The 54971-nt window shown below is 71.8% G+C and carries 57 protein-coding genes and 1 pseudogene (2 of these 58 only partly in view); 33 read left to right on the plus strand and 25 right to left on the minus strand.

Annotated elements, in window-relative coordinates:
* Positions 1-1165, plus strand: the 3' portion of a protein-coding gene (locus tag AB0P24_RS19135; protein WP_365795408.1) for a hypothetical protein. Its footprint begins 224 nt before the window's first position; 1165 of the gene's 1389 nt are visible here — the last part of the coding sequence; the start codon falls outside the window, past its left edge; its stop codon occupies positions 1163-1165.
* Between the two features lie 13 nt (positions 1166-1178).
* On the opposite strand, the gene AB0P24_RS19140 is transcribed toward AB0P24_RS19135, so the two are convergent.
* Entirely contained in the window at positions 1179-1592 is a 414-nt protein-coding gene (locus AB0P24_RS19140) for a VOC family protein (RefSeq protein WP_365795410.1), read from the minus strand.
* 467 nt (positions 1593-2059) lie between these two features.
* Between AB0P24_RS19140 and AB0P24_RS19145 the strand changes: the two genes are divergently transcribed.
* The 3 genes from AB0P24_RS19145 to AB0P24_RS19155 all read left to right on the plus strand — a co-directional run bounded on the left by AB0P24_RS19145 (position 2060) and on the right by AB0P24_RS19155 (position 5170).
* Entirely contained in the window at positions 2060-3658 is a 1599-nt protein-coding gene (locus AB0P24_RS19145) for an ABC-F family ATP-binding cassette domain-containing protein (RefSeq protein ID WP_365795412.1), read from the plus strand.
* A 361-nt stretch (positions 3659-4019) separates the two neighbouring features.
* Positions 4020-4238 carry a helix-turn-helix domain-containing protein gene (locus tag AB0P24_RS19150; protein ID WP_046727957.1) on the plus strand — a complete coding sequence of 73 codons (219 nt, stop codon included), beginning with the start codon at positions 4020-4022 and terminating at the stop codon, positions 4236-4238.
* A 128-nt stretch (positions 4239-4366) separates the two neighbouring features.
* Positions 4367-5170, plus strand: coding sequence for an enoyl-CoA hydratase/isomerase family protein (locus AB0P24_RS19155; RefSeq protein WP_365795414.1), 804 nt, complete (start codon positions 4367-4369; stop codon positions 5168-5170).
* An 85-nt stretch (positions 5171-5255) separates the two neighbouring features.
* Here AB0P24_RS19155 and AB0P24_RS19160 read toward each other — a convergent pair whose 3' ends face one another.
* Positions 5256-5975 (minus strand): nucleopolyhedrovirus P10 family protein, encoded by a 720-nt coding sequence (locus AB0P24_RS19160; RefSeq protein ID WP_365795416.1) that lies wholly within the window; start codon positions 5973-5975, stop codon positions 5256-5258.
* Between the two features lie 87 nt (positions 5976-6062).
* Here AB0P24_RS19160 and AB0P24_RS19165 point away from each other — a divergent pair, with 87 nt between their 5' ends.
* The 5 genes from AB0P24_RS19165 to amaP are packed head-to-tail and all read left to right on the plus strand — an operon-like array spanning position 6063 to position 8288.
* Positions 6063-6527 carry an Asp23/Gls24 family envelope stress response protein gene (locus tag AB0P24_RS19165; RefSeq protein ID WP_365795418.1) on the plus strand — a complete coding sequence of 155 codons (465 nt, stop codon included), beginning with the start codon at positions 6063-6065 and terminating at the stop codon, positions 6525-6527.
* Positions 6528-6546: 19 nt separating this feature from the next.
* On the plus strand, positions 6547-6741 hold the full coding sequence (locus AB0P24_RS19170) for a hypothetical protein (protein ID WP_181809577.1): 195 nt from the start codon (positions 6547-6549) through the stop codon (positions 6739-6741).
* Positions 6738-7097 carry a hypothetical protein gene (locus tag AB0P24_RS19175; RefSeq protein WP_365795421.1) on the plus strand — a complete coding sequence of 120 codons (360 nt, stop codon included), beginning with the start codon at positions 6738-6740 and terminating at the stop codon, positions 7095-7097. The genes AB0P24_RS19170 and AB0P24_RS19175 overlap by 4 nt, the downstream gene beginning before the upstream one ends.
* Entirely contained in the window at positions 7097-7705 is a 609-nt protein-coding gene (locus AB0P24_RS19180; protein WP_365795423.1) for a DUF6286 domain-containing protein, read from the plus strand. The genes AB0P24_RS19175 and AB0P24_RS19180 overlap by 1 nt, the downstream gene beginning before the upstream one ends.
* Before the next feature lie 4 nt (positions 7706-7709).
* Positions 7710-8288 carry an alkaline shock response membrane anchor protein AmaP gene (gene amaP / locus AB0P24_RS19185; protein ID WP_365795425.1) on the plus strand — a complete coding sequence of 193 codons (579 nt, stop codon included), beginning with the start codon at positions 7710-7712 and terminating at the stop codon, positions 8286-8288.
* A 117-nt stretch (positions 8289-8405) separates the two neighbouring features.
* On the opposite strand, the gene AB0P24_RS19190 is transcribed toward amaP, so the two are convergent.
* Genes AB0P24_RS19190 through AB0P24_RS19210 form a run of 5 tightly spaced genes read right to left on the minus strand, consistent with a single transcriptional unit; the run spans position 8406 to position 13386 of the window.
* Positions 8406-9161 (minus strand): SDR family oxidoreductase, encoded by a 756-nt coding sequence (locus tag AB0P24_RS19190; protein ID WP_365795427.1) that lies wholly within the window; start codon positions 9159-9161, stop codon positions 8406-8408.
* Positions 9162-9166: 5 nt separating this feature from the next.
* Entirely contained in the window at positions 9167-10951 is a 1785-nt protein-coding gene (locus AB0P24_RS19195) for a glycoside hydrolase family 15 protein (RefSeq protein ID WP_365795429.1), read from the minus strand.
* Between the two features lie 34 nt (positions 10952-10985).
* On the minus strand, positions 10986-11285 hold the full coding sequence (locus AB0P24_RS19200) for a hypothetical protein (protein WP_365795431.1): 300 nt from the start codon (positions 11283-11285) through the stop codon (positions 10986-10988).
* Positions 11282-11830, minus strand: coding sequence for a sigma-70 family RNA polymerase sigma factor (locus AB0P24_RS19205; RefSeq protein ID WP_365795433.1), 549 nt, complete (start codon positions 11828-11830; stop codon positions 11282-11284). The genes AB0P24_RS19200 and AB0P24_RS19205 overlap by 4 nt, the downstream gene beginning before the upstream one ends.
* 14 nt (positions 11831-11844) lie before the next feature.
* The gene (locus AB0P24_RS19210) at positions 11845-13386 is read right to left on the minus strand and encodes a sodium:solute symporter (RefSeq protein WP_365795435.1); all 1542 of its coding nucleotides are present in this window, start codon (positions 13384-13386) and stop codon (positions 11845-11847) included.
* Between the two features lie 168 nt (positions 13387-13554).
* On the opposite strand from AB0P24_RS19210, the gene AB0P24_RS19215 reads away from it, so the two are divergent.
* The 4 genes from AB0P24_RS19215 (at position 13555) to AB0P24_RS19230 (ending at position 17146) form a co-directional block, all read left to right on the plus strand.
* Complete coding sequence (locus tag AB0P24_RS19215; RefSeq protein WP_365795437.1) at positions 13555-13767, plus strand: DUF3311 domain-containing protein; 213 nt, start codon at positions 13555-13557, stop codon at positions 13765-13767.
* A gap of 41 nt (positions 13768-13808) precedes the next feature.
* Positions 13809-15935 (plus strand): carbon starvation CstA family protein, encoded by a 2127-nt coding sequence (locus tag AB0P24_RS19220; RefSeq protein WP_365795439.1) that lies wholly within the window; start codon positions 13809-13811, stop codon positions 15933-15935.
* Positions 15932-16114: a YbdD/YjiX family protein gene (locus AB0P24_RS19225; RefSeq protein ID WP_365795441.1), complete on the plus strand. Its 183-nt coding sequence runs from the start codon at positions 15932-15934 to the stop codon at positions 16112-16114. Before AB0P24_RS19220 ends, AB0P24_RS19225 begins: the two co-directional genes overlap by 4 nt.
* A 99-nt stretch (positions 16115-16213) precedes the next feature.
* The gene (locus AB0P24_RS19230; RefSeq protein ID WP_365795443.1) at positions 16214-17146 is read left to right on the plus strand and encodes a hypothetical protein; all 933 of its coding nucleotides are present in this window, start codon (positions 16214-16216) and stop codon (positions 17144-17146) included.
* Positions 17147-17149: 3 nt separating this feature from the next.
* Here the strand turns inward: AB0P24_RS19230 and AB0P24_RS19235 are convergent, their stop codons facing one another.
* From AB0P24_RS19235 to AB0P24_RS19245, 3 genes are all read right to left on the minus strand, one after another.
* A complete protein-coding gene (locus AB0P24_RS19235; RefSeq protein ID WP_365795533.1) occupies positions 17150-17944 on the minus strand; it encodes an SURF1 family protein in 795 nt (264 codons plus the stop codon).
* Positions 17945-18038: 94 nt separating this feature from the next.
* Positions 18039-18272 carry a hypothetical protein gene (locus tag AB0P24_RS19240; protein ID WP_365795445.1) on the minus strand — a complete coding sequence of 78 codons (234 nt, stop codon included), beginning with the start codon at positions 18270-18272 and terminating at the stop codon, positions 18039-18041.
* A 113-nt stretch (positions 18273-18385) separates the two neighbouring features.
* Positions 18386-19384 carry a DEDDh family exonuclease gene (locus AB0P24_RS19245; protein ID WP_365795447.1) on the minus strand — a complete coding sequence of 333 codons (999 nt, stop codon included), beginning with the start codon at positions 19382-19384 and terminating at the stop codon, positions 18386-18388.
* Between the two features lie 220 nt (positions 19385-19604).
* Between AB0P24_RS19245 and AB0P24_RS19250 the strand changes: the two genes are divergently transcribed.
* The 8 genes from AB0P24_RS19250 to AB0P24_RS19285 all read left to right on the plus strand — a co-directional run bounded on the left by AB0P24_RS19250 (position 19605) and on the right by AB0P24_RS19285 (position 27316).
* Positions 19605-20408 (plus strand): acetoacetate decarboxylase family protein, encoded by an 804-nt coding sequence (locus tag AB0P24_RS19250; RefSeq protein WP_365795449.1) that lies wholly within the window; start codon positions 19605-19607, stop codon positions 20406-20408.
* On the plus strand, positions 20408-21292 hold the full coding sequence (locus tag AB0P24_RS19255; RefSeq protein ID WP_365795451.1) for an SDR family NAD(P)-dependent oxidoreductase: 885 nt from the start codon (positions 20408-20410) through the stop codon (positions 21290-21292). Before AB0P24_RS19250 ends, AB0P24_RS19255 begins: the two co-directional genes overlap by 1 nt.
* A gap of 13 nt (positions 21293-21305) precedes the next feature.
* Entirely contained in the window at positions 21306-22592 is a 1287-nt protein-coding gene (locus AB0P24_RS19260) for an amidohydrolase family protein (protein ID WP_365795454.1), read from the plus strand.
* A complete protein-coding gene (locus AB0P24_RS19265; RefSeq protein WP_365795456.1) occupies positions 22589-23815 on the plus strand; it encodes an amidohydrolase family protein in 1227 nt (408 codons plus the stop codon). The genes AB0P24_RS19260 and AB0P24_RS19265 overlap by 4 nt, the downstream gene beginning before the upstream one ends.
* A 66-nt stretch (positions 23816-23881) precedes the next feature.
* The gene (locus tag AB0P24_RS19270) at positions 23882-24595 is read left to right on the plus strand and encodes a VIT family protein (RefSeq protein WP_365795458.1); all 714 of its coding nucleotides are present in this window, start codon (positions 23882-23884) and stop codon (positions 24593-24595) included.
* 109 nt (positions 24596-24704) lie between these two features.
* Positions 24705-25571 (plus strand): sterol desaturase family protein, encoded by an 867-nt coding sequence (locus AB0P24_RS19275; protein WP_365795460.1) that lies wholly within the window; start codon positions 24705-24707, stop codon positions 25569-25571.
* Positions 25568-26233 (plus strand): lysoplasmalogenase, encoded by a 666-nt coding sequence (locus AB0P24_RS19280; RefSeq protein ID WP_365795462.1) that lies wholly within the window; start codon positions 25568-25570, stop codon positions 26231-26233. The genes AB0P24_RS19275 and AB0P24_RS19280 overlap by 4 nt, the downstream gene beginning before the upstream one ends.
* 36 nt (positions 26234-26269) lie before the next feature.
* Positions 26270-27316, plus strand: coding sequence for a zinc-dependent alcohol dehydrogenase family protein (locus tag AB0P24_RS19285; protein WP_365795464.1), 1047 nt, complete (start codon positions 26270-26272; stop codon positions 27314-27316).
* A 24-nt stretch (positions 27317-27340) separates the two neighbouring features.
* Here the strand turns inward: AB0P24_RS19285 and AB0P24_RS19290 are convergent.
* The 4 genes and pseudogenes from AB0P24_RS19290 to AB0P24_RS19305 form a co-directional block, all read right to left on the minus strand.
* Positions 27341-27675, minus strand: a pseudogene (locus tag AB0P24_RS19290) (CopD family protein); the annotation flags it as partial.
* Positions 27676-27701: 26 nt separating this feature from the next.
* Positions 27702-29195 carry a CoA transferase gene (locus AB0P24_RS19295; RefSeq protein ID WP_365795466.1) on the minus strand — a complete coding sequence of 498 codons (1494 nt, stop codon included), beginning with the start codon at positions 29193-29195 and terminating at the stop codon, positions 27702-27704.
* A 55-nt stretch (positions 29196-29250) separates the two neighbouring features.
* Positions 29251-30792 carry a S8 family serine peptidase gene (locus AB0P24_RS19300; RefSeq protein ID WP_365795468.1) on the minus strand — a complete coding sequence of 514 codons (1542 nt, stop codon included), beginning with the start codon at positions 30790-30792 and terminating at the stop codon, positions 29251-29253.
* A gap of 80 nt (positions 30793-30872) precedes the next feature.
* Positions 30873-31145, minus strand: a complete 273-nt coding sequence (locus AB0P24_RS19305; protein ID WP_365795470.1) for a hypothetical protein — start codon at positions 31143-31145, stop codon at positions 30873-30875.
* Between the two features lie 348 nt (positions 31146-31493).
* Between AB0P24_RS19305 and AB0P24_RS19310 the strand changes: the two genes are divergently transcribed.
* The 3 genes from AB0P24_RS19310 (at position 31494) to moaA (ending at position 34610) form a co-directional block, all read left to right on the plus strand.
* On the plus strand, positions 31494-31850 hold the full coding sequence (locus AB0P24_RS19310) for a DUF485 domain-containing protein (RefSeq protein ID WP_181805916.1): 357 nt from the start codon (positions 31494-31496) through the stop codon (positions 31848-31850).
* On the plus strand, positions 31847-33466 hold the full coding sequence (locus AB0P24_RS19315) for a cation acetate symporter (protein ID WP_365795472.1): 1620 nt from the start codon (positions 31847-31849) through the stop codon (positions 33464-33466). Before AB0P24_RS19310 ends, AB0P24_RS19315 begins: the two co-directional genes overlap by 4 nt.
* Positions 33467-33620: 154 nt before the next feature.
* Positions 33621-34610, plus strand: a complete 990-nt coding sequence (moaA, locus tag AB0P24_RS19320; protein ID WP_365795474.1) for a GTP 3',8-cyclase MoaA — start codon at positions 33621-33623, stop codon at positions 34608-34610.
* A gap of 6 nt (positions 34611-34616) precedes the next feature.
* On the opposite strand, the gene AB0P24_RS19325 is transcribed toward moaA, so the two are convergent.
* Both AB0P24_RS19325 and AB0P24_RS19330 read right to left on the minus strand, forming a co-directional pair.
* Positions 34617-34868 (minus strand): hypothetical protein, encoded by a 252-nt coding sequence (locus AB0P24_RS19325; protein ID WP_365795476.1) that lies wholly within the window; start codon positions 34866-34868, stop codon positions 34617-34619.
* Positions 34869-35111: 243 nt separating this feature from the next.
* Positions 35112-35513, minus strand: coding sequence for a DUF3099 domain-containing protein (locus tag AB0P24_RS19330; RefSeq protein ID WP_365795478.1), 402 nt, complete (start codon positions 35511-35513; stop codon positions 35112-35114).
* A gap of 250 nt (positions 35514-35763) precedes the next feature.
* Here AB0P24_RS19330 and AB0P24_RS19335 point away from each other — a divergent pair, with 250 nt between their 5' ends.
* Positions 35764-36042, plus strand: a complete 279-nt coding sequence (locus AB0P24_RS19335) for a GlsB/YeaQ/YmgE family stress response membrane protein (protein WP_365795480.1) — start codon at positions 35764-35766, stop codon at positions 36040-36042.
* Between the two features lie 159 nt (positions 36043-36201).
* Here AB0P24_RS19335 and tyrS read toward each other — a convergent pair whose 3' ends face one another.
* From tyrS to AB0P24_RS19350, 3 genes are all read right to left on the minus strand, one after another.
* Positions 36202-37470: a tyrosine--tRNA ligase gene (gene tyrS, locus AB0P24_RS19340; RefSeq protein ID WP_365795482.1), complete on the minus strand. Its 1269-nt coding sequence runs from the start codon at positions 37468-37470 to the stop codon at positions 36202-36204.
* Positions 37471-37549: 79 nt separating this feature from the next.
* Entirely contained in the window at positions 37550-38944 is a 1395-nt protein-coding gene (locus AB0P24_RS19345) for a metallopeptidase TldD-related protein (RefSeq protein WP_365795484.1), read from the minus strand.
* An 82-nt stretch (positions 38945-39026) separates the two neighbouring features.
* Positions 39027-40550 carry a TldD/PmbA family protein gene (locus AB0P24_RS19350; RefSeq protein WP_365795486.1) on the minus strand — a complete coding sequence of 508 codons (1524 nt, stop codon included), beginning with the start codon at positions 40548-40550 and terminating at the stop codon, positions 39027-39029.
* A 235-nt stretch (positions 40551-40785) separates the two neighbouring features.
* Between AB0P24_RS19350 and fabG the strand changes: the two genes are divergently transcribed.
* The 3 genes from fabG (at position 40786) to AB0P24_RS19365 (ending at position 42791) form a co-directional block, all read left to right on the plus strand.
* Entirely contained in the window at positions 40786-41505 is a 720-nt protein-coding gene (gene fabG, locus AB0P24_RS19355; RefSeq protein ID WP_365795488.1) for a 3-oxoacyl-[acyl-carrier-protein] reductase, read from the plus strand.
* Between the two features lie 5 nt (positions 41506-41510).
* On the plus strand, positions 41511-42278 hold the full coding sequence (gene fabI / locus AB0P24_RS19360) for an enoyl-ACP reductase FabI (protein WP_234539578.1): 768 nt from the start codon (positions 41511-41513) through the stop codon (positions 42276-42278).
* Positions 42279-42440: 162 nt separating this feature from the next.
* On the plus strand, positions 42441-42791 hold the full coding sequence (locus AB0P24_RS19365) for a hypothetical protein (RefSeq protein WP_365795490.1): 351 nt from the start codon (positions 42441-42443) through the stop codon (positions 42789-42791).
* Here AB0P24_RS19365 and AB0P24_RS19370 read toward each other — a convergent pair.
* On the minus strand, positions 42769-43461 hold the full coding sequence (locus AB0P24_RS19370; protein ID WP_365795492.1) for a FadR/GntR family transcriptional regulator: 693 nt from the start codon (positions 43459-43461) through the stop codon (positions 42769-42771). The genes AB0P24_RS19365 and AB0P24_RS19370 overlap by 23 nt on opposite strands.
* Before the next feature lie 79 nt (positions 43462-43540).
* On the opposite strand from AB0P24_RS19370, the gene AB0P24_RS19375 reads away from it, so the two are divergent.
* The 4 genes from AB0P24_RS19375 to AB0P24_RS19390 all read left to right on the plus strand — a co-directional run bounded on the left by AB0P24_RS19375 (position 43541) and on the right by AB0P24_RS19390 (position 46127).
* On the plus strand, positions 43541-44923 hold the full coding sequence (locus tag AB0P24_RS19375; protein WP_365795494.1) for a CynX/NimT family MFS transporter: 1383 nt from the start codon (positions 43541-43543) through the stop codon (positions 44921-44923).
* Between the two features lie 105 nt (positions 44924-45028).
* On the plus strand, positions 45029-45145 hold the full coding sequence (locus tag AB0P24_RS19380) for an SGM_5486 family transporter-associated protein (protein WP_089107830.1): 117 nt from the start codon (positions 45029-45031) through the stop codon (positions 45143-45145).
* 177 nt (positions 45146-45322) lie between these two features.
* On the plus strand, positions 45323-45529 hold the full coding sequence (locus AB0P24_RS19385) for a hypothetical protein (protein WP_365795496.1): 207 nt from the start codon (positions 45323-45325) through the stop codon (positions 45527-45529).
* Positions 45530-45608: 79 nt separating this feature from the next.
* Positions 45609-46127 carry a histidine phosphatase family protein gene (locus tag AB0P24_RS19390; RefSeq protein WP_365795498.1) on the plus strand — a complete coding sequence of 173 codons (519 nt, stop codon included), beginning with the start codon at positions 45609-45611 and terminating at the stop codon, positions 46125-46127.
* 163 nt (positions 46128-46290) lie between these two features.
* Here the strand turns inward: AB0P24_RS19390 and serB are convergent, their stop codons facing one another.
* Both serB and AB0P24_RS19400 read right to left on the minus strand, forming a co-directional pair.
* On the minus strand, positions 46291-47499 hold the full coding sequence (serB, locus tag AB0P24_RS19395; protein ID WP_365795500.1) for a phosphoserine phosphatase SerB: 1209 nt from the start codon (positions 47497-47499) through the stop codon (positions 46291-46293).
* Positions 47500-47762: 263 nt separating this feature from the next.
* Entirely contained in the window at positions 47763-49757 is a 1995-nt protein-coding gene (locus AB0P24_RS19400; RefSeq protein ID WP_365795502.1) for a streptophobe family protein, read from the minus strand.
* Between the two features lie 232 nt (positions 49758-49989).
* Between AB0P24_RS19400 and AB0P24_RS19405 the strand changes: the two genes are divergently transcribed.
* The gene (locus AB0P24_RS19405; RefSeq protein WP_365795504.1) at positions 49990-52542 is read left to right on the plus strand and encodes an FHA domain-containing protein; all 2553 of its coding nucleotides are present in this window, start codon (positions 49990-49992) and stop codon (positions 52540-52542) included.
* Positions 52543-52624: 82 nt separating this feature from the next.
* On the opposite strand, the gene AB0P24_RS19410 is transcribed toward AB0P24_RS19405, so the two are convergent.
* The 3 genes from AB0P24_RS19410 to AB0P24_RS19420 form a co-directional block, all read right to left on the minus strand.
* On the minus strand, positions 52625-53374 hold the full coding sequence (locus AB0P24_RS19410; RefSeq protein WP_365795506.1) for a transglycosylase SLT domain-containing protein: 750 nt from the start codon (positions 53372-53374) through the stop codon (positions 52625-52627).
* A 298-nt stretch (positions 53375-53672) separates the two neighbouring features.
* Positions 53673-54803 carry an S-adenosylmethionine:tRNA ribosyltransferase-isomerase gene (locus AB0P24_RS19415; RefSeq protein ID WP_365795508.1) on the minus strand — a complete coding sequence of 377 codons (1131 nt, stop codon included), beginning with the start codon at positions 54801-54803 and terminating at the stop codon, positions 53673-53675.
* Positions 54800-54971, minus strand: partial view of an SDR family NAD(P)-dependent oxidoreductase gene (locus AB0P24_RS19420; protein WP_365795510.1) — the final stretch only. The gene runs 524 nt beyond the window's last position; 172 of the gene's 696 nt are visible here — the last part of the coding sequence; its start codon lies off the right edge, out of view — the gene reads right to left on this strand; its stop codon occupies positions 54800-54802. The genes AB0P24_RS19415 and AB0P24_RS19420 overlap by 4 nt, the downstream gene beginning before the upstream one ends.

Raw genomic sequence — 54971 nt, forward strand, 5'->3', positions numbered from 1 at the left:
CGTCGCTCAGGTCCTCGCCGACTGGGACACCGCCCGCCTCGCCGGCCTGGTCGAGGTGCACGGCGACAGCGCACGCCCCGGCTGGCGCCTGCGCGCCTGGGACCGCGACGACAGCGCCGTGCTGCGCGGCTGGGTCGCCCTCTTCGACGCGTGGTCGCTCGCTCACCCCGAGCCCGCGGAGTTCGAGCCGGCCGCCGTCGCCGAGGTCGTCTCGGCCATGCCCCAGGTGCTCTCCTTCCTCCAGCTGTCCGCCGGTCCCGTCCCGGTCGAGCAACTCCTGGACCTGCTGGGACAGCGGGTCACCGAACTGCGCACCGAGCGCTGCGAGGTCCCCTACGACACGGAGCACGGCACCGGGACCGCCAAGCCCCTCGCCGCCCTGCGCTCCGCCGACGCCGCCCAGGCCGACCGCGCGGCGGCCGAGGACCCGGCCCCGGCCGACGAGGCCGAGCTCGCCCCCCTCCTCGACTGGTCCCTGCACGCACTCGCCTCGGTCGGCGCGCTGACCTACGGCGACGGCCAGGCCACCCTCACCCCGCTGGGCAGCTGGGCGGTCTGGGTCAAGCTGGAGCAGATCTGCGTCGCCGCGCAGAGCCCCGCCGGGAACATCGAGGTCGCCGCCGAGGAGATGCTGCGCGGCTGCGCCCAACTGCGCCCCAACGCGGCCCGCGCCGAGTACCGCGCGTGGCTCGCCGCCCGTCCCGTCGGCGGCGCCGTCACCGAACTCGTCGACGCCGCCCGCGGCGAGGACGCCCTGCTGCGCGGCCTCGCCTTCGAGGCGCTGCGGGTCGTCGGCGCCCCCGCCGAACCGGACGTCCGCGCGGTCGTCGACGAGCCGACCCTGCGGCCGTACGCCCTGCTCTGGCTGGCCGAGCACGACGGGATCGACCCCGAGGACGCGCACGAGGTGCTCACCCGGGAAGAGGCGACCTGGCTCTGGGTGGACACGGCCGCCGCGGTCGCCGACCACGGTGAGGCACCGCTGCTCGTCCGCCACCTGGAGTCGGCGCTGCAACCCACCGTCCCCGCCCTGCTCGACGAGGTGCGCGCGGTCGGCCACCCGCGCACCGTGCAGGTCCTGGTCGCGCTCGCCGCCGCCCACCCCGACCCGGCACTGGCCAAAGCCGTCCGCCGGGCCGCCTTCCAGGTGCACACCGGCGGTTAGCGGCAGGGGCGGATCAGGCGGCTATCTCCGGGGCGTAGGTGCCGAAGCTCCAGATGTTGCCCTCGACGTCCCGGGCCATGTAGTCCCGCGAGCCGTAGTCCTGGTCCGTCGGGGGCATCAGGATCTCGGCGCCGTGGTCCGCGGCACGCTGGTGGTGTGCGTCGACGTCGTCCACGACGATGTACACCCCGGTCGGGCCCGCGCCCTCCAGCGCCGCGTCGAGCCGGCCGCCGCGGCCCTTGGAGCCCAGCATGATCGCGCCGTTGCCCTGCACCAGCTCGGCGTGGAGCACCATGCCGTCCTCGCCCTCGTACACCGACAGTTCGGTGAAGCCGAAGGCCTCCGTCAGCTGCTTGATCGCCGCCTGTGCGTCCGTGTACAACAGCGACGGATAGATGCTCGGCCGCCCGCCACTCGTGCCCGCCATCCCGATCACTCCTCTTGTGTCGGCCCCCGAAAGCCGTCGTTCCGGCCTGGTCCCCAGTCTTGCACCCGGCACCGACAACGCCCCGAGCCCGCACCGTCGTTGCAGGTCAACAACTCGGCGGGAGGTGCCGCAGCGGGCCATCTCCCCGTTCGGGCACCCCTGGCCGCGCGTTCCGCCCCGGACGTGCCGTACGTCACGGGCCCGCCCCGCTGGTCGCCCAGCCCTGCGCGCACGGCGCCCGGACCGCGCAGCTCGTCGCCGTGGACGACCTGGGCGGAATCGCTCCGCACCGCGCACCGCTGGGCATTGACCCGCCCGGTGTGGGCCGTCCCGGACACCCGCGCACCGAAAAAGCTCTTGCGCCGCCCCGTTAGACTTGGCCCATGGCCATTCTCCTCGCGCATTAGACGGCGGGAACGTCCTCAGCCGCCCACCCGTCAAAAACCCGTACGCCCTGGAGTCTGTCCGTGATCTCCGCCTCCGGTATCGAGCTGCGCGCCGGTGCCCGCATCCTCATCGAGAACGCCACCTTCCGCGTCGCCAAGGGCGACCGCATCGGTCTGGTCGGCCGCAACGGCGCGGGCAAGACCACCCTCACCAAGGTCCTGGCCGGTGACGGCATCCCCGCCGCGGGCACCGTCACCCGCTCCGGCGAGGTCGGCTACCTCCCGCAGGACCCCCGCACCGGCGACCTCGACGTCCTCGCCCGCGACCGCATCCTCTCCGCGCGCGGCCTCGACGTCCTGATCCGCAAGATGCGCGAGAACGAGCAGCGCATCGCCAACGGCCAGGGCGCCACCCGGGAGAAGGCGCTCAGGCAGTACGAGCGCCAGGAGACCGAGTTCCTCACCAAGGGCGGGTACGCCGCCGAGGCCGAGGCCGCCACCATCGCCGCCGCGCTCAACCTGCCCGACCGGGTGCTCGGCCAGCCCCTGCACACGCTCTCCGGCGGTCAGCGCCGCCGTATCGAGCTGGCCCGCATCCTGTTCTCCGACGCGGACACCCTGCTGCTCGACGAGCCCACCAACCACCTGGACGCGGACTCGATCGTCTGGCTGCGCGACTACCTGAAGACCTACCGCGGCGGCTTCATCGTGATCTCCCACGACGTCGACCTGGTCGAGACGGTCGTCAACAAGGTCTTCTACCTGGACGCCAACCGCTCCCAGATCGACGTCTACAACATGGGCTGGAAGCTCTACCAGCAGCAGCGCGAGGCCGACGAGAAGCGCCGCAAGCGCGAGCGCGCCAACGCCGAGAAGAAGGCCGCCGCGCTGCACTCCCAGGCCGACAAGATGCGGGCCAAGGCCACCAAGACGGTCGCCGCGCAGAACATGGCCCGCCGCGCCGACAAGCTGCTGGCCGGCCTGGACGCCGTCCGGGTCTCCGACAAGGTCGCCAAGCTCCGCTTCCCGGAGCCCGCGCCCTGCGGCAAGACCCCGCTGACCGCCGAGGGCCTGTCGAAGTCGTACGGCTCGCTGGAGATCTTCACCGACGTCGACCTGGCCATCGACAAGGGCTCCCGGGTCGTCATCCTGGGCCTCAACGGCGCCGGCAAGACCACCCTGCTGCGGCTGCTCGGCGGCGTCGAGCAGCCCGACACCGGCGAGGTGATCCAGGGCCACGGCCTCAAGCTCGGCTACTACGCCCAGGAGCACGAGACCCTGGACCCGGACCGCACGGTCCTGGAGAACATGCGCTCGGCCGCGCCCGACATGGACCTCGTCGAGGTCCGCAAGGTGCTGGGCTCGTTCCTGTTCTCCGGTGACGACGTCGACAAGCCGGCCGGGGTCCTCTCCGGCGGCGAGAAGACCCGCCTCGCCCTCGCCACCCTGGTCGTCTCCTCCGCGAACGTCCTGCTCCTCGACGAGCCGACCAACAACCTCGACCCCGCCAGCCGCGAGGAGATCCTCGGCGCCCTGCGCACCTACAAGGGCGCGGTGGTCCTCGTCACCCACGACGAGGGCGCCGTGGAGGCGCTCCAGCCCGAGCGGATCATCCTGCTGCCCGACGGCGTCGAGGACCTGTGGGGCGCCGGCTACGCGGACCTCGTCGCCCTCGCCTGAGCGCCGATCCCGTCGCCGTCGTTTGATCGAATGCCTGATCCACTGGCTATGGATCATTCGGCCTATCGGTGATCCATCATCTGTGTGAGATCTCCTCGTATCGAGGTGTGTCCTACATCGATTTCGCGGCCGACCCCTTTGTCGACAAGGGGTCGGCCGCTTTCTGTGTCTGACCTGGCACTTCGCGGAAGAACCCGTTCGGCCGCACGGATGACCCACGACGGAATCACAGGTTCCGGATGTGGGGATGCGCTCCTGTCGTCACAACGATGTCTCACGGACCTTGCCGAATGGGTGGCCATCACGCCCCGGAGGGGTGATCATGAGGGGACCAGAGCGCACTTCCCATGAGGAGGCACGGGTGGCCGAGACTCTGAAGAAGGGCAGCCGGGTGACCGGCGCCGCGCGCGACAAGCTCGCGGCAGACCTGAAGAAGAAGTACGACTCCGGTGCGAGCATTCGGGCACTGGCCGAGGAAACCGGCCGCTCGTATGGCTTCGTCCACCGGATGCTCAGCGAGTCGGGTGTCACGCTGCGTGGGCGTGGCGGGGCGACGCGGGGCAAGAAAGCCGCGTCCTGACCCCGGGCGGCCCATCGGCTTCGATGGTGGCCACCCGGTCGGTCGAGTGATCGGCCGGGTGGTTACTGTGCAGTCACTTAGCATGCCGTACGGCAATGCGTGATGACCGCACACATCGGAGGCGTCCCATGGCTTCGCCCGACCAGGACCTCGCTCCTGTTCTCGACAAGGACGGCGTACGGCTCACCGTCGACGACGCGCTCGCCACGGTGACGCTGACCAACCCGGCCAAGCGCAACGCCCAGAGCCCCGCACTGTGGCGGGCGTTGGCGGAGGCCGGGCGGTCGCTGCCGGGGTCGGTCCGGGTCGTCGTGCTGCGCGGTGAGGGTCAGTCCTTCTCCGCGGGCCTCGACCGGCAGATGTTCACGCCGGAGGGGATCCCGGGCGAGCCGACCTTCATCGAACTCGCGCGCCGTGACGACGCCGAACTCGACGCGGCCATCGCCGGATACCAGGAGGCGTTCACCTGGTGGCGGCGGAACGACATCGTGTCGATCGCCGCCGTGCAGGGGCACGCCATCGGGGCCGGCTTTCAGCTTGCCCTCGCCTGTGACCTGCGCGTCGTCGCCGACGACGTGCAGTTCGCCATGCGCGAGACAAGCCTGGGACTGGTCCCCGACCTGACCGGCACGCATCCTCTCGTCTCGCTGGTGGGCTATGCCCGGGCGCTGGAGATCTGCGCGACCGGACGGTACGTCCAGGCCGAGGAGGCGGTGGCCTCCGGGCTGGCGAGCGTCGCCGTGCCGGCGGGCGAACTCGACGCGGCGGTCCGCGACCTGGCCGGCGCGCTGCTGGCCGCGCCACGGGACGCGGTGGTGGAGACCAAGGCGCTGCTGCGGGGCGCGGGGGGCCGTACGTACGACGAGCAGCGGGCCGCGGAGCGGCAGGCGCAGGCGCGGCGGCTGCGGGACCTGGCAGGAGTGGGCGAGTAGTCCACCGCGGGCCGGCGGGGGCCGGTCACGCCCACGCGGCGGCAGCCGCACAGCGGCCCCGGCCCCGCGCCCCCGACGGCGCGCTTCAGCCGACGCCCGTCACCAGCACAGCCACCGTCGGCCGATCGTCCAGAGCCTCGCCGACGGCCGTACGGACCCGTCGGGCCACCTCCACGGCCCGCGGGCCGTCGGTCAGCGCCACTTCCACCCGCACGTGCCGGCGCGGCAATGCGGTGTCGAAGTGCACCTGGTGGCTCAGCGCCCCCGTCACCCGAGCCACCCCCGGCACCGCCAGCGCCGCCGCCGTCACCCGGGCCCCCTCGGGATCCGTCCCCTCCCGGACCGACGGCGGCCGAGGCGCACGGACCGCCTCCGGCTCGGCCGTCTCCGGCTCGGCCGTCTCCTCCTCCAGTTCCTCCAGCAGGGCGGTCACCCGCAGGTCCACCTCGGTCACGGCCAGCCCGAGCCGTACCGTGGCCGCGGCCAGAGCCCGGCGCAGCAGGGTCGCCGTCGTCGGCAGGGGCACGGCGGCCGTCGCCGCGAAGTCCGCCGACAGCCGCAGCGGACCCGGCGGTACCGCGCCGGGCGGTGCCGGTACGGCGGCCTCCGTCACCTCCGCCGGATCCGCCGGGGCGATCCGCACCGCACCCAGCCGCACCCCCGCCACCTCGGCCGCCGCCCGCCGCAGGACCGCGTCCGCCGCCGCCTCCGTGAGCCATGCCGCGTCCTGCGGCCCGCCCAGCGGCAGCAGCCTGCCGAGGCCCAGAGGGTGCCGCACCGTGGCTGTCCGTCGGTTCGCCGTCATTGCTCCAGCCTGCCGCATCTTCGGAGCACGGCAGGGCATCCGCACGTACCTTGGTCACAGGACGAAGACGGGAAAGGACGCACGGCGATGACCGAGACGGCGGCTGAGCCCGAGAAGGACCCGACGGTACAGACCCGCAAGACCGTCAGACGCGGCGGCGGTGACCCGGCGACCCGCGGGCGGACGACGATCGCCGACGGGGTCGTGGAGAAGATCGCCGGACTGGCGGCCCGGGACGTGGTGGGCGTGCACGCGATGGGCAGCGGCCTCGCCCGCACCTTCGGTGTCGTGCGCGACCGGGTGCCCGGCGGCTCCAGGTCCGTGTCCCGGGGCGTGAAGGCCGAGGTCGGCGAGGTGCAGACCGCGCTGGACCTGGAGATCGTCGTGGACTACGGCGTGTCGATCGCCGACGTGGCCCGCGTGGTCCGGGAGAACGTGATCGCCGCTGTGGAGCGCATGACCGGCCTCGAAGTGGTCGAGGTCAACATCGCGGTGAGTGATGTGAAGCTTCCGGAGGAAGAGGACGAGGAGCCGGAGCCCCGGCTCCAGTGACCGCTGAGGGGAGCGCATCATGAGTATGGCCGTCGTCGGCATGATCGCCGGCATGGCGCTCGGCTTCGCCGGGTACTTCGGCGGGTTCGGCGCCTTTCTGCTGGTGGCGGCACTCGGGGCCGTCGGGTTCGTCGTCGGCCGGTTCGCGGAGGGGGACCTGGAACTCGGCGACTTCTTCCGTACCCGCGACGACCGGCGTGACCGCCGGCGATGACCTCCGCGAGCGGTGAGACGCACGGCGCCCCGACCGTCGTGGCGCCCGGCGAGCGCGGCGCCCTGCGGATCGCCGACCGGGTGGTGGCGAAGATCGCCGCACAGGCGGCCCGCGAGGCGCTCGGCCCCCTCCCGAAGGACGCCGTACCCCCGCACGCCACCGTGGTCACCCGACAGGACACGGCTCGCGTCCGTGTCCACCTGGAACTGGACTACCCGTCGGACATCGGCGCCCGTTGCGCTGCCGTGCGTCGGCATGTGGTCGAGCGGGTAGGCGCGTTGGTGGACATGGACGTCCGGGAGGTCGCCGTTCACGTCGAACGGCTGCACCCGGCCCAGACCCAGGGGAGGGCGTGATGAGCACCGAACAGACACCGGTCATCGAGAAGCCACCGTCACCGGCCGCCGCACCCCAGGCCGGCCACGAGCCCCGCTTCTGGTCCCCGCGCCGCGCCCCCGCGGCCCTGGTCGCGGTCCTCGTGCTGGTGATCGCGGCCGCCTTCCTCTACGACATCGGGGCCGTACGGGCCCACCACCCCGCCATGCGCTGGCGCCGCGAACTGGCCCGCCGGCTCGCGGCGCAGCCCCTGGACGGCACCTGGGTCCTGGTGGGCGCGGGCATCGCCGCCGCCCTCGGCCTGTGGCTGCTGGTCCTGGCCGTCACGCCCGGCCTGCGGGACCTGCTGCCCATGCGCCGCACCCACCCCGACGTCCGCGCCGGGCTGCGCCGTGACGCGGCCGCCATGGTGCTGCGCGACCGGGCCATGGAGATCTCGGGGGTGCGCCGGGTGCGGGTACGGCTGCGCCGCTCCCGCGCGCATGTCCTCGCCGTCTCCCACTTCCGCGAACTCGACGAGGTGCGCGGTGACCTGGAGGCGTCCCTCACCGACGCGATCCGCGCCATGGGGCTGGCCCGCCCACCCGCACTGACCCTGCACGTGATCCGCCCCGGCCGGAAGGGGTGACGTTGTGCTCGGCACCGTCAACCGCGTACTGATCGCCCTCGCGGGCCTTCTGCTCCTCGCCCTCGGCGGCTCGGTCCTGGCCGTCGGCCTCGGCGCCCCGCCCCCGTCCTGGTGGATCCACAACGGCCGCCACGACGTCCTGCTCACCCAGGCCGAGCGCACCCACTGGCGCGCCGCGGGCTGGTGGTGGCCGACGGTCCTGGCCGCCCTGGCCGTCCTGGTCCTGCTCGCCCTGTGGTGGCTGACCGCGCAACTGCGCCGACGCCGCCTGACCGAGGTCCTGGTGGACACCGGGGACGGCGAGGAGGCGCTGCTGCGCGGCAGGGCCCTGGAGACGGTCCTGGCGACGGACGCCGCCCACCAGGAGGGCGTCTCCCACGCGGAGGCGGTCCTGAGCGGCACGCCCACGGCACCTCGGGTACGGGTATGGCTCCAACTGGAGCCGGACGTGGCCCCGGAAGCGGCTCTGCGGGACCTGACGGCCCAGGCTCTGACCCATGCCCGGGAATCAGCGGCCCTGAAGAAACTCCCCGCAGAAGTCCGGTTGACGTCGGTCAGACACCGCGCGGAGAGGGTCACTTGAGAACGCCGTCGATCTAGGCGCCGAGGCGCCCCTTCAGGGGCGCGGGGCTGTGCCGATGTGCGGGGGCCGCCGCGTGGGCGCGACCGGCCCCCGCCACCTACACCCGGCGAACGACCGTCAGAACCCGTGCCTCATGCCCCCGTCGACAGGAACCATGATCCCCGTCAGATAGGAAGCCGCCGGAGAAAGCAGGAACGCCGCCACCCGCCCGAACTCCTCCGGAGCCCCGTACCGCCGCAACGGAATCCGCGACTCGTGCTCGGCCCGCGTCGCCTCGGGGTCGGCGGACATGGCGTCCAGCTCCCGCACCCGGTCCGTGTCGATCCGGGACGGCAGCAGCCCCACCACCCGGATCCCACGGGGCCCCAGCTCGTCCGCGAGCGACTTGGCGAACCCGGCCAGCCCCGGCCGCAGCCCGTTGGAGATGGTCAGTCCGGGAATCGGCTCGTACACCGACCCGGACAGCACGAACCCGATGACCCCGCCGTCCTCCAACTCGGCCGCGGCCGCGCGGGCGAGCCGTACGGCCCCCAGGAACACCGACTCGAACGCGGCCTGCCACTGGTCGTCCGTGTTGTCGGCGAGGAACCCGGCCGGAGGCCCGCCCACGCTCACGAGGATGCCGTCGAACCCTCCGAACCGCTCACGCGCGATGGCGATCACCCGCGCCGGCGCCGACGGATCGGAGTTGTCGACGGCCACGCCCACGGCGTTCGGCCCCAGCTCGGCCGCCACGTCGGCGGCCCGCTTCTCGTCCCGCCCGGTCAGCACGACCTTCGCCCCGTCCGCGACCAGCTCGCGCGCGGCCGCGTGACCCAGCCCGCGGGTCGCTCCGGTGACGACGTACACCCGGTCCTTCAGTCCAAGATCCATGGCCCCTATCCTGCCTGCTCGCCGTCGAAGAGCGTGAGGGCGGTGTTCACCAGGCCGATGTGACTGAACGCCTGCGGGAAGTTGCCCAGCTGACGCCCGGTCTCCGGGTCGTACTCCTCGGACAGCAGTCCCACGTCGTTGACCAGGCCCACCAGCCGTTCGAACAGTTCCTTCGCCTCGTCGGTGCGGCCCGTCATGTGCAGCGCGTCGGCGAGCCAGAACGAGCAGGCCAGGAAGACGCCCTCACCGCCCGGCATCCCGTCGACGCCGATCGCGTCGGTGTCGTAGCGGCGTACGAACCCGCCGTGGCCCAGTTCGTCGCGGATCGCGTCGACCGTGCCGACCACCCGGGGGTCGTCCGGCGGCAGGAAGCCGACGCGCGGGATCAGCAGCAGGGAGGCGTCGAGGTCACGGGAGCCGTAGTACTGCGTGAAGGTGTTGCGCTTCGGGTCGTACCCCTTCTCGCACACCTCCCGGTGCACCTCGTCACGGAACGCGCGCCAGCCCTCCAGCTCGCCCTTCAGCTCCGCGCGTTCCTCCAGGGTCCGTACCGCGCGGTCCGCGGCCACCCACACCAGCACCTTGGAGTGCACGAAGTGGCGGCGGGCGCCGCGCACCTCCCACAGCCCCTCGTCCGGCTGCCGCCACGCCTTCTCCAGGAACTTCATCAGCGCGCACTGGATGGCCCACATGTGCGGCTTGGTGGGCAGACCGGCGCTGCGGGCCAGCGACAGCGAGTCCATCACCTCGCCGTACACGTCCAGCTGGAGCTGGCCGACGGCACCGTTGCCGACGCGTACCGGGCTGGAGCCGGCGAAGCCGGGCAGCCAGTCCAGCTCGAACTCGGGCAGCCGGCGCTCGCCCGCGAGGCCGTACATGATCTGCAGGTCGGCCGGGTCGCCGGCGACCGCGCGGACCAGCCAGTCACGCCAGCGCTCGGCCTCCTTGCGGTAGCCGACGGCGAGCAGGGCGCCGAGGGTGAGGGTGGAGTCACGCAGCCAGCAGAAGCGGTAGTCCCAGTTGCGCACCCCGCCCAGCTCCTCGGGCAGCGAGCTGGTGGCCGCGGCGACGATGCCGCCGGTCGGTGCGTAGGTGAGCGCCTTGAGGGTGATCAGCGAGCGGACGACCGTGTCCCGGTGAGGGCCGTGGTAGGTGCAGCGGGCGGTCCAGCGCCGCCAGTCGGAGACGCTGGAGCGCAGTGCCTCGTACGGGTCCGTGAGCGGTGGGCGCGGCTCGTGCGAGGGGTGCCAGGTGAGCACGAACGCGACCCGCTCGCCCTCGCCGACGCTGAACTCCGAGTGCGTGCCGAAGTCCTCGCCCCAGGTGCGGACGGACGGCTCGCTGCGCAGCCACACCGCGTCGGGCCCGGCGACGGCGACCCGGTGGCCGCCGGAGCGGCGCATCCACGGGATGACCGAGCCGTAGTCGAAGCGGAGCCGGAGCGCGCTGTGCACGGTGACCCGGCCGCTGACGCCCTCGATGATGCGTACGACGTCGGGCGCGCGGTCGCGCTGGGGCATCAGGTCGGTGACGCGGACCGTGCCCTCGTCGGTCTCCCACTCGGTGTCCAGGACCAGGGTGCCGGGCCGGTAGGCGCGCCGGGTGCAGGTGGTGGCGCCCCTGGGGGCGATCCGCCAGTGGCCGTGGTTCTCGTCGCCCAGGAGCCTGGCGAAGCAGGCTGCCGAGTCGAAGCGGGGCAGGCACAGCCAGTCGATGGAGCCGTCCCGGCCGACCAGGGCCGCGGTCTGCTCGTCGCCGATGAGCGCGTAGTCCTCGATACGGGGGTGCACGGAGTTGCGGGTTCCCGGACGGACGTGGGGCCAATCAGGGGATGGGCCGGGTGAGTGACGGTCCCAGGCCCGAGAAGATCACACCCGGGTGCGACGGCGTCTGGTTCAGCACCCACAGGCCGATCAGCGTGGCCAACGCGAACACCACGGTGATCAGCACCGCGAGGACGATCCGCCGTCGGCGTTCACGGCGCAGCCACTCTCCGCGCGCCGTGCGGTAGGCGTCCGGGGCGGCCTGGACACCGCCGGCGAGGGCGGCCAGCGCCTCGCTCAGATCCCGTTCGGTGCGGTCCGGACTGGTGCCACGCGACGGAGTCGCATCTCGATGCGTCATCGCCGGGCCTCCATCGCCTGGGTCAGCGCGGCGAGGCCGCGTGAGGTGTGCGTCTTCACGGAACCGCAGGAGATGCCCATCGCCGCGGCGATCTCACTCTCCTTCAGCCCGAGCCAGTGCCGCAGCACGAGTGCCTCGCGCTGCCGGGCGGGCAGTTGCTGAAGCGCGCCGATCAGGACGCGTTGATCGTCCCGGAGCAGTGCCGCGCTCTCGGCGGAGACGACGGTCTCCTCGGGAGGGGCCTCCACGTGCTTGCGGGCGACCTGCAGGTGCCGTATCCGCATCCGGGCCAGATTGCACACGGTGGAGCGCAGATACGCCTCCGCCGCCTCGACCTCCCGCAGCCGCCGCCACTTGCGGTAGATCTGGTAATACGCCTCGGCGACCACGTTCTCCGGATCGTCCGCGCCGAGCAGTACGGCCAGGCGCAGCATCGAGGAGTAGTGGAGTTCGAAGAGGCGCGCGAGCCCGGCCTCGCGTTCCAGCTCGGCCGGGTCGGTCAGCGCGGGCGCGAGGGGCTCGACGCGCGGCTCCGGCACGGGCATCGGGTGTCTGTGTCTCACGGTCGGTTCGCTCCCGTCTCCGGGCGCCGCCTGACGGTCAGGCGGGACGGCAGGTCGGTCAGGTCGGCGCCGCGCGGGACGCCGAGACGTTCGAGAAGGGCGGTTCCGGCCACCGCGACGGTCAGGTTGAGGACGAGGGCGGCGAGTCCGGCGTAGACCTCCAGCGGCCCGAAGCCGAGGGCCACGATGGACGAGAACCCCTCGCGCACGACCATGAAGGTTCCGGCCAGCATCCCCGCGCCCCACCCGGCGAGCAGCGCCCGCGGATGCAGCCGCCCGGTGAACAGGCCGACGGCCACAGCCGGGAAGATCTGCAGGATCCAGACCCCGCCGAGCAGCTGGAGGTTGACGGCGTCCTGGTCGCGCAGCCCGAACACGAAGGCGACGGCTCCCACCTTGGCGGTGAGCGAGACGGCCTTGGCGATGCGGACCTGCCGCTTGGGCGTGGCCGTCGGGTGGACGTACTTGACGTACACGTTGCGGACGAAACTGGTGGCGGCCGCGATCGACATCACCGCGGCCGGGACCAGGGCCCCCACGGTGATGGCGCCGAACACCAGCCCGGCCAGCGGCCCCGGCATCAGCCGGTCCACCAGCATAGGCACGGCCGCCTCGGCACCGCCCTTCGGCGCCCGCACGCCCGCCGTCAGCGCCGCGATGCCGAGGAACCCGAAGAGCGCGAGCAGGCCGGTCCAGGCGGGCAGCGCCACGCACACCTTGCGCAGGGTGCGCGGGCCGTCGGCGGCGAAACCGGCGGTCAGCACGTGCGGATACACCAGCAGGGCGAGGGCGGAGCCCAGGGCGAGGGTGGCGTACGCGGGCTGCTGGGCGGGGGAGAGGAGCAGCGCGGGGCCGCCCAGCCGTCGCGCGGCACCGTCGAAGACGGGCCCCGGGCCGCCGAACCGCTCCAGGACCAGCCAGGTGACCGCGGTGAGCGAGACGAAGACGGCGACCGCCTTGAGCGCGGAGATGACCGTCGGCGCCCGCAACCCGTGCCGGTACGTGGCCACCGCCAGCCCCGCGAACAGCGCCACCATCACCAGGTCCCCGGTCGCGCCCTGCGGAGACACGCCCCCCGCGGTCAGCACCGCCCGTATCCCGAGCAGCTGCAGCGCCAGATACGGCATGGTCGCGAGGATCCCGGTCAGCGCGACGACCAGGGCCAGCGACGGCGACCCGTACCGTCCGCGCACGAAGTCGGCGGCGGTGACGTAGCCATGCGTGCGGGCGACGGTCCACAGGCGGCTCAGCAGGACGAAGGCGATCGGGCAGACGATCACGGTGTACGGCACAGCGAAGAAGGCCGCCGCGCCGTTGCCGTAGGCGAGTCCCGGTACGGCGGTGAAGGTGTACGCGGTGAAGATCGTGCCGCCCAGCAGGAACCAGGTCCACACGGGGCCGAGGCTCCGGTCGGCAAGTGCCCAGCCCTCCAGGGACGGCAGCCGGTCGCTCGGGTGCAGGCGTCGCGCGGTCACGGCGAGCAGCGACGCCCCGCCGATCACGGCGAGGAACGTCGCGGTCATGGCGCCACCTGCCATGGGTCACCGTCCTTGGTGTTCCTGAACCCTCGCGCAAGAGTTGCGCGGACTTCCCGAACGGATGACAGGGAACCGGGGGGAAATTTTCCGGAAATTCGCTGTCAACCGGTCTCGGGGAATGGGCAACTCTTGCACAGACCGACAGCGAACGGGAGAGGAGCGCAGGTCATGGCACGGACCGGTCATCACCGGCTACGGCGCGCCGCGATCGCCGTACTGCTCCTCGCACCCGCGGCAGGCCTGCTGTGGGTCCCCTGGTACGCCGGCGCGGAGCCGCGGCTGGCGGGGACGCCGTTCTTCTACTGGTACCAGCTCGCCTGGGTGCCGGGGTGCGGCCTCTGCCTGCTCGCCGCGTATGCGCTGATCGACCGACATCGCTGATTCGCCCTGCATTTTCACACCCGTCGAGGTGAGGAGCCGCCATGCCCGCATCTGCCCTTGAGTTGCCCGAAAAGCCACGAATATCCCCACGTTCGGTCCTGCTGTGGTCCACCGTCTCCCTGCTCGGCGCGGTCGCCTGGGGCGTTCTCGCGCTGTCCCGGGGCGAGAAGATCTCCGCGGTGTGGCTGGTGGTCGCGGCCCTCGGTTCGTATGCCATCGCCTACCGCTTCTACTCCCGCTTCATCGCCCGCCGCGTCCTGAAGCCGGACGACTGGCGCGCCACACCAGCCGAACGCCTGGAGGACGGCGTCGACTTCCACCCCACCGACCGCCGTGTGCTGCTCGGTCACCACTTCGCCGCGATCGCGGGCGCCGGACCGCTGGTGGGCCCGGTCCTCGCGGCCCAGATGGGATACCTGCCCGGCACGCTGTGGATCGTCGCCGGGGTGATCTTCGCCGGGGCGGTGCAGGACATGGTGGTCCTCTTCCTCTCCATGCGGCGGGACGGCAAGTCGCTCGGGCAGATGGCGCGGGACGAGATCGGCCGGCTGGGCGGGGCGGCGGCGCTGATCGCGGTGTTCGCCATCATGATCATCCTGCTGGGTGTGCTGGCCCTGGTCGTGGTCAACGCCCTCGCGCACTCCCCGTGGGGCACCTTCTCTGTGGCGATGACCATCCCCATCGCCCTGTTCATGGGCTTCTGGCTGCACCGCATCCGCCCCGGCCGGGTCGTGGAGACCAGCTTCATCGGCGTGGCCCTGCTCCTGCTGGCGATCATCGGCGGCAGCTGGGTCCAGGACTCCTCGCTGGCGTCCGCCTTCACCCTCAGCCCCACGACCCTCGTCTTCTGCCTGATCGGCTACGGCTTCGTCGCCTCCGTGCTCCCGGTGTGGATGCTGCTGGCCCCGCGCGACTACCTCTCCACCTTCATGAAGGTGGGCACCATCGCGCTGCTCGCGGTCGGCGTGGTCGTGGCCGCTCCGGTCCTGCACGCGGACGCGGTCAGCAAGTTCGCCTCGTCGGGAGCGGGCCCGGTCTTCGCCGGCTCCCTCTTCCCCTTCCTCTTCATCACCATCGCCTGCGGCGCCCTGTCCGGCTTCCACGCCCTGGTCTCCTCCGGTACGACTCCCAAGCTGATCCAGAAGGAGTCCCAGGTCCGGATGATCGGCTACGGCGCGATGCTCATGGAGTCGTTCGTCGCGATCATGGCGCTGATCGCCGCGGCCTCCCTGGAGCCGGGCCTGTACTACGCCATGAACGCCCCCGCCGGCCTTCTCGGTACGACGGCCCAGTCGGCGTCCCACGCCGTCGCCGGCCTCGGCTTCACCATCACCCCCGACCAGCTGACGCACGCGGCCGGGGCGGTGCAGGAGCAGACCCTGATCGCCCGTTCCGGCGGCGCCCCGACCCTCGCGGTCGGCATGTCGGAGATCTTCTCCGGCATCTTCGGCGGCACCGCGATGAAGGCCTTCTGGTACCACTTCGCGATCATGTTCGAGGCGCTGTTCATCCTGACCACGGTCGACGCGGGCACGCGGGTCGGGCGCTTCATGCTCCAGGACATGTTCGGCAACGTCTGGAAGCCGGTCGGCCGGGTCAACTGGATGCCCGGTATATGGCTGTGCAGCGGCCTGGTCGTGGCCGCCTGGGGATACTTCCTCTACAGCGGCGCCACCGACCCGCTCGGCGGAATCAACCAGCTCTTCCCCCTCTTCGGCATCGCCAACCAGCTCCTGGCCGCCGTCGCCCTCGCGGTCTGCACGACGGTCCTCGTCAAGTCCGGACGGCTGCGCTGGGCCTGGGTCACCGGGATCCCGCTCGCCTGGGTCACCGCGGTCACCTTCACCGCGGGCTGGCAGAAGATCTTCTCCGACGACGCGCGCGTCGGCTTCTTCGCCCAGCGCGCGAAGTACGCCGACGCCCTCGACGCCGGCCAGGTCCTGCCGCCCGCCAAGTCCCTCGACGACATGCACACCGTGGTCACCAACTCCACCGTCGACGGCGTGCTGATCGCGCTGTTCCTGCTGCTGGTCGCGGTCGTGCTCGTGAACGCGGCGGTGGTGTGCGCACGAGCCGTGCGGTCGCCGGCCGCGCTGCCCACGACCGAGGCGCCGTACGTCGAGTCCCGTATCGACGCGACACCGGAGCTCGTGGAGGTGGGGCCGTGAGGACCTGGGCGCGGGCGGTGCGCTGGTACCTGCGGGAGTTGACCGGCGAGACGGAGTACGACCGCTACTGCGAACGGCAGGCACGCCACCATCCGCGGGCTCCGCTGCCGACCCGACGGGAGTACCAGGTGCTGCGCACGCTGCATCGCGAGACCCGTCCGCAGGGCCGGTGCTGCTGACTCCGTACCGCTGACGGCTCCGTGGCGGCCCGCTCCCGGCACCGGGGCGGGCCGCCACAGTCGACCTCGTCGACCCCTGCCACTCCTCCCGGGAACGAGATGCTGAGACGCCGCCCCTCCCTGGTGATCCGCCCCGCGCTGGACGACCACGCCCTGCACGCGACCCTGACCGAACTCCGCCCCGCGCAGCAGCTCCACGGCCTCGGCGCCGGGCGCACCCGTCCGCTCTGGGAGCCGGTCGCGGAGCTGCTGGGCAAGACCGGACGGGACTGGGACCGCCGGGTGCACCGGGTCTCCGTGCTGGCACGGAACCTGCCGCCCTCGGTCTGTGAGCGGTGGTCCGCCGACCGGCCCGGCGACGGGGACGCCCTGGTGCTCCGGGCCTGGGTACGGTCTGCCCGGGCCGTCGCCGAGGGGCGGGACGAGGCCCGTGCGGCCGAGCGGGCGTGTCTGCGGGCGGCCGAGCGCTGCCCCGAGGACCCGACCCCGTGGCTGGCACTGCTGGAGCTGATGCACTCCTTCGCCGTCCCGGTCCGTGACGCGGTCCCGGTGTGGATCGAGGCCGTCACCCGCGCCCCCTGGCTCCGCACCGCCTACCACCAGCTGCTGCGCTACCTGTCCCCGCGCGGACACGGCACGGTCGCCGACATGCTGGACTTCGCCCGGCAGGCCGCGGCCCGCGCACCGCACGGATCACCGCTCGCCCTGCTCCCCGTCGCGGCCCGCGTGGAACTCGGCGCCCACCGGCAGCAGCAGATGTCCCTCGGGACCGACGCCCACTGGCGTGAATCCCGGGCCGCCGACGAGGTGGCCGCGGCCCTGACCGACTGGTTCGGTACCACGGCCGCGCCCCACGCGGAGGCCGTCGCCGACCTCAACGTCCTCGCCTTCGCCCTGATCCGGATCCACCGCCCGGCCGAGGCCGCCGCCGTCTTCCGGCGCATCGGCCCTTACATGACACCCCAGCCCTGGGACCTGCTGCCCGAGCCGCAGCGCACGTTCCTGTACTGGCGCGACCGTCTCGGACGGTGAGCCTCACACCGACGCCGGTTCCGCTTCCGCCGCCGCCTCCTCGGCCGCCGCCTCCGCCCGGTCGCGGCGCTCCCGGCGGACCAGGATCCACCAGCCGTACGGGACACCCGCCGCGAACAGCCACCACTGGATCATGTACGCGTAGTTCAGCGGGGCGTCTTCCTTGCCCGGGTCGGAGATCTGCTCCGGGGTGTCGCCCTTGGGCTGGGGTGCCGTCTGCTCGATGTAGCCGCCGAGCACCTGCTTGCCGAGCCGGCGCGCCTGCTCCGCGCTGTTGATCAGCATGATCTGCCGGTCGGGCAGGCCCTTGAGGTCCTTGATGCCGCTCGCCGCGGTGGTCTCGTCGGGCATCAGCCGGCCCTGGATCGTGACCTTCCCGGCCGGCGGGGCCGGGATCCTGGGGAAGGCCGTCTGGCTCGGGCCGTCCGACGGGATCCAGCCCCGGTTGACCAGCAGCACCTTGCCGTCGGACAGGACGAGGGGGGTCAGCACGTGGTAGCCGACCTCGTCGTCGGAGTTGGTACGGCGCCGGACGACGACCTCGTCGGCGGTGTCGAAGGTGCCGGTCGCGGTGACCGTGTGGTACCGCTCCTTGCGGGTCACGGCGTGCCCCGGCCCCGTCACCTGCTCGACCGGCACCGGCTTGGCGCCGAGCGCCTCGGCGACCAGCTGGTTGCGGGCACTGCGCTCCTCGTACCGGTGCTTCTGCCAGAACCCCAGCCGGATCATGGTGGGGATGAGAAGCAGCGAGATGAGGGTGAGGATCACCCACTGCCGGGTCAACAGGAAGCGGTACACGAACAAAGACCGTACTCCTCGCGTACCGGCCCTCTGAGGCAGGGTCCCCCAGAGGGCCTACGGCCCTGTCCCGGCGGTCGCGCGGGCCGCACGGTCACACGCGGTCGACGATGCCCGCCTTCCCGGCCTCGCGGGCGCAGTGGGCGCCGCAGAACCACTGGGTGTCGGCCTCGACGCCCTGGCCGATGATCGAGACCTTGCAGTGCTCGCAGCGCGGGGCCATGCGGTGGATCGCGCAGGAGAAGCAGTCGAAGACATGGACCGCGCCCTGCGCGTGCACCTCGAAGGTCATTCCGTAGTCATTGCTGCAGACTTCGCATTTCGCCATGCGCCACAGGGTGGGCGGTCGGCCGCGCGGGGGCGAGCGGGCGCCGGGCGAGTCGTACCGCAATCACCCGTCCGTACGGCTCGTGCGGACGGGTGTACGGCCCGTCGGCGCTGTCATTCCCCGGTGGCCGGCGCCACGTCCCGCAGCAGTTGCCCGAAGGCCGCCTCGTCGACCACCGGCGTCCCGAACTGACGGGCCTTGAGGACCTTCGACGTGCCCGAGTCGGGGTCGTTGGTGACGAGCAGACTGGTGAGCCGCGAGATGCTCGTGGAGACGTGCAGACCGGCCTCGACGGCCCGGTCCTCCAGCAGTTCCCGCTCGATCGAGGTGTCCCCGGAGAACGCCACCCGCATGCCCTGCTTCAGCGGTCTGCCGTCCTCGTACCGTCCCGGGTTCGGATAGGGGCACGCCGGCCGCTTGCGGGACGGCCGCCAGCCGCTGGGCCGGTAGCCGCCGTATCCGCCGTGTCCGGCGCGCGCCTGGGGCCCGATCCGGGGCGTGTCCGACCATTCGGTCAGCGGCCGGCACTCCAGCAGCGGCAGCCGTACGTTGCCCGCCGCCGCGGCCCGCAGGCTGGGCCGGAAGGCCTCCGCGAGCACGCGCGCGTCGTCCAGCGCGTGGTGCGCGCGCCGCTGCACGACACCGTAGTGCGCGGCCAGGGTCTCCAGTTTGTGGTTGGGCAGCGGCAGGTCCAGCTCCTTGGCGAGCGCGATCGTGCACAGCCGCTGCCGCACCGGGGCCTCGCGCCGCGCCCGCGCGTACTCGCGGGCGATCATCTGCCAGTCGAAGACCGCGTTGTGCGCGACCAGCACCCGGCCGTCCAGCCGGGCCGAGAACTCCTCGGCGATGTCCGGGAAGAGCGGCGCGCCCTCGAGTGTCTCGCTCGTCAGACCGTGGATCCACACCGGACCCGGATCGCGCTCGGGGTTGACGAGCGTGTACCAGTGGTCCTCGACCTCGCCGCGCTCGTCCAGCCGGTAGACGGCCGCGCTGATTATCCGGTCGTCCCGCGCCAGTCCGGTGGTCTCCACGTCGACGACGGCGTAGCCCTTGGGATACGCGGCCGGCCACGGGGTGCCGGGGGACACTGCGGTCGTGCGGTCTTCGAGCATGGTCACTGAGGATACGGGCCCGCACCGACAGCCCTGTCCGCCAGGTCGTCCGCCGCCACTCGTTCGAATGTCCCGCGGGCTCGTCCTTCCTGACGGCCCGTCGCACGGCCGCGGACTTTGTCCTGATTGCCCTTCGCGTGGCTATGGACCTTTCTGCCGCCCGGTGCAAGCGTGCACCCCGCCCGGCGCGCTGACGGTCGACGGAAGGGCGGTACGGCGGATGGCACGCGTACGGTACGGCGCTCGGACCGAGGCGGAGATCGCGGCCGCCCGCACCACGAAGCTCCCCGACGTCTGGTCCACCGGGGTGGTGGCCGTCTGGGAGACCGACCCGGACGCGGTCGCGGCCGTCCTGCCGCCGCCGCTCAAGCCCACCGGCCGGCCCCTGGCCCGCGTCAGCATCAGCAAGGTCGACATGCCCCAGTACCCGCTCGGCGCGGGCTCTTTCGCGGTCGCCGCCGCGCACGGCACGGTCGAGGGCTGGTACCCGCTGGTCATGCCGATGACCCACGAGCGTGCCCTCACCGGCGGCCGCGAGGTCTTCGGCGAGCCCAAGAAACTCGGCGAGGTGACCGTCGAACGCGACGGCGACCTCCTCCGCGCGGCCCTCGCCCGGCACGGCGTCGCCTTCGTGGAGGTGCGCGGCACGGTCGGCGGCCCGCTGCCGCTGCCCGAGCCCGCCCCGAAGACCGACTTCTACTTCAAGTTCCTCCCGGCGGTGGACGGTTCGGGCTTCGACGGCGACCCGCTGCTGGTGCACTGCGTACGCGAGGAGAAGGTCCGCCGGCTGGAGCGCGTCACCGGGGAGGTGATCCTCCGTGAGTCGGCGTACGACCCGGTCGCCGACCTGCCGGTGCTGCGCCTGCTGGACCTCGCGCTCGGCGAGAAGACCAGCGACCAGCGCGGCCGGGTCGCCGAACGGGTCGACGCGCGGGCCCTGCTGCCGTACGTCCACCAGCGCTACGACGACCCGCGCCAGATCCACGACGCGCCGCCGGAGGAGAGCGAAGGGAGCGCGGTCTGATGGAACTCCGTGCCGGACAGGTCGCCGTCGTCACCGGCGCGGCGAGCGGGATCGGGCTCGCGATGGCCCGGCGGTTCGCCGCCGAAGGGCTGAAGGTGGTCCTCGCCGACGTGGAGCCGGCCGCCCTGGAGAAGGCCGCCGACGCCCTGCGCGCGGAGGGCGCCGACGTGCACGCGCGCGTGGTCGACGTCGGCGTCCGCGAAGAGGTCCAGCAGCTGGCCGAGTCGGCCTACGACACCTACGGAGCGGTGCACGTTCTGTGCAACAACGCCGGGGTCGGCTCGGGCGCCGAGGGCCGGATGTGGGAGCACGAGCCGAACGACTGGAAGTGGGCGTTCGAGGTCAACGTGTGGGGCGTCTTCCACGGCGTCCAGGCCTTTGTGCCCAGGATGATCAAGTCGGGTCAACCCGGACATGTGGTCAACACGTCCTCCGGCGACGGCGGTATCGCACCGCTGCCCACGGCTTCCGTGTACGCGATCACGAAAGCGGCCGTCGTCACGCTCACCGAGTCCCTGTACGCCCATCTCAGGGCGGAGCACGCGCGCGTGGGCGCCTCGGTGCTCTTCCCGGGGCCGCACATGCTGCGCACGGGGCTGTGGGAGTCGCACCGCAACCGCCCCGACCGCTACGCCAAGGAACGGCCGCGCAGGACGCCTTACCGCAGTCTCGGCCAGTGGGAGGCGGCGATGCGCGAGGCGGGCAAGGAGGTCCGGTTCACGCCCGTCGAGGAGGTCGCGGAGTTCGTCGTGGCGGGCATCCGCGCGGGCCGCTTCTGGCTGCTTCCCGAGAGCGAGCACAGCGACGCCCAGATCAGGGCGCGGGCGCGCTCGATGCTCGACCGGACGAACCCCTCGTACCTCGAAAGCTTCATCCTGGACTGAACAGGGGGCAGTGGTGACCGCGTACGACGACCCATATCTGATCATCTCCTCCGACTGCCACGCCGGGCTGCCCACCGAGGAGTACCGGCCCTATCTGGACGCCCGGTTCCACCGGGACTTCGACGAGTTCCTCGCCGGGCGCGACCGCCGACGGGAGGAGATGACCCGGCTCGGCATCCGCAACGAGGCGTTCGCCGCCAAGTGGTTCCAGGACAACGAGGAGGGGCTGCGCGGCGGTTGGGACACCGCGCAGCGGCTGAAGGAGCTGGACGGTGACGGGGTGGCCGCCGAGGTGGTCTTCCCGGACGCCGACGCGGTCGACAGCCGGACCGCGGCGCCCTTCGGAGTCGGCCTCGGCCTGTCCGGGGACCACGACCCGGAACTGGGCATGGCAGGGGCCCAGGCCCACAACCGCTGGCTGGCGGACTTCGTGTCGGAGCATCCCGAACGGCACTGCGGGGTCGCCCTGCTGCCGGTCACGGCCCCGGCCGACCGCGTGGTCGCCGAGATCCACCGGGCGAAGGAGTCCGGCCTCGGCGCGCTGATGATCCCCGCGATGTGGGTCGACAAGAAGCCGTACCACGACCGCAGCTACGACCCCGTCTGGGCGGCGGCCGCCGAGTGCCGGATGCCGGTCCTCACCCACTCCGGGGCGGCCCCGCGTGACGAGTACGGCGACCATCTCGGCATCTACGTCAGCGAGGTGACGTGGTGGCCGGCCCGCCCGCTGTGGTTCCTGCTCTGGTCCGGCGTCTTCGAACGCCATCCCGGACTGCGCTTCGGCATCGCCGAGTCGGGCTGCTGGTGGCTGCCGAACCTGCTGTGGTTCATGGACCGCCTCTACCTCGGCGCGCACGGCGGCAAGAAGCTCTCCCCCTTCGAGGCGCTGACCCGTCCGCCGCACGAGTACCTGGACCGGCAGGTCTTCGTCTGCGCCACCAACACCAAGCGCCGGGAGCTCGCCCAGCGCTACGAGATCGGCGTCGGCAACATCCTCTGGGGCAGCGACTTCCCGCATCCCGAGGGCACCTGGCCCGACACGCGCGCGTGGCTGCGCCGCACCTTCCACGACATCCCGGTGACCGAGACCCGCCGGATGCTCGGCCTCGCGGCGGCCGAGGCCTTCGGCTTCGACGTGGCGCGCCTGACCCCGCTCGCCCTGCGCATCGGCCCCACCCCCTCCGACCTCGGCCAGCCGGCCGACCAGGCGGCCGTGGAGGCGTCCTGGGCCCGCTCGCGCGAGGTGGGCCGCCACTGGCTGACCGGCAACGACTTCCCGGCTCTGGGGGTGACGTCGTGAGCGACGACCGCTACACGGTGATCTCGGCCGACTGCCACGCGGGCGCGGACCTCCTCGACTACCGCCCCTACCTGGAGAAGCGCTACCACGACGACTTCGACGTGTGGGCGGCGACCTACGTCAACCCGTACGAGGACCTGCTCGCCGACTCGGCGGACCGGAACTGGAACTCGGCGCGGCGGCTCGCGGAGCTGGAGCAGGACGGGATCGTCGCGGAGGTGATCTTCCCGAACACCATCCCGCCGTTCTTCCCGTCCGGCTCGCTCATGGCCCCCGCGCCGACGACGGCGGAGTTCGAGCGGCGCTGGGCGGGCCTGCGCGCCCACAACCGCTGGCTGGCCGACTTCTGCGCCGCCGCCCCGGGCCGACGGGCCGGCGTCTTCCAGATCCTTCTGAACGACGTCGAGGAGGCCGTGAAGGAGATCCGCTGGGCGGCCGGGGCCGGCCTGAAGGGCGGTCTGATGCTCCCCGGCACACCGCCCGGCTCGGGCCTGCCCGAACTGCACGCGCGCGTGTACGACCCGATCTGGGCCGTCTGCGCGGAACTCGGCGTCCCCGTCAACCACCACGCGGGCTCGGCCTCCCCGCCGCTCGGCGACGAACCGGCCGCCCGCGCGGTCTTCATGGTCGAGACGACCTGGTTCTCGCACCGCGCGCTGTGGCACCTGGTCTTCGGCGGCGCCTTCCGCCGTCACCCGGACCTGAAACTGGTCCTGACCGAGCAGGGCTCCGGCTGGATACCCGGGGTCCTGGCCATGCTGGACTACTACCACGGCCGCCTTCTGGCGGCGACGAGGGCGACGACCGCGGAGGCGAAGTTCGGGGCCGGGCTGGCGGAGGCGATGGGCAAGCCCCCCTCCGCGGTGTGGCACGAGAACTGCTTCGTCGGCGCCAGCTTCATGCGCCCGCACGAGGTGCCGCTGCGCGACCGCATCGGCCTGGACAAGATCATGTGGGGCAGCGACTACCCGCATGACGAGGGGACCTATCCGTACACCAGGGAGGGCCTGCGCTTCGCCTTCGCCGGCGTCCCGCGCGACGAGCTCGCGGCGATGCTCGGCGGCAACGCGGCCCGCGTGTACGGCTTCGACCTGGACCTCCTGGACCCGATCGCGGCGAAGGTGGGACCGACGGTGGCGGAGACCGCACAGCCGCTGCCGGCCCCGCCGGCCGACGCGACGAGCCCGGTGTTCGCGCGGGGGGCCTCGGTACGGGTCTGGTGACGTGGGCGCGGGGCCGGGTGACGTCGCTACTGCGCGTACCGGCCCCGGGATGCGATCCTCCCTGCTGTGACCGAACCAACGCACGAGAACGAGGCGCACGGGGGAGCCCTCGGCTCCCGGCTGAACTGGCTGCGGGCAGCCGTCCTGGGCGCCAACGACGGCATCGTGTCGACGGCGGGCATCGTCGTCGGCGTCGCGGGCGCCACCAGCGACCGCAACGCCCTGCTGACGGCGGGCCTGGCGGGGCTGCTCGCCGGGTCGATGTCGATGGCGGCGGGGGAGTACGTGTCGGTCTCCACCCAGCGCGACTCGGAACTGGCCGCGCTGGCGCTGGAGAAACGGGAGCTGAAGGAGCAGCCCGAGGCCGAGCTGGAGGAGCTGACCGAGCTGCTGGAGCGGCGTGGTCTGTCGCGGGACGTGGCGCGTGAGGCGGCGGTCCAGCTGACGGAACGGGACGCGTTGCGCGCCCACGCGCGCGTGGAGCTCGGTATCGATCCGGACGAGCTGACCAGCCCCTGGAACGCGGCGGTCGCCAGCTTCCTGGCGTTCACGGCGGGGGCGCTGCTGCCCCTGCTGGCGATCATCCTGCCGCCGGCGGACTGGCGGCTGCCGGTGACGGTGGGCTCGGTCCTGGCGTCCCTGGTCCTCACGGGGTGGAGCAGCGCCCGGCTGGGAGCGGCGGCGGTGCGGCCGGCGGTGCTGCGGAACGTGGTCGGCGGGGCGCTGGCCATGGGGGTCACCTACGCGGCGGGGAGTCTGCTGGGGGCGGTGGGGGTCTAGCGCACGTTGTCCGTTGGCGGAGATCGCCAACAAGCAAGCGCATACCGCCGGTCATACTTGTGGGTAACAACGTCTAGCCGCAGCCGACCGGCGGTTCTACGGTGCCCCCATGCCGAACCTGCCCGATGTCGTGCTGTGGTCGATACCCGCCTTCGTGCTGCTCACCGTGATCGAGGTGATCAGCTACCGCGTCCATCCCGACGACGATGCCGCCGGGTACCAGGCCAAGGACGCGGCCACCAGCATCGGCATGGGGCTCGGGTCGCTCGTCTTCGACTTCGTGTGGAAGATCCCCATCGTCGCGATCTACACGGCGGTCTACGAACTGACCCCGCTGCGCGTTCCCGTCCTGTGGTGGACCGTCCCGCTGATGCTGTTCGCGCAGGACTTCCTCTACTACTGGTCCCACCGCGGCCACCATGTCATCCGCATCCTGTGGGCCTGCCACGTCGTCCACCACTCCAGCAAGAAGTTCAACCTCTCCACCGCGCTGCGCCAGCCCTGGACCTCGCTGACCGTCTGGCCGTTCTACGTCCCGCTGGTGGCCGCGGGGGTGCACCCCGCCGCGCTCGCCTTCTGCTCCTCCGCCAACCTCGTCTACCAGTTCTGGATCCACACCGAACGCATCGACAAGATGCCCCGGTGGTTCGAGTTCGTGTTCAACACGCCGTCCCACCACCGCGTGCACCATGCCTCCCAGGGCGGCTACCTGGACCGCAACTTCGGCGGGATCCTGATCATCTGGGACCGGCTGTTCGGGTCCTGGGTGCCCGAGGCCGAGCGCCCTGTGTACGGGTTGACCAAGAACATCAACACGTTCAACCCCGTCAAGGTGGCCACCCACGAGTACGTCGCCATCGCCAAGGACATCAGGGCCGCGCGCAGTTGGCGGGAGCGGGCCGGGCGGGTGTTCCGGGGGCCGGGCTGGGCGCCGGCGCCCACCGTGGAGCAGGCCGAGGAGTCCGTGGCCGCGTGAGAGCTTCCCGGGCACTGCTCGCCGCCTTCGCCCTCGCGGTCGTCCTGGACCTCGCCTGTCTGGCCGTCGGCTTCCGCACCGGACACGCCGCCGCCAAGGTGCTCCTGATGCCCCTGCTCGCCGCGTCCGCCGCCCGCGCGGGCGCCCCGCGGCTCCTCGTCGCCGCCCTGCTGTGCGGCTGGGGCGGTGATGTCCTGCTCCTCTCCGACGCCGACCCCGCCTTCATGGCGGGCATGGCCTCGTTCGCCGCCGGGCACGTCTGCTATCTCGTTCTCTTCCGCCGCCAGGGCCCGCCACACGCGCGTGCCCGCCTCCTCGCCCTCGTCTACGCGGCCGCGCTCGTCACCCTGGTCGCCCTGCTCTGGCCGGACCTGCCCGCCGGCCTGCGTGTCCCCGTGGCCGGCTACAGCACCCTGCTCACCGCCATGGCGTACACCGCCGTCACCCGGCTCGGCCCGGCCGCCGGGCTCGGCGGCGCGCTCTTCATGCTCTCCGACACCCTGATCGCGACCGGCGTCGCCGACTGGCCGCAACTGCCGCGACCCGACTTCTGGATCATGCTCACCTATGCGGCGGCGCAGTTCCTGCTGGTCCGGGGCACCCTTGATGCGCGGCCCGCACCGGCCACGGCGTACCGTGAAGTGCGCTCGACCACCCCTTGAGCGCACTCACGACACCGCACGAGAAGGACCCTCGCCATGCGCGCCACCACCATCCACGCCCCGTACGACATGCGCGTGGAGGACGTGCCCGAGCCCGTGGTGCAGCTGCCCACCGACGCCGTCGTACGGGTGCTGCGCGCCTGCATCTGCGGCAGCGACCTGTGGGCGTACCGGGGCGAGGCGGCCAGGCAGCCGGGCCAGCGTATCGGGCACGAGTTCCTCGGCGTGGTCGAGGAGACCGGCTCCGAGGTGGCCACCGTGCGGCGCGGGGACCTCGTGGTCGCCCCCTTCATGTGGTCCGACGGCGTCTGCGACTTCTGCCGCGAGGGCCTGACCACGAGCTGCGAGCACGGCGGCTTCTGGGGCTCCGTGGGGTACGACGGCGGCCAGGGCGAGGCCGTGCGCGTCCCGTTCGCCGACGGCACCCTGGTCCGGCTGCCCAAGGACGCGGCCTCCGACGACCACCTGCTGTCGGCCCTGCTGACCCTCTCCGACGTGCTCGGCACCGGCCACCACGCGGCCCTCGGGGCGGGTGCCCGGCCCGGTGCCACGGTCGCCGTCGTCGGGGACGGCGCGGTCGGCCTGTGCGCCGTCCTGGCCGCGAAGCGGCTGGGCGCCGAGCGGATCATCGCGCTGGGCCGGCACCAGGTCCGCACCGACATCGCGCGCCGCTTCGGCGCCACCGACATCGTCGCCGAACGCGGCGACGCGGCCGTGGACGCCGTACGTGAACTCACCAGGGGCCGGGGCGCGCACGCCGTCGTCGAGGCCGTGGGCACCGAGCAGTCCATGCGGACGGCCGTCGAGATCACCCGTGACGGCGGCGCGATCGGCTTCGTCGGCGTCCCGCACGGCAGTGGCACCGGCCTGGACCTCGGTGTCATGTTCGACCGGAACATCGCCCTGCGCGGCGGTGTCGCCCCGGTCCGCGCCTACATCCCCGACCTGCTGCCCGATGTCCTCGACGGCAGGATCGACCCGTCGCCGGTCTTCGACCTGACCGTCGGCATCGAGGGTGTGCCCGACGGCTACAAGGCGATGGACGAGCGCACGGCGCTGAAGGTGCTCGTCACGAACGGCTGAGTCAACGCCGCGATCAATACTTGATCAAGTCCATCTGATCGGCGGTGGCAGCGCCGTCAGCACCCCCGACACCGCGTCCACCCCCCAGCACCGCCGCCTCGGCCCGCGCGGGGGGCGTACGCGGTCAGCGGGTCGGCCGCCCGTCGCCGCCGTCGCCGGGCCCACAGCGCGAGCCCGGCGGCGGCGCCGAGGAGCACCCTGGCCGGCAGGGTGCGCCCGTACGCCGTCGTCGTCAGCTGGTCCAGGACCGTGCCCGCGGGCATCCGCCGCAGCGAACCCCACACACCCGTCGCGGTGACGGCCGCGAGCAGGACGGCCGCCACGCGAGCGTAGAGCCCGGGCAGCGCCGCCCCGGCCTCCCGGCCGCGCCAGCTGCCCTGCGCGTTCACGCCCGACGCGCCAGATCCGCCCTCGCCTTCGGGCCGGGCGGCTGTGCCCACCGGGACGGGGCCGACCCCCACGGCACCGGCGGCCGTGCCCAGTCGGCCGGGCCGTCCGCGAAGGACAACGGCGGGCGCGCGTACCGGAGCCGCCCGAGCGCGCTGTCCGTCTCGGCGAGCCAGGCGTCCGGACCCTCGTACGACTCGCCGCCCTCCGGCACGGACTCCGCCTCCGCCTTGGCCTGCGCCTTGTGCTCCGCCTTGTCCTCCGTCCCCTCCTCCATCTCCTCCGTCTCTTCCATCTCCTCCATGAGCCACCGCGCGGTCCGTGCCAGAGCCAGCCGCACGAACCTGCTGCCGCCGTCGTACGACTGCTCGGTCAGCGCCCGCAGCACGCCGGCCGCCAGCAGGTATCCGGTGCCGTGGTCCAGCGCCTGCGCGGGCAGCGCGCCCGGCCGGTCCGCCGCGCCCTCGATCTCCGCGATGCCCGTGGCGACCTGCACCAGGCTGTCGAAACCGCGCCGCCCGGCCCAGGGTCCGTACGCGCCCCACGCCGACACCTGGGCCACGACCACCCCGGGCCGCCGCTCGGCCAGCGCCTCGGGCGAGAGTCCGAACCGGTCCAGGGCGCCCGGCCGGTACCCGGTGACCACGACGTCCGCCGAGGCCAGCAGTTCCTCGAAGGCCGCCCGGTCCGTCGTCAGGTCGAGTGTCGCCGAGCGCTTCCCGAAGCCCGTGTCGGCGTGCTGGTCGGGCAGCTCGGGCAGCCATGGCGGGTCCAGGCGCAGGACGTCCGCGCCCAGCAGCCCGAGGGTGCGGGTGGCGACCGGGCCGGCCAGGACCCGGGTCAGGTCCAGGACGCGCAGGCCGGCGGCGGGCAGCAGGGGAGTGGCACCGGCGTCGAGCGGCGGGAGCACACGCGCGTGCGCCGTGTCCGGGCGACCGCGCTCGACCAGCGGGCGTGCGGCCACCGCGACGGCCTGCTCGTGCGCGGCCCACTCCCCGGGCGACCGCAGCGCCACGGCGAGTCCGCCGGCACCGTAGACCGCGTCCTCCACCTCCAGCGCGGGCCGCCCGGCGACCCGGGCCGCGACGTCCTCGGGGGAGGCGTCTCCCGGCAGGCCCAGCGCGTCCAGCAACCGGGCCCTGTGATGCGGGTAATTGGCGTGCGTGCGCACCCACCCGTCGGCCGCGCGCCAGAACCGGGACAGCGGGGCGAACTGCACGGGCGCCCGCCCGTCGACCAGGAGGTGCCGCTCACTGGTGAACGCCGTCGCCACGGCTGCGTCGTCCACCCGGACCCCGGGGAGCGCGGCCGCCCCGGTCCGTCGTGCTCCCAGCTCGGCGGCGGCCAGCGCGCACACGCCGACGCAGGCACGGGCAAGCCGGCGTACCGGAAGGTGTGCCGGAAGAGTGCCCGCGCGCGTCACGGTGGTGACCCGCCCGGGCAGCGACGGATCGCCGCCCAGTGCGGACCACGCGTACTTGATTCCAGTCATGACTGTACTATGCATTATTGACTGGATCAACATATGTACGCAGGGCCAGGCGAGGCTACCTGGTCACTGCCGCCAGCGCGTCGGCCGTGCCCCAGCCGTAGAAGCCGTTGTGGTTCTTGGAGCCCTCGCACACCGCGTCGATCTTGCCGTCGCCGTTGATGTCGTACGGGTCGGTGCACGGCGTGGCGGTCGCCTCGGCGTACAGCAGGGCCTTCACCCGGGCGGCGGAGGCGTGCGGATGGGTTGACTTGATCAATGCGGCGACGCCGACGACATGCGGGGTGGCCATCGACGTACCCGCCATGTAGCCCCACCTGCCGCCCGGCAGCGGGCCGAGGATCAGGCCGCTGGTGGCGGGCGGTTCCGGTGCCTGGTAGGCCGTCGAGTCGCCGCCGGGCGCGGCGATGTCGATGACCCCGAGGCCGTAGTTGGAGAACGACGACTTGAGGCCCTTCGCGCCGGTCGCCGCGACCGTGACGACACCCGGCAGCTGGGTCGGGATGTCGAAGCACTTGTGCGGGTCGATCACCCGGTCGGTGGGCGTGCCGTCGTTCGGCGAGACCGGGTCGGTGATCGAGTGGGAGGCCAGGTCGTAGCTCTCGTTGCCGGCCGCGGCCACATTGACCGTGCCCTTGCGCTCGGCGAACTGCGAGGCCCGGGTGATGGCGTCGACGAGCGCCTTCTGGTTCGGGTCGTCGGTGCAGTTGAAGTACCAGGGGTCGGTGTAATAGCTGTTGTTGGTGACGTCGACGTGGTGTTCGGCCGCCCACACGAAGCCGCAGACCACGGCCTCGGTGTAGAAGTACCCGGCGGTGGTGGCGACCTTGATGCCGGCCACCTTGACGCCCGGCGCCACACCGGTGATGCCGATCCCGTTCCTGGCGCCCGCGATCTCGCCCGCCACGTGCGTGCCGTGCGGGCTCTCCGCCGCGGTGGGCCGCCAGGCGCCGTAGGTGGTGTCCGGCTTGCCCGAGACGCAGTTGGTGGACGCGGCGGCGTCGAAGTTCGGGGCGATGTCGGGGTGGGTGTCGTCGACGCCCGTGTCGATGACGGCGACGGTGACCTTCGGGCTGCCCAGGGTCTTCTCGTGCGCCTTGTCCGCCTTGATGGCGGGCAGGTCCCATTGCAGCGGCTCCAGCGGGTCCTGCCCGTCGGTCGCCTGCGCGTCCGCCGCCGACACCTGCTCGGAGCTGAGCACCTCCGGGGTGCCGACGTCGGTGGTCGACTGCGCGGGCAGCGGCGCGTTGCGGGTGTTCCCGGCCGAGTCCACGCCGGGCACCTTTCGGATGATCACGGCGAAGTCCGGGTTCGAGGAGTGGGCGACGATCACACCGATCTCGTCGTACGCGATCACCACCGAACCGCCGGCCCGCTCGATCGCCCGCTGGACGCGTTCGGAAGTGCCGTGTCCGGGACGGATGTTGACGACATAGCTGAGCGACGTCGGGTCACTGGCGTCGGCCGCGGCCGCGGACACGGACGCGCCGTTGTCGGCGGCGGACGCCGAGATGTTGGGCAGGAAGGCCAGGGCCGTGGCCATGGCCATGCCGAGCGGGAGGGCGAGGACACGACGGTGGCGCGGCTGGGGCGCGGTCATCTGAGGTCTCCAGTTCGTTCGCGGAACGGGCGTGCCGTGCGGGAAGTCCTGCTCTTGGTTACCTGCTTGCGGGCCGGTGGTCACTTGACCGCGCGGAGCGCGTCGACGACACCGGAGCCGTAGAAGCCGTAGCCGCCGTTGCGGGCGATCGTCCGCTGCGCGAGCTCGATCGTGCGAGGGTCCGTCCTGGTGTCGACGACGTGGGCCAGGTTCGGCCCGTCCGCCGCCGATGCCGCCCAGGTGGCCGACGGGGCGGCGGAAGCCGCCGTCGACAGGAGTTCGAGCGAGGCGGTCAGCGACACGACGACCGGGACGGCGAGCGCCGGCCCGCGTCTGGAACGCAGATGAGCCATGGGTCTCCACATCATCCGGAACATCAGCCGAAAGACATCGACCGAAAACGGGACCGCCCAGGATGCGAGTGCCGCCTGGGCAGGTACATGACGGGTGGTGCTGGGCCGAAGCTATCTCCCGCACTCACCGGCCAGCAATGACCGAAGGGGACTTGCCGCGACCACTTCCGAAAGAAGCGGGGCGCGTTGAACCTGCCCACGCGTGGCGCCGTGACCTTGAGGAGGGAGCCGCAGCAGGATCGAGGCTCCCCGCCGGAATCACTTGCCGGAGCCGTGTCGTCACCAACGGTGAGTGATCCGCATGTCCGTGAGGTCAGAATCCGCATGTCCGTATCGCGAGGAGACTCCGTGGCCACCGAGACACCACCGCCCTCGAACACGCAGACCCCGCAACCCTCCGGCGAGGAGTTCGCCGAGGTGCAGCAGAGTCCGGAGTTCGCCGAACTGCGGCACTCCCACCGCTCCTTCGCCTTCCCGCTGACCTTCGCCTTCATCGCCTGGTACCTGCTGTACGTCCTGCTCTCCAACTACGCGGACGACTTCATGGGCACCAAGGTCGTCGGCAACATCAACGTGGCCCTGGTCCTCGGTCTCGCCCAGTTCCTCACCACGTTCCTCATCGCCTGGTGGTATGCCCGGCACGCGGCCGCCAAGCTCGACCCCAAGGCCGAGGCCATCAAGTCCCGGATGGAGGGCGGCGCATGAGCCCCGCGATCACACTGGCGGCCGGCGAGGCCGGCGAACACCGGCCGCTGATCATCACCCTGTTCGCGGTGTTCGTCGCCGTGACCCTCGTCATCACCGTCTGGGCGGGCCGCCAGACGAAGGACGCCGCCGACTTCTACGCGGGCGGCCGCCAGTTCACCGGCTTCCAGAACGGCCTCGCCGTCTCCGGCGACTACATGTCCGCCGCGTCCTTCCTCGGCATCGCCGGCGCCATCGCCCTCTTCGGCTACGACGGCTTCCTGTACTCCATCGGCTTCCTGGTCGCCTGGCTCGTCGCCCTGCTCCTGGTCGCCGAGCCGCTGCGCAACTCCGGCCGCTACACCATGGGCGACGTACTGGCCTACCGCATGCGCCAGCGTCCGGTGCGCACCGCCGCCGGTACCTCCACCATCGTCGTCTCGATCTTCTACCTGCTGGCCCAGATGGCGGGAGCGGGCGTCCTCGTCTCCCTGCTCCTCGGCATCACCAGCGACGGCGGCAAGATCGGCATCGTCGCCCTCGTCGGCGTCCTGATGATCGTCTACGTCACCATCGGCGGCATGAAGGGCACCACCTGGGTCCAGATGGTCAAGGCCGTGCTGCTCATCGCGGGCGCCCTGCTGCTGACCTTCATGGTCCTGGCCAAGTTCAACTTCAACGTCTCCGACCTGCTCGGCAAGGCCGCCGACAACAGCGGCAAGGGGTCCGCCTTCCTGGAACCCGGCCTGAAGTACGGCGCCACGGGCACCAGCAAGCTGGACTTCCTCTCCCTCGGCATCGCCCTGGTCCTCGGCACCGCCGGCCTGCCGCACATCCTGATCCGCTTCTACACCGTGCCCACCGCGAAGGCGGCCCGGAAGTCGGTCCTCTGGGCGATCGGCCTGATCGGCACCTTCTACCTGATGACTCTCGCCCTCGGCTTCGGCGCGGCCGCGCTGATCAAACCGGACGAGATCATCGCCTCCAACAAGTCCGGCAACACCGCGGCCCCCCTCCTCGCCCTCCACCTCGGCGGTGTCGACTCCACCTGGGGCGCGGTCCTGCTGGCCACGATCTCGGCGGTGGCCTTCGCGACGATCCTCGCGGTGGTCGCGGGCCTCACCCTGGCGTCCTCGTCGTCCTTCGCGCACGACATCTACGCCAACGTCATCAGGAAGGGCCAGGCCACCGAGAAGCAGGAGATCAACGCGGCCCGCTGGGCCACCGTCGGCATCGGCGCCGTCTCCATCGTCCTCGGCGCCCTCGCCCGCGACCTGAACGTCGCCGGCCTGGTCGCCCTCGCCTTCGCGGTCGCCGCCTCCGCCAACCTGCCGACCATCCTCTACAGCCTCTTCTGGAAGCGGTTCACCACCGCCGGAGCTCTCTGGTCGATCTACGGCGGCCTGGTCACCGCGGTCGGCCTGGTGCTGTTCTCGCCGGTGGTGTCCGGCAAGGAGACGTCGATGTTCCCGAGCGTCGACTTCCACTGGTTCCCGCTGGAGAACCCCGGCATCATCTCGATCCCGGTCGGATTCCTCCTCGGCGTCGTGGGCACTCTGCTGTCGAAGGAGGTCCCGGACGACGCCAAGTACGCGGAGCTGGAGGTGCGGTCCCTGACCGGCACCGGCGCGCACTGAGTTTCGTACGACTGGCCGCGTCGACGGGATCACAGGATCCTACGACGCGGCCGCGTCGTACCTCGTGGCATCGGGCCTCTCGCGATGTCAGTGCCGTCACGTAGGCTCGCGGGTGACGGTGAAGATCTGGTCCGGAACGAGGGAGGGGGCCCGCATGCTCATCGACACCTATGGCCGGGTGGCGACCGACCTGAGAGTCTCGCTGACCGACCGGTGCAATCTGCGCTGTACGTACTGCATGCCCGAGGAAGGACTGCAGTGGCTGGCCAAGCCCGACCTGCTCACGGACGACGAGATCGTCCGGCTGATCGACATCGCCGTCCGCGTCCTGGGCGTCGAGGAGGTCCGCTTCACCGGTGGTGAGCCGCTGCTGCGTCCCGGCCTGGTCGGCATCGTGGAGCGGGTGGCGGCGCTGGCTCCCCGCCCCCGGATGTCCCTGACGACCAACGGCATCGGCCTGCGCCGCACCGCGACGGCCCTCAAGACGGCCGGCCTGGACCGGGTCAACGTCTCCCTGGACACCCTCCGCCCGGACGTCTTCAAGGCCCTCACCCGCCGCGACCGCCACCACGACGTCCTCGACGGCCTCCGGGCCGCCCGCGACGCCGGCCTCACCCCGGTCAAGGTCAACACGGTCCTGATGCCCGGCCTGAACGAGGACGAGGCCCCCGACCTCCTCGCCTGGGCGGTGGCCCACGACTACGAGCTGCGCTTCATCGAGCAGATGCCCCTCGACGCCCAGCACGGCTGGAAGCGCGACAGCATGGTGACGGCCGGGGACATCCTCGCCTCGCTGCGCACCCGCTTCGACCTCACCCCCGAGGGCACGGACGACCGCGGCTCGGCGCCGGCGGAGCGCTGGCTGGTCGACGGCGGCCCGCACCGGGTCGGCGTCATCGCCTCGGTGACCCGCCCGTTCTGCGCGGCCTGCGACCGCACCCGCCTCACGGCCGACGGCCAGATACGGACCTGCCTGTTCGCCCGGGAGGAGACGGACCTGCGCGGTGCGCTCCGCTCGGGCGCGGCGGACGAGGAGATCGCCCGCATCTGGCGGCTGGCGATGTGGGGGAAGAAGGCGGGCGCGGGACTGGATGACCCGACGTTCGTGCAGCCGGACCGGCCGATGTCCGCGATCGGAGGCTAGCCCGGCCTACTCGGCCTGCTCAGGTGACTCGCGGGACTCCCACTCCCGCAGCAGCACGACATCCTTCAGGAATCCCCGCATCCCCAGGAACTGCGAGAGATGCTCCCGGTGCTCCTCGCAGGCGAGCCAGGTCTTGCGCCGCTGCGGCGTGTGAATCTTCGGGTTGTTCCACGCCAGCACCCACACCGCGTCGGCGCGGCAGCCCTTCGCGGAGCAGACGGGGGAGCCGGTTTCGGAACCAGGGGCATTCGGGATCACGTCGCCGACCTTAGCCGAGGCCCCGGTCAGTGGTGCCGTGCGGTCGTCCCCCTGAAAAGGCGACGCCGAGCAGCCACGGGGGGAGCTGCCCGGCGTCGGTCCGTCGCTCCGACGGGGGATGCGGAGCGCGTACGCAGTATGTCACGGGTCACCCTCGACCCGGCACTGGAACAGCACGATCGATCTGAGCTTTTCTTGAGCTTCGCGCCCAGTCGCCGCCCGTCCGTGCCGGGGCGCCGGCGTTCAGACCGGCTCCGGCCGCTCCCGGCTCACCGCCCCCGCCGCCGGGTCCTTCGCCACGTCCTCCGGAACGGATTCCGCCCTCGCCGCCTCCGCCCGCGGCGGCGAGATCACCAGCCGCGTCGGCGCGACCCCGAAGGTCGACGGAAGCGACGGCGGCCGTTCCCGACCGGCGTTGGCGATGACGACGGCGATGTAGGGCAGCACCGCCCCGAGCACCAGAGCCACGACCGCGACATACCGCTCGACGTTCCACAACGTCACCGCGAGGATCACCGACATGGTCCGAATGGTCATCGAGATGACGTACCGCCGTTGCCGGCCGCGCACGTCCTCCGCCAGGCCGGTGCGGGCTCCGGTGATCCGGAACACCTGGACGTTGCCGTCGCCGCGCTGCTTCCGCATCACATTCCACCATCCGCCCGCATCGGACTCTCCGCGTCCCTTCCCGGTTCCGGTCCGCACCCGCTCGGGGAACCGGGCCAGGACGCTTTCCACGGTACGCCGCGCCTGCGCCGCCTTCGAGACCGGGTCGCCCGCCCGCCTGCGCGAACGCCCTGCGCCATAGCACGTACGGCCGTACCGACATGCGCCGTACGGCGTACGGGCCGAGACTTGGCGTAATGCTCACGTCGAGCCGTACGAGGAGGCAGCCATGGGCTGGTTGTGGGCGATCATCGTGGGTTTCGTGCTGGGCCTGATCGCGAAGGCGGTCATCCCGGGCAAGCAGCACAGCCCGCTCTGGCTGACGACCATCTTCGGCATGCTGGGCGCCATCGCCGGCAACGCGATCGCCCGCGCGGTGGGCGTGGCCGAGACACCGGGCATCGACTGGACCCGCCACCTGTTCCAACTGGTGGCGGCGATCATCATCGTGGCCCTGGGCGACATGGCTTACATGGCGACGCTGGGGAAGCGGAAACAGCGCGTCTGAGCCCCCGAGCTTGAGCCCCCGAACTACACAGCGCCCCGAACCGAAGCGCCCCGTCAGGGGCGCGGGGCTGTGTCAAAGTGCGGCTCCGCCGCGTGGGCGCGACCAGATCAGCCACAACACACCGGCACTCCGCGACGCACCCCCGCACCCCTACGGCGCTCAGGAACCGACGACCTCCACAGCCGCCAGGTTCTTCTTCCCCCGCCGCAGCACCAGCCACCGCCCGTGCAACAGCTCCGCAGGATCCGGCACCGCGTCCTCGGCGGTCACCTTCACGTTGTTCACGTAGGCCCCGCCCTCCTTCACGGTCCGACGCGCGGCGGACTTGCTGGCCACCAGTCCTACCTCGGCGAACAGGTCCACCACCGGGCCCAGCTCGGCGACCCGGACGTGCGGCACCTCGGACAGTGCCGCGGCCAGCGTCCGGTCGTCCAGCTCCGCGAGCTCGCCCTGCCCGAACAGCGCCTTGGACGCGGCGATCACCGCGGCGGTCTGGTCCGCGCCATGGACGAGCGTCGTCAGCTCCTCGGCCAGCGCCCGCTGCGCGGCCCGCGCCTGCGGCCGCTCCTCGGTCTGCTTCTCCAGCTCCTCAAGCTCCGCACGGGACTTGAAGGACAGGATCCGCATGTACGTCGAGATGTCCCGGTCGTCCACGTTCAGCCAGAACTGGTAGAACGCGTACGGCGTCGTCATCTCGGCGTCGAGCCAGATGGCTCCGCCCTCGGTCTTGCCGAACTTCGTGCCGTCCGCCTTGGTCATCAGCGGCGTCGCCAGCGCGTGCACGGTGGCGTGCGGCTCCAGGCGGTGGATCAGGTCCAGACCCGCGGTGAGGTTGCCCCACTGGTCGCTGCCGCCCTGCTGGAGCGTGCAGCCGTACCGCCGGAACAGCTGGAGAAAGTCCATGCCCTGGAGAATCTGGTAGCTGAACTCCGTGTAGCTGATGCCCTGGTCGGACTCCAGGCGGCGGGCCACGGAGTCCTTGGTCAGCATCTTGTTGACGCGGAAGTGCTTGCCGATGTCCCGCAGGAACTCGATCGCGGACAGGCCCTCGGTCCAGTCGAGGTTGTTGACCATGACGGCCGCGTTCTCGCCCTCGAAGGACAGGAACGGCTCGATCTGGGCGCGCAGTCTGCCGACCCAGCCGGCGACCGTCTCGGGGGCGTTGAGCGTCCGCTCGGCGGTCGGACGCGGGTCCCCGATCAGACCCGTCGCCCCGCCCACGAGCGCCAGTGGCCGGTGACCGGCCTGCTGGAGCCGGCGCACGGTGAGCACCTGCACCAGGTGCCCGACGTGCAGGGACGGCGCGGTCGGGTCGAAACCGCAATAGAACGTGACGGGACCGTCCGCGAGCGCCTTGCGCAATGCGTCCTCGTCAGTGGACAGAGCGAACAGCCCCCGCCACTTCAGCTCGTCGACGATGTCCGTCACGGTTCTCGTATCTCCTTGGGCGATCTTCGGTGTATCTCTGGATGATCTTCGGGTGGTCGTGCGACCACCGGCTACGAGGTTATACGCCCTGACTGACAGAGCTCATATTGAAGTCGGGCACCCGCAGCGCGGGCATCGCAGCCCTGGTGAACCAGTCGCTCCACTCCCTCGGCAGCGTCTTTTCCGTGCGCCCGGCCTCGGTCGCCCGCCCCAGCAGGTCCACCGGCGACTCGTTGAACCGGAAGTTGTTCACCTGCCCGGTGACCTGGCCGTTCTCCACGAGGTAGACGCCGTCCCGGGTCAGGCCCGTGAGCAGCAGCGTCGCCGGGTCGACCTCGCGGATGTACCAGAGGCAGGTCAGCAGCAGCCCGCGCTCGGTCGCGGCGACCATGTCGTCCAGGGAGCGGTCCTGGCCGCCGTCGAGGATCAGGTTGCCGCCCGCCGCGGCGACCGGCAGCCCGGTGAGGCCCGCGGTGTGGCGGGTGGTGGTCAGGTGTTTCAGTACGCCGCCCGAGACCCACTCGGTGGAGCCGACGGGCAGCCCGTTGTCGAAGACGGACTCGTCGCCGCCGGAGGAGTGCGCGACGACGAAGGGCGCGGACTCCAGACCCGGCTCGTTCGGGTCGCTGCGCAGGGTCAGCGGCAGGTCGGTCAGCCTTTCGCCGACACGGGTGCCGCCGCCCGGCTTGGAGAACACCGTCCGGCCCTCGGCCGCGTCCCGCGCGGACGCCGACCACAGCTGGTAGATCAGCAGGTCGGCGACGGCGGTCGGCGGCAGCAGCGTCTCGTACCGGCCGGCCGGGAGGTCCACGCGCCGCTCGGCCCAGCCGAGCCGTACGGCGAGCTCGGCGTCGAGCGCGCCGGGGTCGACGTCCTTGAAGTCCCGCGTGGAGCGCCCGGCCCAGGCGGAGCGCGTACGGTCGGGCGACTTGGCGTTCAGCTCCAGCGTGCCGGTGGGCTGGTCGTGCCGCAGCCGCAGCCCGGTGGAGGTGCCCATGTACGTCGACACGAGTTCGTGGTTGGCGAAGCCGTACAGCTCGCGGCCACCGGCACGCGCGCGTGCGAAGGCCTCGCCGAGCGCCGGGGCGAAGTCGGCGAACACGGCGGAGGAGGTCTCGGCGGGCGCGTCCGTGAAGTCCGGCGTCTCCGGTACGCCCGTGACCAGCGGCTGGGCGTCCTCGGCGGGCCCGGCGCCCCGCGCGGCGGCCTCGGCGGCCCGCACCAGCGGCTCCAGTTCGTCGGGGGTCACGGCCGACCGGGAGACGACGCCCGACGCCGTGCCCTCCTTGCCGTCCACGGTGGCGACGACGGTGAGCGAACGGCCGCGCGTGACGCCGTTGGTGGTGAGCGCGTTGCCGGCCCAGCGCAGGTTCGCCGTGGAGTGCTCGTCGGCGATGACCACGCAGCCGTCGGCCCGGGACAGTTCCAGCGCGCGCTCGACGATCTCGTGCGGCTTGTTGGTGCGGGCGCTCATCGACCGGCCTCCTGCGTGGTGTTGAGACTGTGCTTTCCCGGGGCGTAACCCCCGGACCCCCGGCCGAGCCCTGGACTGACGCTCATCGGCCTGCCTCCTGCGTGGTGTTGAGGATGTTGACGCCCTTGAAGAGGGCCGAGGGGCAGCCGTGCGAGACGGCGGCGACCTGTCCCGGCTGGGCCTTGCCGCAGTTGAAGGCGCCGCCGAGGACGTACGTCTGGGGGCCGCCGACGGCCGCCATGGAGCCCCAGAAGTCGGTCGTCGTCGCCTGGTAGGCGACATCGCGCAGCTGCCCGGTGATCCGGCCGTTCTCGATCTTGAAGAACCGCTGTCCGGTGAACTGGAAGTTGTACCTCTGCATGTCGATCGACCAGGAGCGGTCGCCGACCACGTAGATCCCGCGGTCCACCCCGCCGATCAGGTCCTCCGTCGCCAGCCCGCCCGGGTCCGGCTGGAGGGACACGTTGGCCATGCGCTGCACGGGGACGTGTCCGGGGGAGTCGGCGTAGGCGCACCCGTTGGAGCGGTCGAAGCCGGTCAGCCGCGCGATCCTGCGGTCCAGCTGGTAGCCGACGAGCGTGCCGTTCTTGACCAGGTCCCAGGACTGGGCCGCGACGCCCTCGTCGTCGTACCCGATGGTCGCCAGGCCGTGCTCGGCGGTGCGGTCGCCGGTGACGTTCATCAGGTCGGAGCCGTACTTCAGCTTGCCGAGCTGGTCGAAGGTGGCGAAGGAGGTGCCGGCGTAGGCGGCCTCGTAGCCGAGCGCGCGGTCCAGCTCGGTGGCGTGGCCGATGGACTCGTGGATGGTCAGCCACAGGTTGGAGGGATCGACCACCAGGTCGTACAGACCCGCCTCCACGCTCGGCGCCCGCATCTTCTCGGCCAGCAGCTCCGGGATCTGCTCCAGCTCGGCGTCCCAGTTCCAGCCGGTGCCGGTGAGGTACTCCCAGCCGCGGCCGACGGGCGGCGCGACGGTCCGCATCGAGTCGAACTCGCCGCTGGACTCGTCGACCGACACGGCCGTCAGCTGCGGATGCAGCCGCACCCGCTGCTGGGTCGTCACGGTCCCGGCCGTGTCGGCGTAGAACTTGTTCTCGTGCACGGTGAGCAGCGAGGCGTCCACGTGGTTGACGCCGTTCGCCGCCAGCAGCCGCGCGCTCCACTCCGCGAGCAGCGCCGACTTCTCCTCGTCCGGCACGGCGAACGGATCGATCTCGTACGACGAGATCCACGTCTTGTCCGCGTGCACCGGCTCGTCGGCCAGCTCCACCCTCTCGTCCGACCCGGCCGCCTTGATGACCTGCGCCGAGAGCTTCGCCATGGCCACCGCCTGCGACGCGACCTTGGCCGCGGCGTCGAGGCTCAGGTCCACCCCCGACGCGAAGCCCCAGGTGCCGCCGTGCACGACCCGGACCGCGTACCCGAGGTCGGTGGTGTCCGACGACCCGGCGGGCTTGGCGTCCCGGAGCCGCCAGGACGCGCTGCGCACCCGCTCGAACCTGAAGTCCGCGTGCTCGGCCCCCAGCGCACGCGCGCGTGCCAGCGCGGCGTCGGCCAGGGCCCGTAGCGGAAGCGCCGTGAAGGCTTCGTCGATGGAATGAGGCACGGAGGTCTCCCTGCTGTCGTGGCCTGTCCGTCTGATCATGTCGCGCCCGCGGGTGCGTGGACCACATGTTTCGGTCCGGCGCCGGGGCTTTCTGTAGGGACCCGACAGTGACACTCCTCAGCCACTGTCGGTGCCCGCTTGCCCGTGGTGATGGCGGGACCGATAGGTTTTCGATGAAGCCGCCTGTCATGCCAGCTGTTCGGGCGGATGCCAGACCGAACGAAAGGGTGATCCGTTGAGCCGCTCGGTTCTCGTCACTGGAGGCAACCGGGGCATCGGCCTCGCCATCGCCCGCGCATTCGCCGACAACGGCGACAAGGTCGCCATCACGTACCGCTCGGGTGAGCCGCCGGCCATCCTCAAGGAACTCGGCTGCCTGGCCGTCAAGTGCGACATCACCGACTCCGAGCAGGTGGAGCAGGCCTACAAGGAGATCGAGGAAGCACACGGCCCGGTCGAGATCCTGATCGCCAACGCCGGCATCACCAAGGACACGCTCCTGATGCGCATGTCCGAGGAGGACTTCACCTCGGTCCTGGACACCAACCTCACCGGCACCTTCCGGGTGGTCAAGCGCGCCAACCGCGGCATGCTGCGCGCGAAGAAGGGCCGCGTCGTCCTCATCTCGTCGGTCGTCGGCCTGTACGGCGGCCCCGGCCAGGCCAACTACGCCGCCTCCAAGGCCGCCCTGGTGGGCTTCGCGCGGTCCCTCGCCCGCGAGCTGGGCTCGCGCAACATCACCTTCAACGTCGTCGCGCCCGGCTTCGTCGACACCGACATGACCAGGGCGCTCACCGACGAGCAGCGTGCCACCATCGTGTCGCAGGTGCCGCTCGGCCGGTACGCGCAGCCCGAGGAGGTCGCCGCGACGGTGCGGTTCCTCGCCTCGGACGACGCCTCGTACATCACTGGAGCCGTCATCCCCGTTGACGGCGGACTGGGAATGGGTCACTGATCACCATGAGTGGAATCCTTGAGGGCAAGCGCATCCTGATCACGGGTGTGCTGATGGAGTCCTCCATCGCCTTCCACGCGGCCAAGCTGGCCCAGGAGCAGGGTGCCGAGATCATCCTCACCGCGTTCCCGCGGCCCACGCTGACCGAGCGCATCGCCAAGAAGCTGCCCAAGCCCACCAAGGTCATCGAGCTCGACGTCACCAACGACGAGCACCTCGGGCGGCTGGCCGACCTCGTCGGCGAGGAACTCGGCAGCCTCGACGGCGTCGTCCACTCCATCGGCTTCGCCCCCCAGGACGCCCTCGGCGGCAACTTCCTCAACACGCCGTTCGAGTCCGTGGCCACCGCCATGCACGTCTCGGCGTACTCCCTGAAGTCGCTGACCATGGCCTGCCTGCCGCTGATGCAGAACGGCGGCTCGGTCGTCGGTCTCACCTTCGACGCCCAGTACGCCTGGCCGCAGTACGACTGGATGGGTCCGGCCAAGGCCGCCCTGGAGGCCACCAGCCGCTACATCGCGCGCGACCTCGGCAAGCAGAACATCCGCTGCAACCTCATCTCCGCCGGCCCCATCGGCTCCATGGCCGCCAAGTCCATCCCGGGCTTCAGCGACCTGGCCGCGGTCTGGGACCACCGCTCCCCGCTGGAGTGGGACCTCAAGGACCCGGAGCCGGCCGGCAAGGGCATCGTGGCCCTGCTGAGCGACTGGTTCCCGAAGACCACCGGCGAGATCATCCACGTGGACGGCGGCCTGCACGCCATCGGAGCCTGAGCCGCCCGGACTCTTCGAGGCCCGCACCCCGCCGGGGTGCGGGCCTCACCCGTTCGGCCCACCGGCCGGGCCGCCGCCGCCGCGACGGCGCACCCTGAATACGCGTGGAGCAAGCGTTCACCGCGCGACGTCCCTCCCCAGCCCGGCCGAGGAGGTCCCCTTGTGCGCCTGTCCCGCAGCCTGGCCCCGGTGACCCTGGCCCTCACTCTCGTGCTGTCGCTGCCGTACGACGCGCGGTCCCACGCGCGCGTGCCGAGCGGACACGAGCCGGCCCCGCAGCTGTTCGGCGCCTCCTGCCGGACCACCGTCCGCGGCTCCCATGTGGTGGCCTACTGCCACAACCCCTACGTCGACACCGACCGGGTCCGGCTGCACATCGAGTGCGCCCAGTGGTGGGACATCGACACCGACGGCTCCCCGGTCGACACCGGTCCGGCGATGACCGTGCGGCTGGCCGGCCGCTGCTGGAAGGACGTCCGCGCGGTGTGGATCAGCCACCAGAAGGTGAGCTGAACCGGTCCGGACGGCACAGGAACGGGTAGCTCGCCGCCTCCTTCGCGGCCGCGTCCGCGTCGCCCGCGCGGATCGCCTCGACCAGCCGGGTGTGGTCCATGTACGACTGCGGCGTCAGCTCGGCGCCGACATCCGCGCGCAGCCACTCCCGCAGCACCTCGCCCAGGTCGGCGTACATCGCCGTCAGCGCGTCGTTGTGCGAGGCGGCCACCACGGCCAGGTGCAGGGTCGCGTCCGCCGTCACGAAGGCCTCCGCGTCCCCCGACCGCCAGGCCTGCTCGCGGCGCGCCAGCAGGGCGTCGAGCTGCCTGAGGTCCTTCTCGGTCCGGCGGACCGCGGCCAGCCGGGCGGCCGACGACTCCAGGGTCGAGCGCAGCTCGGCGATGTGCCGGGGGTCGGCCCCGGCGAACCGGCGATGCATCACGCCGGCCAGCTCACTGGTCGCCGCGACGTACGTCCCCGAGCCCTGGCGGATGTCCAGCAGGCCGTTGTGCGCCAGCGCCCGGACGGCCTCCCGGACGGTGTTGCGGGCCACCCCGAGCTGCTCGACCAGCTCCGGCTCGGTGGGGATGCGCGAGCCCACCGGCCACTCGCCCGAGGTGATCTGGTTCCGCAACGCGGCGATGACCTGTTCGGACAGTGCCGAGCGGCGCGGATGACTCAGAGGCATGGCACACCTTCGCACGCGAGGGCCCGCCGGGCGCGGCCGGGCCTGCCCGGGGATGGACAACCAATCATCCCATGATTCTATGATGAGCCTCATGGCAGGCAAGGAAACCCGCATCACGAGCTCTGCGACAGGACGGACGGCACCGCGGGCGAAGTCACTGACGGCAGCAGAATCGGCAGCAGAAACGACGGCAGAAACGACGGCAGCAGAAACGGCGGCGTCCGACGGGGGCCCCGCGACCGCCACGCGCGCGTGGACGACACGGCTGGTCGTGCTCGGCATCGTGCTGTCCGCGGTCAACCTCCGGCCCGCCATCACCAGCCTCGGCGCTCTCCTGGAAGAGGTCCGCGACGGCCTCGGCATGAGCGGCAGCGTGGCCGGACTGCTCACCTCCGTGCCCCCGCTCTGCTTCGCCGTCTTCGGCGTCACGGCTCCCCGCCTCGCCCGCCGCTTCGGCCCGGCGGCCGTCGTCTGCGCCGCCATGGCCGCCGTCACGGCCGGCCTGCTGATACGCCCGTACGCCGGGAGCACCGCCGGGTTCCTGGCCGGCAGCGCGCTCGCGCTCATGGGTATCGCGGTCAGCAACGTCCTGATGCCGGTCATCGTCAAACGCTGGTTCCCCGACCGGGTCGGCTCCATGACCGGCCTGTACTCCATGGCCCTCGCCGCAGGCACCTCGGTGGCCGCCGCGGTGACCGTGCCCGTGACCGACGCGCTGGGCGGCCGGTGGCAGACCGGGCTGGCCGTGTGGGCCGGGCTCGCGGCGGCCGCGGTGCTGCCGTGGGTTCCGCTGGTACGGGACCGGGGACCGGCGCCGGCCCCCGAGCCCCGGGCCTCCGCACGCGCGCGTGCGGAGCGGCAGCCGGCCGCCCTGCGGATCACCCGCAGCCGTACCGCCTGGGCGCTCGCCGTGTTCTTCGGGCTCCAGGCCACCGCCGCGTACATCACGATGGGCTGGATGGCGCAGATCTTCCGCGACGCGGGCGTCTCCGCGAGCACGGCCGGGCTGCTGCTCGCCGTCACCATGGTGATGGGCGTGCCACTGGCCTTCGTCATCCCGCGCGTGGCCACCCGGCTGCCACGCCAGGGCCCGATCGTGATCGCCCTCGGCGTCTGCGGTCTCGCCGGATACGCCGGCCTGTATCTCGCGCCCGCGGCCGGCGCCTGGGCCTGGGCCGTGCTGCTCGGCATCTCGAACTGCGCCTTCCCGCTCGCCCTCACCATGGTCGGGATGCGGGCCAGGACGGCGGCGGGCGTCGTCCAGCTCTCCGCTTTCGCCCAGAGCGCCGGATACCTCATCTCGATCCCCGGCCCACTCCTGGTGGGCGTGCTCTACCAGCACAGCGGCGGCTGGGGCCTGCCGATCGCCCTCATGATCGGCCTGATGATCCCGCAGATGGCCGTCGGCGTCCTGGCGGGCCGCGACCGTACGGTGGAGGACGAGGCGGCCGCGACCGGCTGACGCCGCACCGCCGCACCGCCAACCGGCCGACCCGCCGGTCTCAGCGGTCCGTGTCGCGGCCACCCCGCGCGGTCCGTACGCATCCGGGGGTGCCAGACTGGCCCCATGCCAGTGCTCGACCCGAACCCCCAGAACGGTCAGAAGAAGATGCTGATCGTCTTCGGCTCGTTCTTCGCCATCTTCATCGTCATCGCCGTCATCGCGACCCTCGCCTCACCCTGACCACCGCAGGCCCCCGCCTCCGCGGGGGATGGTGGGGCCAGCACCACCATCCCCTAGGGGGTAAGGGTCAGGGTCAAGTGGGTGGATCACCGGATGGGACGGCTGTCGCGGATTCCGTAGATTCGAGGTGTGGCCGCGAGGGCGGCCGACGGACCCCGGAGACCAGCGGAGGCGACCATGCCGGCCCTAACGCACACCCGGCACCACCCGGCGACCCGGGGCAGCGTCGACATCCGGCTCCCCTGGTGGGCGCTCGCCCTTCCCGCGCTTGCCTTCGTCGCCCTGCTGACCCTCATACTGAACCCGGCGGACGCCCACGCGGCCACCGGCGACCCCGCCGTCACCCACCTCTTCGAGCGCGTCCAGCAGCTCGTCACCCGCTAGCCGCCGTACCGCCGGGCGGGGCGAAGTCGCATGTCAACTCCCTGCGCCCGATGGCCTGTTTCATGCGAAGCTGGGTGCCATGAGCGTCGCAGAACCCCGCAGGATTGTCCTCTTCCGCCATGCGAAAGCCGACTGGCCACAGGTGACCGACCACGAGCGACCGCTCGCTGACCGGGGCCGAATGGACGCCGCCGTCGCCGGACGCAAGCTCGCGGACAGCGGCATCACCTTCGACCTGGCCCTGTGCTCCACTTCCGTGCGCACCCGGGAGACCTGGAAGCTCGCCGTCCACGAGCTCGCGCACCGGCCGAAAACCGTCTACGAGGAGCGGGTGTACGAGGCCTCGCCCGGCGAGCTGATCGCCGTGCTCAACGAGGTGCCCGACGACGTACAGAACGTGATCCTCATCGGTCACAACCCCGGCGTGCACGGCCTGGCCGAGATCCTCGCCGCCACCGCCGAGACCGACGCCCGCGAGCGGATGAACCGCCGGGGCTTCCCCGCCGCCGCCTTCGCCGTCGTGACGCACGAGGGCTCCTGGAAGGCCCTGGAGCCCGGCGTGGCCACGCTCGCGGACTACTGGGCACCCTCGGAATGACAACGCCACCGCGCCACCACTGACGCGGCACGAGGGATCACGAGGGACGACCAGGGGCCCGGCACCGTGGAGACGGCGCGGGGCCCCTCGTATCCGGCCCGGCCGGCCGGACGCCTCAGCTCCCGGACGCCTCAGCTCCCGGACGCCTCAGCTCCCGGACGCCTCAGCTCTCGTCGTGGGTGTCCGCCGCCTCGACCTCTTCGCGGGTGACGCCCAGCAGATACAGCACCGTGTCCAGGAACGGGACGTTCACCGCCGTGTGCGCGGCCTCGCGGACCACCGGCTTGGCGTTGAAGGCGACACCGAGACCGGCCGCGTTCAGCATGTCCAGGTCGTTGGCCCCGTCACCGACGGCCACGGTCTGCGCCAGCGGCACGCCCGCCTCGGCGGCGAACCGGCGCAGCAGCCGTGCCTTGCCCGCCCGGTCCACGATCTCGCCGGTCACCCGGCCGGTCAGCTTCCCGTCGACGATCTCCAGCGTGTTGGCCTGGGCGAAGTCCAGCCCCAGCCGCTCCTTCAGATCATCGGTGACCTGGGTGAAACCGCCCGAGACGACGCCGACTTGGTAGCCGAGCCGCTTCAGCGTACGGATCAGGGTCCGTGCACCGGGCGTCAGCCGTACTTCGGCGCGCACCTTCTGCACGACCGACTCGTCCAGCCCCTTGAGCAGCGCCACGCGCGCGTGCAGCGACTGCTCGAAGTCCAGTTCGCCGCGCATCGCGGCCGCCGTCACCTCGGCGACCTGGTCCTCGCAGCCGGCGTGCGCGGCGAAGAGCTCGATCACCTCGTCCTGGATGAGCGTGGAGTCCACGTCCATGACCACCAGGCGCTGGGCCCGCCGGTGCAGACCGGCCGCGACCACCGCGATGTCCACGCCGAGCTCGGCCGCGTCGGAGACCAGGGCGGTGCGCAGCGGCTCGGTCTCCACGCCGGACACCGCGAACTCGACGGCCGTCACCGGGTATTTGGCGAGCCGGAAGATACGGTCGATGTTGCCGCCGGTCTTGGCGATCCGCGCGGCGATGGCGGCCGTCGACTCGGCGGTCAGGGGGTGACCGAGGACGGTGACCAGGGAACGGCCGAGGCCACGCGGACGGTTGTCGCCGAGGCCGGAGATGATCTCCGCCTGCATCTTCATCGACTCTGCCCAGCTGTGCACGGTCGCCCGGAGGTCGCCCTCCAGCCCCGCCGGGGGCTGGGTCACGAGCGCGCACAGCACCAGCCGGCCTCGGGTGACGACCTGCTCGATGTCGACCACGTCGACCATGTAGGCGGCAAGAGTGTCGAAGAGGCCGGCCGTGATGCCCGGCCTGTCCTTGCCGAAAATCTTGACGAGGAGAGTGGGGACCTCGGAGGTCTGCGGATCGCTCATGGTGTAACCACCGTAACCGGCACCCCGTGCCTGCGGCGCAGGTGGTCCGCCTGACGGACACGGAACAACAGGTGTCGGGCCGGTGTCGGACGCTTTGCCTCCGGACTACAGGCGAACGTGCGTGCGATATCGACGGCCGTGGCGGCAGCGCATCCGGGCTGTGTTCGCACGCGCGCTTCAGCCCCGGGCCGCGCGGACGGCGGACGGCGGCCGTCAAGATCTGCCCGGACGGCGGATGTCACGATCCGCGCACCCGGCGGACGTCACGATCCGCGCGGACGCCTGGGCGGCCGCGGAGGGGGCGGGGGAGGAGGCGGCGGCGGGGGCCCGGCGCCGGGACCGCCCTGGGAGCCGTCGGGCCGCCGTGCGCTCGGCCGGGGCCGCGCGGAGCGGGGCGGCGGGTCGAGCGGCCGGGCGATCGTGGGAGCACCGTACACATCGCCCGAGTCCGGCGGCGGTGCGTCGGAGGGGGACCCGCCGCCACCCGGCCGACGCTCCCGCGGTGCCCGGCGGTCGTCGGCGTGCCGGTCGCCGTCCGCCGGGGGCGGGGCGCCCGGCGGACGACGGCCCGGTTCGGCGGCACCACTCGGCGATGCCGCTCCGGCGCCCTGCGCTCCACCGGACCAGGGCCCACGGCCACCCCCCGCCCCGCGCAGCTCCTCCGGCACCCGGAGATAGGGGTTCGTGTCCGGATTCGGCGGACGGTACGGCGTCCCCGGCGCGTAGGGTCCCGCCCCCTCGCCGTCGGCCGGCCCCGGAGCCCCGCCGGCCCTCTGGTACGGCGGCCCGTTCCCTGTCCCGTCCTGCCCCGCGTCACCCAGTGCCAACGGAGCCGCACGTGACCCGGCCGCGCCGGTCACCCACGCCAGCAGCGCTCCCGCGGCTCCCGCCGCCGCACCCCAGACCGCTCCGAGCAGCAGCGCCATGCCCAACTGCCCGTGCAGTCGGATCCCCGCGCCGAACGCGTCGAAGCCCAGCACCGACAGCGAGGCGTCCACCGACACCGCCGCCAGCCAGGCCAGCAACGGCAGTGTCAGCGCGGTGGCGATCCCCAGCCGCACGGCACACCGCCCGGCGAATCCCAGCGCACCGGGACCGGAGTCCGGCCGGCCGGCGCCCCTCGCCCCCACCGGAGTCCCCATGGGAGTCCGCACCGGAGTCCGCACCGCCGTGAACACCCCGGCCAGCAGCATCAGCAGCGCCGCCGCCACTCCCAGCAGCCACACCCGCCCGTCCAGGCCGGCAAGGCGGCCCAGGGTCACCGACTGGTCGGACCTCGAGTTCAGCAGGGCGTCCAGGGGATGCGGCAGAAACACGGTCAGGACGCCCGTGGCCCTGCCGTCGAAGGGCACGAAGAGGCCGATCGGGATGCCCAGCCAGGTGCCGTTCGGGGCGCCGAGCAGGGCCGCCCCCAGGATCCTGGCCGGGTGCGGGTCACCGATCGCCGCGTAGGCCGCCGCCGCCCAGCCGGCCGCCACGGCCACCAGCAGTACCGTCACCAGCGCCGAGGCCGCCGGCCGCACCACCCGGTGCACCGCCGCCCAGCCGGGCGGCAGCGGCGTCCGGCGCGAGGCCAGCAGGGCGATCAGCAGGATGCCCGCCGACCAGCCGAGGCCGCCGAGCAGGGTCGCCGCCGTGTCCACGCTGAAGCCGACCGCCGCCTTCGCGTGCACGAGGTTGCCGAGGCGGTCGGGGAGCAGCCCGCCGATGTCACCGATGCCGGGGATCTTCAGGCCGCCGCTGCCCCCGCCCCCCGTCACCTTGTCCAGCCCGAGCGCACCGCCGTCGATGGTCACGACGGAGTGCCCCGCCCAGGCCAGTCCGCCCAGGATCGCCACGAACAGCACCACCACCGAGCCCGCGCGGGCCAGCAGTTCGGCCGGGGCGACCACAACTCCGGCCGTGCGCAGGGACCGTAAGAAGAACCATGACAAAAGGAGCGCACCGACCAGGCTCACCCCCAGTGGCGTGATCTCGATGGCCGTGGTGGCCTGCGCTCCCTTCAGGCCGAAGGCGGACAGATCTCCGTCCGGGGTGACCGAACCACCCGCCCCGAGCGCCACAACCGCCGCGGTCATCGGGCCCAGTGAGCCCGCCGCGTCGGCCCGCAGCAGATGCAGACCGAGCGCCGCCGTACCCGCCATACCGATCAACGCCCAGCTCACGGCGGCGATCGCGGACAGCAGGATGTCGGCCCACGGCAGCCGCGCGCCGTGCTTCACGTGCTCGACTCGCGTGCCAGACGCACCAGCACTCATGACAGGCCCCCCGATCCGCAGCCGCCCCGGACCACTCCGCCGCGCTTGTCCCCCTCGCGTGGATTACCACTCTCCGGCCCGGTTTCAACCCCGTCAACGGAAAGAGTCGAAGCGATCGTACGAGGCCTCCGCAAGGCCCGGCTTTCGGTCAGAGGGCCGAGCCTGGAATAGTTCCCGACGATGTTCGACATCCCTAGACTCCCTGTGATGGGGGCAACTCGGGGGACTACTCATGGGGCTTGGAGTGCCGGAACTCGTACTGGAATCAGACGGACGCACCTGGACGCTCGATCCGTCCAGGTCATACACCCTCGGACGCGATCCGCAGGGGGACATCGTGTTCGACGACGCCAGGGTCTCCTGGCGGCACGCCACGATCAGCTTCGACGGCCGCAGTTGGGCCATCGAGGACCACGGCAGTACCAACGGCACCTTCGTGCACAGCAGGCGGGTCCAGCGGTCGGAGATCGGCCCGGGCTCGGCCGTCCATCTCGGCAACGCGAACGACGGACCGCGCCTGAGCCTCTCCGGCGCCGCGGCCGCCGTCGTCCAGCCGCAGCCGCAGCCCCAGCAGCAGCCGTACGCGGCGCAGGGCGCGGGCGGCGCGGGCTGGTCCCAGCCGCCCGCTCCGCAGCCGTCGGCCGTGCAGCCGCCCGCTCCGCAACCGGGCTGGCAGCAGGCCTCGCCGGCGATCCCGCAGCAGCAGGGCGTCCCGGCCATGGCCTCCGGTGGCGGCGCGGGGGCGCCGCCGGTCTACGGCGACCGCAGCCCGACCACGTTCCACCAGTTCTCCATCGGCCGCGTGATGCGCATCGGCCGTGCCCTGGACAACGAGCTGGTCGTCTCCGACCTGCAGGTCTCGCGTCACCACGCCGAGTTCCACTCCACGCCCGACGGCCGCATGGAGATCCGCGACCTCGGCTCGCACAACGGCACGTACGTCAACGGTATGCCGATCGCCAAGGGTGGCAGCGCGCTGCTCGACCCGAACGACATCGTGGGCGTCGGCCACTCCACCTTCCGGGTCATCGGCGACCGGCTCGAAGAGTTCGTCGACACCGGTGAAGTCTCCTTCTCCGCACGCCACTTGACCGTCACGGTCGACGGCGGCAAGCAGATCCTCAAGGACGTCTCCTTCGGCGTCCCGGAGAAGTCCCTGATCGCGGTCATCGGCCCGTCGGGTTCCGGCAAGTCGACCTTGCTCAAGGCGCTCACCGGTTACCGCCCCGCCAACGAGGGCGAGGTCCTGTACGACAACCGCAACCTGTACAAGCAGTTCGCCGAGCTGCGCCAGCGCATCGGTCTGGTCCCGCAGGACGACATCCTGCACAAGGAGCTGACCGTCAAGAAGGCCCTCAAGTACGCGGCCAAGCTGCGCTTCCCCGCCGACACCACGGCTCAGGAGCGCGAGGCCCGCATCGACGAGGTGCTGCGCGAGCTGAAGCTCGACATCCACAAGGAGAAGAAGGTCACCTCCCTCTCCGGCGGCCAGCGCAAGCGCGTCTCGGTGGCCCTGGAACTGCTCACCAAGCCGTCGCTGATCTTCCTCGACGAGCCCACCTCGGGCCTCGACCCGGGCATGGACCGCGATGTCATGCAGCTGCTGCGCGGTCTCGCCGACGACGGCCGCACGGTCCTCGTCGTCACCCACTCGGTGGCCGAGCTGGCGCTGTGCGACAAGCTCCTGGTGATGGCGCCGGGCGGCGCGGTGGCCTACTTCGGGCCGCCGGAGGAGGCGCTGAACTTCTTCGGCTACGACACCTGGGCCGATGTCTTCTCCGCCTTCGAGAACTACCGCGACTACGACTGGGCCGGCCGCTGGAAGGGCTCGCAGCACTACCAGATGTACGCCGCGGACATCGACGCCATCGAGCCGCAGTCCGTACAGATGCCTCCGATGCAGGCGATGAAGCCGCCCAAGCCGCAGGGCTGGATGTCGCAGTTCGCCACCCTGGTGCGTCGATACGTGTCGGTGATCGCCTCGGACAAGGGCTTCCTGGCCCTGACGGTGATCCTGCCGCTGGTCCTCGGCTCGGTGAGCCTGCTGATCGACTCGGGCAAGGACCTGCTGGTCAACACGGAGATCAACCCGGCGACCCAGCAGCCCGTCCCGAACGGCACGGCCACCACGGTCCTGCTGATCCTCGCGGTCGGCGCCTGTTTCGCCGGTGCCGCCAACTCCGTCCGTGAGCTGATCAAGGAACGGGTCATCTACGAGCGGGAGCGCGCGACCGGCCTGTCCCGCTCCGCCTACCTGATGTCCAAGGTCTTCGTGCTCGGCATCGTCACGGTCCTGCAGGGCCTGCTGGTCGGCGTCATCGGCTTCGCCAGCCGGACGATGCCGGCCGAGGGCGTGGTCTTCGGCCACCTCACGCTCCTGGAGCTCTGCCTGCCGGTCATGGCGCTCGGCTTCACCTCGATGATGTTCGGCCTGGTGATGTCCGCGCTGGTGAAGACCTCCGAGAAGACCATGCCACTGCTGGTCATGTTCGCGATCATCCAGGTCGTCTTCACCGGCTGCCTGTTCGCCCTGAACGGCACGATCGGCGTCAACCAGTTCTCGTACCTGATGCCGTCGCGCTGGGCCGTCGCCGCCGCGGGCGCCACCCTGGACTTCAACAGGATCGCCCCGCCCGGCAAGGGCAAGCCCGACGACCCGCTGTGGGCGCACACCGCCGGCGCCTGGACGCTGGACATGATCGCCCTGATCGTCCTCGGCGTGGTCTGCGCCTTCTTCGTCGCCCGCTTCCTGCGCCGCCACGAGCCCGAGGTCATGCGCAAGTAGCCCTCCCCGTACGACGCCGAAGGGCGGCGCCCCGCAACGGGGTGCCGCCCTTCGGCGTGTCGGTGCCGAGGTCCGCGCTGCCTCAGTACGCGCTGTTCACGTTGTCGATCGAGCCGTAACGGTGCGCCGCGTAGTTGGCGGCGGCGGTGATGTTGGCGACCGGGTTGTAGATGTTCCAGGACGTACCGGAGACGTGGTACGTGGCGAAGGTCGGCGGGATGACCTGGAGCAGCCCCTTGGACGGGATGCCGTTGATCGCGTTGATGTCCCAGTTGTTGATCGCGTTCGGGTTGCCGGAGGACTCCCGCATGATGTTGCGGTGCAGGCCGTTGTAGGAGCCCGGGATGCCCTTGGCGTTCATGATGTCGAGGGCCTGGCGGATCCAGCCGTCGAGGTTGTCGGCGTAGGTCTTCGCGGCGACCGGCTGGATCTGCGGGCGCTGCGCGGACCGGCTCGCGGCCTGCCCGGCGGTGCGCTTGGCGGCGGCGTGCTTCACGTGGGCGGCGTGGACGTGCGCGACGTGGGCCGCGTGGACCTTCTTCACGTGCGCCGCGTGCCGCTGGTGGGCGGAGGTCGCCTTGCTCTTGGCGGCGATGGCCTCGACCTTGACGTTCTGCAGGGCCAGCTGGTCCGTGACCGTGCCCGTGACGTCCTTGATCTGCTCGGTGCCGTAGGCCACCTTGGCGGCGGTCTCGGGGGCACCGGACGTCACCGTCTCGGCGTTGCTCGGCACGGCCGAGAAGGCGAGGGCGGCGGCGCCGAGCGTGGCGACACCGGCGAGCGCGATCTTGTGGTGCTTGGTCAGCGCGGGACTGTGGATGTGCTTGGGCATGGCAGTAGGACCTCTTCGAATAGCGCGGAGGTCGCTCGTTGTCTGCGGGGGAGACCGGCTCCTCCTGCACGAACACCGCGAGGGGAACCCGCGGTGCTGAGCGACGGCAGCCATTCTTAGCGGTCGCAAAATGCTGTGGCAAAGGTGTGACTTACGATCCCGGGTAGTGGAGCCCATATAGGCAAATCGGGACAGACTGGAACGTCTGCCCCGTTCGCGGCAGGACTCTTTATCTCCTATGTCCGTTCGTACGTGATGTGCGCCCTATGTGCGGCCTCACATCGGCCGCACAGGAATCTCACCAGGGGTTGCTGTCGCAATGCTCTGCGTGAGGGCCTTCCTCCGGGAGGATGAGGTGCACGTCCCCGAACTCGTGCCAGAGGTAGAGCCCGCGCAGCGCCTCCTCGTAGCTGCGGTCGACCGCGGCCCGCCCCGCGACCGCCTCCAGCATCAGCAGATGCGAGGCCTCCGGCTCGTGCAGCCCGGTCAGCAGCCCGTCCACCACCCGTACCCCGCGCTCGGGTGTCACCACGAGATCCGTCCACCCCTCGGCCGCCCGCACCACCCCGTCGGGCCCGGCGGCCGACTCCACGGCCCGCACCGCGGTCGTCCCCACCGCGATCACCCTCCCGCCCGCCCGTCGTCCACCGCCCTCGCGAGGAAGCGCCGCGTGCCGTTCCCGATCGGCTCTCACGTGGTTGATCAGCCGTGCCGACGCCTCGGGTACGGCGAAACGTTCCGCGTACGGCGGCTCGTGCACCTCCGCCGACGACACCCCGGTATGCAGCGTGACCGGCGCGAACTGCACCCCCCGGCTCACCAGCTCCGCCACCAGCCGCGCGGTGAAGGGCCGCGCCGCACTCGGCATCTCCGCGCTCCCCGCCCCGTCCGCCGACGGCAGCGCGAACACCGTCTGGTAGACGGACAACGGCTGGTTCCGCTCCGTATAGGAGTAACGGATCGGCCGCCCGTGCTCTCGCAGCACCCCGCGCACGTCCACCGAGGCCCGCGCCCACCACAGCCGCTCGCCCCGCTCGCTCAGCGGCTCCTCCAGGACCAGCCGCCCGCCCCCGGGCAGCCGTACCGCGGTTTCCGCGCGTGTACCCGCACGCGCGCGTGTCGTGCCGTTCCCGTCCGGTTCCCGCAGCTCGACCGCCCACCGCCCGTCGTCCCCGCGCGTGGAGAAGTGCACCACCACGCGCGCGTACCCGACCCGCCCGTCCACGGCCGCCGCCAGCGTCGCCGAGGTGTTCACCACCAGCAGGTCGCCGGCCCGCAGCAGGCACGGCAGCTCGGCGAAGGCGTGATGCGACACCGCCGTCCCGCGCGACACCAGGAGCCGTACGGCGTCCCGCTCCAGCCCTGGCCCACGCTGCTCGGCCGGCACCCGCGCGGACAGCTCCTCCGGCACCCGCAGCACCGTCGTCATCGCCCCTCCACCAGAGCCGGCGCCCCGTACCGGCCGCTCGCCGGCCGCTCGTCGAGCAACCGCAGGAACGCCGGTACGACACTCACCGGGGCCGGCCGCGGATCGTCGTCGTCCGGCACGGCAGCCGCGTACAGGCCGGTCGCCATGTCCCCGGGATCCACCGCCCAC

The organism is Streptomyces sp. NPDC086519, from assembly GCF_040686075.1.
Classification (GTDB): Bacteria; Actinomycetota; Actinomycetes; order Streptomycetales; family Streptomycetaceae; genus Streptomyces; species Streptomyces shenzhenensis.

Coding starts and splice junctions, on each gene's coding strand:
- AB0P24_RS19140 (WP_365795410.1), bottom strand. CDS start 1,592: ATGGCGGGCACGAGTGGCGGGCGGCCGAGCATCTATCCGTCGCTGTTG.
- AB0P24_RS19155 (WP_365795414.1), top strand. CDS start 4,367: ATGGCTTCGCCCGACCAGGACCTCGCTCCTGTTCTCGACAAGGACGGC.
- AB0P24_RS19160 (WP_365795416.1), bottom strand. CDS start 5,975: ATGACGGCGAACCGACGGACAGCCACGGTGCGGCACCCTCTGGGCCTC.
- AB0P24_RS19165 (WP_365795418.1), top strand. CDS start 6,063: ATGACCGAGACGGCGGCTGAGCCCGAGAAGGACCCGACGGTACAGACC.
- AB0P24_RS19170 (WP_181809577.1), top strand. CDS start 6,547: ATGAGTATGGCCGTCGTCGGCATGATCGCCGGCATGGCGCTCGGCTTC.
- AB0P24_RS19175 (WP_365795421.1), top strand. CDS start 6,738: ATGACCTCCGCGAGCGGTGAGACGCACGGCGCCCCGACCGTCGTGGCG.
- AB0P24_RS19180 (WP_365795423.1), top strand. CDS start 7,097: ATGAGCACCGAACAGACACCGGTCATCGAGAAGCCACCGTCACCGGCC.
- AB0P24_RS19190 (WP_365795427.1), bottom strand. CDS start 9,161: ATGGATCTTGGACTGAAGGACCGGGTGTACGTCGTCACCGGAGCGACC.
- AB0P24_RS19200 (WP_365795431.1), bottom strand. CDS start 11,285: ATGACGCATCGAGATGCGACTCCGTCGCGTGGCACCAGTCCGGACCGC.
- AB0P24_RS19205 (WP_365795433.1), bottom strand. CDS start 11,830: ATGCCCGTGCCGGAGCCGCGCGTCGAGCCCCTCGCGCCCGCGCTGACC.
- AB0P24_RS19210 (WP_365795435.1), bottom strand. CDS start 13,386: ATGGCAGGTGGCGCCATGACCGCGACGTTCCTCGCCGTGATCGGCGGG.
- AB0P24_RS19215 (WP_365795437.1), top strand. CDS start 13,555: ATGGCACGGACCGGTCATCACCGGCTACGGCGCGCCGCGATCGCCGTA.
- AB0P24_RS19220 (WP_365795439.1), top strand. CDS start 13,809: ATGCCCGCATCTGCCCTTGAGTTGCCCGAAAAGCCACGAATATCCCCA.
- AB0P24_RS19230 (WP_365795443.1), top strand. CDS start 16,214: ATGCTGAGACGCCGCCCCTCCCTGGTGATCCGCCCCGCGCTGGACGAC.
- AB0P24_RS19240 (WP_365795445.1), bottom strand. CDS start 18,272: ATGGCGAAATGCGAAGTCTGCAGCAATGACTACGGAATGACCTTCGAG.
- AB0P24_RS19245 (WP_365795447.1), bottom strand. CDS start 19,384: ATGCTCGAAGACCGCACGACCGCAGTGTCCCCCGGCACCCCGTGGCCG.
- AB0P24_RS19250 (WP_365795449.1), top strand. CDS start 19,605: ATGGCACGCGTACGGTACGGCGCTCGGACCGAGGCGGAGATCGCGGCC.
- AB0P24_RS19255 (WP_365795451.1), top strand. CDS start 20,408: ATGGAACTCCGTGCCGGACAGGTCGCCGTCGTCACCGGCGCGGCGAGC.
- AB0P24_RS19275 (WP_365795460.1), top strand. CDS start 24,705: ATGCCGAACCTGCCCGATGTCGTGCTGTGGTCGATACCCGCCTTCGTG.
- AB0P24_RS19285 (WP_365795464.1), top strand. CDS start 26,270: ATGCGCGCCACCACCATCCACGCCCCGTACGACATGCGCGTGGAGGAC.
- AB0P24_RS19295 (WP_365795466.1), bottom strand. CDS start 29,195: ATGACTGGAATCAAGTACGCGTGGTCCGCACTGGGCGGCGATCCGTCG.
- AB0P24_RS19300 (WP_365795468.1), bottom strand. CDS start 30,792: ATGACCGCGCCCCAGCCGCGCCACCGTCGTGTCCTCGCCCTCCCGCTC.
- AB0P24_RS19305 (WP_365795470.1), bottom strand. CDS start 31,145: ATGGCTCATCTGCGTTCCAGACGCGGGCCGGCGCTCGCCGTCCCGGTC.
- AB0P24_RS19315 (WP_365795472.1), top strand. CDS start 31,847: ATGAGCCCCGCGATCACACTGGCGGCCGGCGAGGCCGGCGAACACCGG.
- moaA (WP_365795474.1), top strand. CDS start 33,621: ATGCTCATCGACACCTATGGCCGGGTGGCGACCGACCTGAGAGTCTCG.
- AB0P24_RS19330 (WP_365795478.1), bottom strand. CDS start 35,513: ATGCGGAAGCAGCGCGGCGACGGCAACGTCCAGGTGTTCCGGATCACC.
- AB0P24_RS19335 (WP_365795480.1), top strand. CDS start 35,764: ATGGGCTGGTTGTGGGCGATCATCGTGGGTTTCGTGCTGGGCCTGATC.
- AB0P24_RS19345 (WP_365795484.1), bottom strand. CDS start 38,944: ATGAGCGCCCGCACCAACAAGCCGCACGAGATCGTCGAGCGCGCGCTG.
- fabI (WP_234539578.1), top strand. CDS start 41,511: ATGAGTGGAATCCTTGAGGGCAAGCGCATCCTGATCACGGGTGTGCTG.
- AB0P24_RS19370 (WP_365795492.1), bottom strand. CDS start 43,461: ATGCCTCTGAGTCATCCGCGCCGCTCGGCACTGTCCGAACAGGTCATC.
- AB0P24_RS19375 (WP_365795494.1), top strand. CDS start 43,541: ATGATGAGCCTCATGGCAGGCAAGGAAACCCGCATCACGAGCTCTGCG.
- AB0P24_RS19380 (WP_089107830.1), top strand. CDS start 45,029: ATGCCAGTGCTCGACCCGAACCCCCAGAACGGTCAGAAGAAGATGCTG.
- AB0P24_RS19385 (WP_365795496.1), top strand. CDS start 45,323: ATGCCGGCCCTAACGCACACCCGGCACCACCCGGCGACCCGGGGCAGC.
- AB0P24_RS19390 (WP_365795498.1), top strand. CDS start 45,609: ATGAGCGTCGCAGAACCCCGCAGGATTGTCCTCTTCCGCCATGCGAAA.
- serB (WP_365795500.1), bottom strand. CDS start 47,499: ATGAGCGATCCGCAGACCTCCGAGGTCCCCACTCTCCTCGTCAAGATT.
- AB0P24_RS19400 (WP_365795502.1), bottom strand. CDS start 49,757: ATGAGTGCTGGTGCGTCTGGCACGCGAGTCGAGCACGTGAAGCACGGC.
- AB0P24_RS19405 (WP_365795504.1), top strand. CDS start 49,990: ATGGGGCTTGGAGTGCCGGAACTCGTACTGGAATCAGACGGACGCACC.
- AB0P24_RS19410 (WP_365795506.1), bottom strand. CDS start 53,374: ATGCCCAAGCACATCCACAGTCCCGCGCTGACCAAGCACCACAAGATC.
- AB0P24_RS19415 (WP_365795508.1), bottom strand. CDS start 54,803: ATGACGACGGTGCTGCGGGTGCCGGAGGAGCTGTCCGCGCGGGTGCCG.